General features: G+C 59.0%; 52 protein-coding genes (2 of these 52 running past the window's edge). 31 read left to right on the forward strand and 21 right to left on the reverse strand.

The window, feature by feature from the left end:
- A protein-coding gene (locus ELQ88_RS32200; RefSeq protein WP_128873586.1) for a helix-turn-helix domain-containing protein crosses the window boundary here: on the forward strand, positions 1–384 show its 3' portion. Its footprint begins 99 nt before the window's first position; the window shows 384 of its 483 coding nt (coding positions 100–483); the start codon falls outside the window, past its left edge; its stop codon occupies positions 382–384.
- A 244-nt stretch (positions 385–628) separates the two neighbouring features.
- Here the strand turns inward: ELQ88_RS32200 and ELQ88_RS34245 are convergent, their stop codons facing one another.
- On the reverse strand, positions 629–778 hold the full coding sequence (locus ELQ88_RS34245) for a hypothetical protein (protein ID WP_161599998.1): 150 nt from the start codon (positions 776–778) through the stop codon (positions 629–631).
- 79 nt (positions 779–857) lie between these two features.
- Between ELQ88_RS34245 and ELQ88_RS32205 the strand changes: the two genes are divergently transcribed.
- Complete coding sequence (locus ELQ88_RS32205; protein ID WP_138969316.1) at positions 858–1,193, forward strand: hypothetical protein; 336 nt, start codon at positions 858–860, stop codon at positions 1,191–1,193.
- Between the two features lie 602 nt (positions 1,194–1,795).
- Here ELQ88_RS32205 and ELQ88_RS32210 read toward each other — a convergent pair.
- Positions 1,796–2,728 (reverse strand): hypothetical protein, encoded by a 933-nt coding sequence (locus ELQ88_RS32210; protein ID WP_138969317.1) that lies wholly within the window; start codon positions 2,726–2,728, stop codon positions 1,796–1,798.
- 203 nt (positions 2,729–2,931) lie between these two features.
- Between ELQ88_RS32210 and ELQ88_RS32215 the strand changes: the two genes are divergently transcribed.
- Positions 2,932–4,539, forward strand: a complete 1,608-nt coding sequence (locus tag ELQ88_RS32215) for an AAA family ATPase (protein ID WP_138969318.1) — start codon at positions 2,932–2,934, stop codon at positions 4,537–4,539.
- The gene (locus ELQ88_RS32220; RefSeq protein ID WP_138969319.1) at positions 4,532–5,602 is read left to right on the forward strand and encodes a UvrD-helicase domain-containing protein; all 1,071 of its coding nucleotides are present in this window, start codon (positions 4,532–4,534) and stop codon (positions 5,600–5,602) included. The genes ELQ88_RS32215 and ELQ88_RS32220 overlap by 8 nt, the downstream gene beginning before the upstream one ends.
- A 134-nt stretch (positions 5,603–5,736) precedes the next feature.
- Here the strand turns inward: ELQ88_RS32220 and ELQ88_RS32225 are convergent, their stop codons facing one another.
- A complete protein-coding gene (locus ELQ88_RS32225) occupies positions 5,737–6,018 on the reverse strand; it encodes a hypothetical protein (RefSeq protein WP_138969320.1) in 282 nt (93 codons plus the stop codon).
- A gap of 980 nt (positions 6,019–6,998) precedes the next feature.
- Between ELQ88_RS32225 and ELQ88_RS32230 the strand changes: the two genes are divergently transcribed.
- From ELQ88_RS32230 to ELQ88_RS32245, 3 genes are all read left to right on the forward strand, one after another.
- Positions 6,999–7,253: a hypothetical protein gene (locus ELQ88_RS32230; RefSeq protein WP_138969321.1), complete on the forward strand. Its 255-nt coding sequence runs from the start codon at positions 6,999–7,001 to the stop codon at positions 7,251–7,253.
- A 303-nt stretch (positions 7,254–7,556) separates the two neighbouring features.
- Entirely contained in the window at positions 7,557–8,201 is a 645-nt protein-coding gene (locus ELQ88_RS32240; protein ID WP_138969323.1) for a hypothetical protein, read from the forward strand.
- Positions 8,185–9,312 carry a hypothetical protein gene (locus ELQ88_RS32245; protein ID WP_138969324.1) on the forward strand — a complete coding sequence of 376 codons (1,128 nt, stop codon included), beginning with the start codon at positions 8,185–8,187 and terminating at the stop codon, positions 9,310–9,312. Before ELQ88_RS32240 ends, ELQ88_RS32245 begins: the two co-directional genes overlap by 17 nt.
- Before the next feature lie 765 nt (positions 9,313–10,077).
- Here the strand turns inward: ELQ88_RS32245 and ELQ88_RS32250 are convergent.
- The 4 genes from ELQ88_RS32250 to ELQ88_RS32265 all read right to left on the reverse strand — a co-directional run bounded on the left by ELQ88_RS32250 (position 10,078) and on the right by ELQ88_RS32265 (position 12,744).
- The gene (locus ELQ88_RS32250) at positions 10,078–10,743 is read right to left on the reverse strand and encodes a serine/threonine protein phosphatase (protein ID WP_138969325.1); all 666 of its coding nucleotides are present in this window, start codon (positions 10,741–10,743) and stop codon (positions 10,078–10,080) included.
- The gene (locus ELQ88_RS32255; RefSeq protein ID WP_138969326.1) at positions 10,740–11,441 is read right to left on the reverse strand and encodes a hypothetical protein; all 702 of its coding nucleotides are present in this window, start codon (positions 11,439–11,441) and stop codon (positions 10,740–10,742) included. The genes ELQ88_RS32250 and ELQ88_RS32255 overlap by 4 nt, the downstream gene beginning before the upstream one ends.
- The gene (locus ELQ88_RS32260; RefSeq protein ID WP_138969327.1) at positions 11,438–12,199 is read right to left on the reverse strand and encodes a MarR family transcriptional regulator; all 762 of its coding nucleotides are present in this window, start codon (positions 12,197–12,199) and stop codon (positions 11,438–11,440) included. The genes ELQ88_RS32255 and ELQ88_RS32260 overlap by 4 nt, the downstream gene beginning before the upstream one ends.
- Positions 12,200–12,429: 230 nt before the next feature.
- Positions 12,430–12,744: an XRE family transcriptional regulator gene (locus tag ELQ88_RS32265; RefSeq protein ID WP_138969610.1), complete on the reverse strand. Its 315-nt coding sequence runs from the start codon at positions 12,742–12,744 to the stop codon at positions 12,430–12,432.
- Positions 12,745–13,359: 615 nt separating this feature from the next.
- Between ELQ88_RS32265 and ELQ88_RS32270 the strand changes: the two genes are divergently transcribed.
- The gene (locus ELQ88_RS32270) at positions 13,360–13,668 is read left to right on the forward strand and encodes a DUF3077 domain-containing protein (RefSeq protein WP_138969328.1); all 309 of its coding nucleotides are present in this window, start codon (positions 13,360–13,362) and stop codon (positions 13,666–13,668) included.
- A gap of 144 nt (positions 13,669–13,812) precedes the next feature.
- Positions 13,813–14,253, forward strand: a complete 441-nt coding sequence (locus tag ELQ88_RS32275) for a hypothetical protein (RefSeq protein ID WP_138969611.1) — start codon at positions 13,813–13,815, stop codon at positions 14,251–14,253.
- A 214-nt stretch (positions 14,254–14,467) separates the two neighbouring features.
- Here the strand turns inward: ELQ88_RS32275 and ELQ88_RS32280 are convergent, their stop codons facing one another.
- Together ELQ88_RS32280 and ELQ88_RS32285 are read right to left on the reverse strand one after the other, a co-directional pair.
- On the reverse strand, positions 14,468–15,109 hold the full coding sequence (locus ELQ88_RS32280) for a peptidase M41 (RefSeq protein ID WP_138969329.1): 642 nt from the start codon (positions 15,107–15,109) through the stop codon (positions 14,468–14,470).
- A gap of 148 nt (positions 15,110–15,257) precedes the next feature.
- Positions 15,258–17,615, reverse strand: coding sequence for a glucose/quinate/shikimate family membrane-bound PQQ-dependent dehydrogenase (locus ELQ88_RS32285; RefSeq protein WP_138969330.1), 2,358 nt, complete (start codon positions 17,613–17,615; stop codon positions 15,258–15,260).
- 175 nt (positions 17,616–17,790) lie between these two features.
- Here ELQ88_RS32285 and ELQ88_RS32290 point away from each other — a divergent pair, with 175 nt between their 5' ends.
- The 10 genes from ELQ88_RS32290 to ELQ88_RS32335 all read left to right on the forward strand — a co-directional run bounded on the left by ELQ88_RS32290 (position 17,791) and on the right by ELQ88_RS32335 (position 28,658).
- Positions 17,791–18,252: an Lrp/AsnC family transcriptional regulator gene (locus ELQ88_RS32290; RefSeq protein WP_138969331.1), complete on the forward strand. Its 462-nt coding sequence runs from the start codon at positions 17,791–17,793 to the stop codon at positions 18,250–18,252.
- A 180-nt stretch (positions 18,253–18,432) separates the two neighbouring features.
- Positions 18,433–20,130 (forward strand): NAD(P)/FAD-dependent oxidoreductase, encoded by a 1,698-nt coding sequence (locus ELQ88_RS32295; RefSeq protein WP_138969332.1) that lies wholly within the window; start codon positions 18,433–18,435, stop codon positions 20,128–20,130.
- A gap of 12 nt (positions 20,131–20,142) precedes the next feature.
- Positions 20,143–20,937, forward strand: coding sequence for a carbon-nitrogen hydrolase family protein (locus tag ELQ88_RS32300; protein WP_128874004.1), 795 nt, complete (start codon positions 20,143–20,145; stop codon positions 20,935–20,937).
- Between the two features lie 105 nt (positions 20,938–21,042).
- A complete protein-coding gene (gene pqqF, locus ELQ88_RS32305; RefSeq protein WP_138969333.1) occupies positions 21,043–23,472 on the forward strand; it encodes a pyrroloquinoline quinone biosynthesis protein PqqF in 2,430 nt (809 codons plus the stop codon).
- A gap of 156 nt (positions 23,473–23,628) precedes the next feature.
- Positions 23,629–23,703 carry a pyrroloquinoline quinone precursor peptide PqqA gene (pqqA, locus tag ELQ88_RS32310; protein ID WP_003177660.1) on the forward strand — a complete coding sequence of 25 codons (75 nt, stop codon included), beginning with the start codon at positions 23,629–23,631 and terminating at the stop codon, positions 23,701–23,703.
- Positions 23,704–23,789: 86 nt separating this feature from the next.
- On the forward strand, positions 23,790–24,701 hold the full coding sequence (pqqB, locus tag ELQ88_RS32315; RefSeq protein WP_138969334.1) for a pyrroloquinoline quinone biosynthesis protein PqqB: 912 nt from the start codon (positions 23,790–23,792) through the stop codon (positions 24,699–24,701).
- The gene (gene pqqC, locus ELQ88_RS32320; protein ID WP_168187423.1) at positions 24,698–25,450 is read left to right on the forward strand and encodes a pyrroloquinoline-quinone synthase PqqC; all 753 of its coding nucleotides are present in this window, start codon (positions 24,698–24,700) and stop codon (positions 25,448–25,450) included. The genes pqqB and pqqC overlap by 4 nt, the downstream gene beginning before the upstream one ends.
- Entirely contained in the window at positions 25,447–25,722 is a 276-nt protein-coding gene (gene pqqD / locus ELQ88_RS32325) for a pyrroloquinoline quinone biosynthesis peptide chaperone PqqD (protein WP_128874007.1), read from the forward strand. The genes pqqC and pqqD overlap by 4 nt, the downstream gene beginning before the upstream one ends.
- Entirely contained in the window at positions 25,715–26,869 is a 1,155-nt protein-coding gene (gene pqqE / locus ELQ88_RS32330) for a pyrroloquinoline quinone biosynthesis protein PqqE (protein WP_178084730.1), read from the forward strand. The genes pqqD and pqqE overlap by 8 nt, the downstream gene beginning before the upstream one ends.
- Positions 26,835–28,658 carry a S9 family peptidase gene (locus ELQ88_RS32335; protein ID WP_138969336.1) on the forward strand — a complete coding sequence of 608 codons (1,824 nt, stop codon included), beginning with the start codon at positions 26,835–26,837 and terminating at the stop codon, positions 28,656–28,658. Before pqqE ends, ELQ88_RS32335 begins: the two co-directional genes overlap by 35 nt.
- A gap of 152 nt (positions 28,659–28,810) precedes the next feature.
- Here the strand turns inward: ELQ88_RS32335 and ELQ88_RS32340 are convergent, their stop codons facing one another.
- Together ELQ88_RS32340 and ELQ88_RS32345 are read right to left on the reverse strand one after the other, a co-directional pair.
- On the reverse strand, positions 28,811–28,969 hold the full coding sequence (locus ELQ88_RS32340; RefSeq protein WP_007904205.1) for a YqaE/Pmp3 family membrane protein: 159 nt from the start codon (positions 28,967–28,969) through the stop codon (positions 28,811–28,813).
- Between the two features lie 209 nt (positions 28,970–29,178).
- Entirely contained in the window at positions 29,179–30,462 is a 1,284-nt protein-coding gene (locus tag ELQ88_RS32345; RefSeq protein WP_138969337.1) for an aminotransferase class III-fold pyridoxal phosphate-dependent enzyme, read from the reverse strand.
- Between the two features lie 169 nt (positions 30,463–30,631).
- Between ELQ88_RS32345 and ELQ88_RS32350 the strand changes: the two genes are divergently transcribed.
- Positions 30,632–31,549 (forward strand): LysR family transcriptional regulator, encoded by a 918-nt coding sequence (locus tag ELQ88_RS32350; RefSeq protein WP_128874011.1) that lies wholly within the window; start codon positions 30,632–30,634, stop codon positions 31,547–31,549.
- A 237-nt stretch (positions 31,550–31,786) separates the two neighbouring features.
- On the opposite strand, the gene ELQ88_RS32355 is transcribed toward ELQ88_RS32350, so the two are convergent.
- The 8 genes from ELQ88_RS32355 to bioB form a co-directional block, all read right to left on the reverse strand.
- Positions 31,787–33,565, reverse strand: a complete 1,779-nt coding sequence (locus ELQ88_RS32355; RefSeq protein WP_128874012.1) for an acyl-CoA dehydrogenase C-terminal domain-containing protein — start codon at positions 33,563–33,565, stop codon at positions 31,787–31,789.
- A 313-nt stretch (positions 33,566–33,878) separates the two neighbouring features.
- Positions 33,879–35,675: an acyl-CoA dehydrogenase C-terminal domain-containing protein gene (locus ELQ88_RS32360; protein WP_138969338.1), complete on the reverse strand. Its 1,797-nt coding sequence runs from the start codon at positions 35,673–35,675 to the stop codon at positions 33,879–33,881.
- Positions 35,676–35,941: 266 nt separating this feature from the next.
- Positions 35,942–37,747: a phenylacyl-CoA dehydrogenase gene (locus ELQ88_RS32365; protein WP_138969339.1), complete on the reverse strand. Its 1,806-nt coding sequence runs from the start codon at positions 37,745–37,747 to the stop codon at positions 35,942–35,944.
- A gap of 312 nt (positions 37,748–38,059) precedes the next feature.
- Positions 38,060–38,740 (reverse strand): dethiobiotin synthase, encoded by a 681-nt coding sequence (gene bioD, locus ELQ88_RS32370; protein WP_128874014.1) that lies wholly within the window; start codon positions 38,738–38,740, stop codon positions 38,060–38,062.
- Positions 38,737–39,549: a malonyl-ACP O-methyltransferase BioC gene (gene bioC, locus ELQ88_RS32375; protein WP_128874015.1), complete on the reverse strand. Its 813-nt coding sequence runs from the start codon at positions 39,547–39,549 to the stop codon at positions 38,737–38,739. Before bioC ends, bioD begins: the two co-directional genes overlap by 4 nt.
- A complete protein-coding gene (locus tag ELQ88_RS32380) occupies positions 39,542–40,273 on the reverse strand; it encodes an alpha/beta fold hydrolase (RefSeq protein WP_138969340.1) in 732 nt (243 codons plus the stop codon). Before ELQ88_RS32380 ends, bioC begins: the two co-directional genes overlap by 8 nt.
- Positions 40,266–41,444, reverse strand: a complete 1,179-nt coding sequence (gene bioF, locus ELQ88_RS32385; protein WP_138969341.1) for an 8-amino-7-oxononanoate synthase — start codon at positions 41,442–41,444, stop codon at positions 40,266–40,268. The genes ELQ88_RS32380 and bioF overlap by 8 nt, the downstream gene beginning before the upstream one ends.
- Positions 41,445–41,614: 170 nt before the next feature.
- Positions 41,615–42,670, reverse strand: coding sequence for a biotin synthase BioB (bioB, locus tag ELQ88_RS32395; protein WP_128874017.1), 1,056 nt, complete (start codon positions 42,668–42,670; stop codon positions 41,615–41,617).
- A gap of 92 nt (positions 42,671–42,762) precedes the next feature.
- Here bioB and ELQ88_RS32400 point away from each other — a divergent pair, with 92 nt between their 5' ends.
- From ELQ88_RS32400 to rarD, 5 genes are all read left to right on the forward strand, one after another.
- On the forward strand, positions 42,763–43,503 hold the full coding sequence (locus tag ELQ88_RS32400; RefSeq protein WP_138969342.1) for a ComF family protein: 741 nt from the start codon (positions 42,763–42,765) through the stop codon (positions 43,501–43,503).
- Between the two features lie 149 nt (positions 43,504–43,652).
- On the forward strand, positions 43,653–44,417 hold the full coding sequence (locus ELQ88_RS32405; RefSeq protein ID WP_128874019.1) for a TOBE domain-containing protein: 765 nt from the start codon (positions 43,653–43,655) through the stop codon (positions 44,415–44,417).
- A gap of 58 nt (positions 44,418–44,475) precedes the next feature.
- On the forward strand, positions 44,476–46,377 hold the full coding sequence (locus ELQ88_RS32410) for a PhoX family phosphatase (RefSeq protein WP_138969343.1): 1,902 nt from the start codon (positions 44,476–44,478) through the stop codon (positions 46,375–46,377).
- Positions 46,378–46,585: 208 nt separating this feature from the next.
- Positions 46,586–47,560, forward strand: coding sequence for a serine/threonine protein kinase (locus ELQ88_RS32415; protein ID WP_064680141.1), 975 nt, complete (start codon positions 46,586–46,588; stop codon positions 47,558–47,560).
- 186 nt (positions 47,561–47,746) lie between these two features.
- Positions 47,747–48,634 carry an EamA family transporter RarD gene (gene rarD, locus ELQ88_RS32420; RefSeq protein WP_128874021.1) on the forward strand — a complete coding sequence of 296 codons (888 nt, stop codon included), beginning with the start codon at positions 47,747–47,749 and terminating at the stop codon, positions 48,632–48,634.
- Positions 48,635–48,847: 213 nt separating this feature from the next.
- Here the strand turns inward: rarD and ELQ88_RS32425 are convergent, their stop codons facing one another.
- Positions 48,848–49,366, reverse strand: coding sequence for a glycine cleavage system protein R (locus ELQ88_RS32425; RefSeq protein ID WP_128874022.1), 519 nt, complete (start codon positions 49,364–49,366; stop codon positions 48,848–48,850).
- Between the two features lie 544 nt (positions 49,367–49,910).
- Between ELQ88_RS32425 and ELQ88_RS32430 the strand changes: the two genes are divergently transcribed.
- Positions 49,911–52,088, forward strand: a complete 2,178-nt coding sequence (locus ELQ88_RS32430; protein WP_128874023.1) for a malate synthase G — start codon at positions 49,911–49,913, stop codon at positions 52,086–52,088.
- A gap of 87 nt (positions 52,089–52,175) precedes the next feature.
- Here ELQ88_RS32430 and ELQ88_RS32435 read toward each other — a convergent pair whose 3' ends face one another.
- Positions 52,176–52,622, reverse strand: coding sequence for a response regulator (locus tag ELQ88_RS32435; protein ID WP_128874024.1), 447 nt, complete (start codon positions 52,620–52,622; stop codon positions 52,176–52,178).
- Positions 52,623–52,875: 253 nt separating this feature from the next.
- Here ELQ88_RS32435 and ELQ88_RS32440 point away from each other — a divergent pair, with 253 nt between their 5' ends.
- The 5 genes from ELQ88_RS32440 to ELQ88_RS32460 form a co-directional block, all read left to right on the forward strand.
- A complete protein-coding gene (locus ELQ88_RS32440) occupies positions 52,876–54,816 on the forward strand; it encodes a putative nucleotidyltransferase substrate binding domain-containing protein (protein WP_128874025.1) in 1,941 nt (646 codons plus the stop codon).
- Positions 54,813–55,520, forward strand: a complete 708-nt coding sequence (locus ELQ88_RS32445; protein WP_128874026.1) for a 3'-5' exonuclease — start codon at positions 54,813–54,815, stop codon at positions 55,518–55,520. Before ELQ88_RS32440 ends, ELQ88_RS32445 begins: the two co-directional genes overlap by 4 nt.
- A gap of 251 nt (positions 55,521–55,771) precedes the next feature.
- Positions 55,772–56,290 carry an RNA polymerase sigma factor gene (locus ELQ88_RS32450; protein WP_128874027.1) on the forward strand — a complete coding sequence of 173 codons (519 nt, stop codon included), beginning with the start codon at positions 55,772–55,774 and terminating at the stop codon, positions 56,288–56,290.
- Complete coding sequence (locus ELQ88_RS32455) at positions 56,287–57,258, forward strand: FecR family protein (protein WP_138969344.1); 972 nt, start codon at positions 56,287–56,289, stop codon at positions 57,256–57,258. Before ELQ88_RS32450 ends, ELQ88_RS32455 begins: the two co-directional genes overlap by 4 nt.
- A gap of 320 nt (positions 57,259–57,578) precedes the next feature.
- Positions 57,579–57,671: the 5' portion of a TonB-dependent siderophore receptor gene (locus ELQ88_RS32460; RefSeq protein WP_138969345.1), read on the forward strand. It continues 2,346 nt past the right edge of the window; the window shows 93 of its 2,439 coding nt (coding positions 1–93); its start codon is at positions 57,579–57,581; its stop codon lies beyond the right edge, outside the window.

Genomic DNA, 57,671 nt, shown 5'->3' on the forward strand with positions numbered 1-57,671 from the left:
AGCCGGATAGAGCGGGGAGAAGTAAGTATTGGACTCGACGTCCTGGTGAGGCTCGCCGGGATCCTAGACCTCGATCCGGCTACGCTCCTGCTGATGGCGACCTCCATGCAAAATCACGAGTCATTCAAGGACGGCCAGAAACGTCTTACAAAGCAACTGGCAAGAATTAGAAAGGCAGGGATCGATCTTGAGATTGAGTCGCAGGCTCGAGCTGGAAAGCCACCTCCTGGACGGCCAGCTCGTCCTGATGCGGCTAGAAATGCCATTGAGGCAAATCGATTGAAGCAGTGGGGAATTTCTGTTGTTGAGATCGCGGAAAGGTTGGGGCTTTCTGAAGCGACTGTTCGTAGGTATTTGAAAACAACCAAGCCCGAACAGCCGTGATTTTTGAATGACCAGCACCAGGCTGAAAATGTCCCAAGAAGGTTTGCTATGGAAGACTGCTCTGGAACACCTTGGCCCCACAGAGCTACATCAAGTTGTGATCGGCTTATGATTAAAAGCTGGGCCTCCCGCTCGACCAACTGTCGAGTACCTGAATACCGACCACGTTGGCAATGACGTGCTGAATATACTGAGAATTGCCCAAGTATCTGTAGGTGCGGTTGTGCCTTACAGGCCGGTTGAGTCAGGCAGGCTTGCGATCTACTCCGCTCACGCCGAGCATCTCGCCGACAAGCTGTTGCAGGTCATCCCAGTCGGAAAGCTGCCGCTTAGCTTGAAGGGTGCCAGGCTTGAGGTTGATCTGGGAATGTAGGTCGAGCACCGGGTGAGTCATACATGCATCCAGAGGACACGCTGAAGCTGCCATCCTAGTAGAATTTGTCGAGCTAATTACCGCCCCTTTGAGATGTTCTATGAGCCCTGATTTAACTGAAGAAGAAATGCGTCGTGCCCTGTTCGGTACGGCTCAGCCCGAACATCAGGTGGCTTCTCCTCAAGTACAGGAGCAGGTGCCAGAGGCTGTGTCTACAAAGCCGGCAGCAGTTCCCCTAGTAAAGAAGAAAGCGGCAAAAGCGTTTACGCCTAGGCTGCGGGTCACGCTCCGGGTTGGGAACGAGTTTGAGGGGAAAATGATCGAGTTGATTCACGAGGCTGATACGTTGAGCTCGTTGCTTGCTGAGCAGGAGGCTGTGAAGGCGGCCAGGAAGAAGTACAAGTACGTGGAAGTGGTATTGGTTAAATCGATGTAGACGACTCAGTGGGGCTGATTAGATGGAAAACCGTGCGCCTATCAACTCCTGCTCTAGGTACGGCCACTGCGACGAACTGAGACTGCCACCTTGCCCTGGGCGATCTACCGCGCTCAGTCAGTTGTTGATGGAGCGCGCAAGGCAGGGGGAGATCACCGATAGGCGAAGGGAAGGCTCAGGTGCCGGTAGCCTCATGCATGAGTTGATCACCTGGCGGGCTGAAACAGGCCACTCCCTTTTCGTGAGCAACCTGCGATTCATCACGTTGGAATATTTCTTCTTAGGCTTTCCAGCGTCATCACGCTTATCGCGGACTTGGCCATCTTGATTCCGAGAGCGAGGTTGAACGCCACCTCCCGGCTTCGGAACAGTTACGTTTGGATTCAAAGGTCGTCTGTCGGTCATGCTGTCATCCTTGTGCGCCAAGTACGTGATGTTAAAAATGGCCCAACCATGAACATTTCGCTGGCATTTCGAAAATCCATAGCGCCGCTGCTGAGCGTAGACTATGAGGACGATGAGAGACGGAGTTGTGTTCAAGATTGCTTACCGTCGAATGAGCGAAGCGAAAACTCATTGCTTCGCTACCAGCAATGAAGCCCTCAGACCTTGGTGATCTGTGCCATCAAGACAAGGCTTAAGGTGAGTCGATTCTTGGTGAAAGTCTTGTAGCGTCCTTCGTTTGGCGCCGTCGTAGGAGGCGTGGTCGAAGCCTTCCACATACCCAATACAACAACCTCATCGTCATGCTCTATCCCCTTGAGCCAGGCTGTCTGACGAGACCAAATACTGACCTCTAGACCTACACCGTTTTCGGGGTTTTCGGAGTCCGCACGATACTTGTTCATCCTGAGATTCAAGACATTCTTATTTTTATCGTCGCCCACACAGCGCCGAACACTTTTGACGTATCCATGGATAGCAACAGGATGCTGGGTGGTGTTTTGGGATACGGCATGGAACGCCTCCATGTGCCGTTCCGTTTCGAAATAGAACTGGTGCCAATTGACAACAGTATTGCCTTCAAACACGAGCTCTAGGTGCTGCTCAACGTCGCTATCGTTGGCGCACAATGCTCGTAGTTTGAGGGCTCGCTTGGCAGAGTTGATATATGCGGGCAGCTTGCCAGGAGTAGATACATAGGTTTTGCTGGATCTGGCCTTGCAACCGTCGCCATTTTGGTTTGTAGGTGCTGCGCCGCCCTCCAAGGCCTCTTTGATCATTACCAGGCGCATGCGGTACTGATTACCTTTGACACTCTCGACGAGGCCTTGCGACTCTTTCGCAATTTCCTCGATTTCATCCTGTACTCCGTATTTGCAGTTGGCTGCATGCTCGCCACCAGGCAGAAGCCTGAAGTACGCAGAAACGAACACCGACTTGTCGTGTAGCTCGCGTGTGTAAGACGGATTGTGAGTAACCCCGATACTGCAAAACCGACATTTTAGCGGCTCGGCTCCCATGCCTTTTTGATACGTATCGGCTTGCCATTCACTACCTGTGCGATCCAGAGCACTGCCCATCTTGATGCCCATACGGACTCCTTTCCTATAGATAAATCCAGTCTACGCAAACTCGGTTTCGCTGCAACCGCAGTCCTGAGGATTATGGTCTTCGGTTCTTTTTCTGCCCGTACTGTCGGACACTTGAGTCCGGTGCATCCATGGTGTCTACTCGGAGCCTACTCGATCTTTTCCTCTCGCTTCCGAGCGTCGTCGACACCACTGCCTAAAGGATGATGGCCTTGATCACCCAGATCAAAATTCGTGGTTACCGTATCTATCGAGACTTCACCCTAAGACCTAACGCTCAACTCAACATCCTCGTCGGTGGTAATGACGCAGGAAAATCAACCTTGATAGAGGCTATCGCCCTAGCACTCAACGGTCGAATCGGCGGACGAGGAGTGCTAGAGGAATTGAACCCTTACTGGTTCAACACCGAAATGGTTGAAGAGTTCGTGGCCCTGAGGAAGGCAGGCAAGAAAGTTGCCCTACCTGAGATTTTGATCGAACTCTACTTGGACAAGCGAGACGATCTCCAAGGGCTCTGCGGGGCAATCAACACCGACGTTCCGACTAACGCCTGTCCCGGAATTTCCCTGAGAATCTTCCCACACGAAGAGTATCAGGACATGCTCGATGAGTGGCTCAAGTCGCCGACTGCGCTGCTGCCCGTCGAGTATTACACCTATGAATGGCGGAGCTTCGCTGATCGGGAGGTTACTAAGCGTCCCCGAGCTCTCTCGGTCGCTGTCATTGATTCCCGTACGGTGAAATCCACTACCGGGATTGACTACCATCTGCGCCAAATCCTCAGCGATCATCTGGAACCAAGCGAAAAGGCATCAATTTCGCTGAGCTATCGTGAGGTCAAGGCATCAATGACCGAGAGCGCTCTTTCAGACGTCAACACGCGCCTCGCATTGCTCGAAGCCTCTCTTGAGAATGAGCCTATGGCATTAGCCATGGATCAAAGCTCCCGGTCGTCCTGGGAAGGCTCCGTTACCCCCCATGTAGATGACGTCCCATTTTCGATGGCAGGGCAGGGGCAGCAAGCAGCAATCAAAATATCGCTTGCGATGAAACGCCACTCAGCGAAAGCAAGCATCGTAATGATTGAGGAGCCGGAAAATCACCTCTCTCATACAAGCCTGGCTACACTTCTTTCCCGCATCGAAGCGTTGGCAACCGACCAGCAACAGCTTTTCATCTCAACTCACAGCACCTATGTGCTGAACAGGCTTGGGCTCAACTCGTTGCTTCTTTTGAGCCGCAACACCGTCTCCAAAATAACTGAACTGACGCCTGACACCGTTAGGTATTTTCAGCGATTACCAGGTTACGACACGCTAAGGATGGTACTAGCCAAGAAAGTTGTGTTGGTAGAGGGCCCGTCCGACGAGATCATCTTCGAACGAGTTTTTAAGGATAAATATCGACTTACACCAATGGAGTCTGGCATTGACGTCATCAGCATGCGAGGCCTCGCGCTGGCTCGATGTTTGGAGCTTTGTGCCGCTATCAACAAACAGGTCGCTGTGATGCGCGACAACGACGGAGTAGAGCCAGCTAAGCTGAGAGAGCCAGTGAAGAAATGGCTCGATGGCACTCGGCGAGAGTTATTTATCGGTGATGTTGGTGACGGTAAGACGCTTGAGCCTCAGCTGATTCATCATAATGGTGAAAAAGGGTTGCGAACGATCCTAGGTATTACTGTTGCAGCCGACCTTGAGACCTGGATGATTCGAGAGAAGACTGAGGGCGCTTTGAGAATCGCTGAGTCCACTGATGCACTGATTCCACCAGCGTATATGGCAGCCGCAGCGAAGTTCATCCATGGCTAACCATTTGACCTTAGCCGTCGCCGGAGGACGGAAAACCCAGGGGCTGGTGGAACACTGCAAATCTCTGCCAATTGACCGTCGAGTGTTAGTCGTCACCTTCACGCAAACCAACCAGCTGGAGCTCCGTCATCGACTCGCCTTCCAAGCCGGCGACTTGCAAAACTTAGAGGTGATGGGATGGTACACATTCCTACTTCGCCATTTCGCGAAGCCATTCCTACCATTCATTTTACCTGGCGAAAGGGTTGGCGGATTCGACTTTGAGGGAAGGCCCTACTTCAAAGCGGTCGGCAAGGCCAGGTATATGAATCGAAATAACGAGGTCTATGCCTCCGAGTTGGGAAGGCTTGCTTTCGAAGTAATGCAGTCCAGTGGTGGTGTGCTTATGCACCGACTCGAGTGTCTCTATGACGAGATTCTCTTTGACGAGGTGCAGGATCTAAGCGGCTACGACTGGGAAATAGTTCACCAGCTACTTTTGTCGAAAATCGACGTTCGAATGGTGGGTGACGTCCGGCAGTCTGTTTTGTCCACCAATCCTCGTGGCCAGAAGAATAAAAAATATGCCTACGCCGCTGCAATTGAATGGTTCCGGGATCGCGAAACCAAGGGATTGTTGTGCATCAACTACTCGTCGGTCACACACAGATGCCGAGCCGAAATCGCAACCTTTTCAGACACAATATTTGATGCCACGTGGGGATTTCCGGGAACCACCTCCGAGAACACTGTGTGCACGGGGCATGATGGTGTTTTCCTCGTCAGTAGGAAACATGTCGACGATTACGTTGCAAGCTTTCAGCCCCAATGTCTGAGGCACTCCATCAGTTCCGGTAAGGAGTATTCGCTGGATTTCCTAAACTTCAAGGTTTCGAAAGGGGCGACCTATGAACGCGTCCTCATCGTGCCTACGGTGAATATAGAAAGCTTCCTCAAAAAAGGAATTCATTTGGAAGCAACCTCGGCAGCATCTTTCTACGTCGCAGTAACGAGGGCCAAGCAAAGTGTGGCAATTATCGTTGATCAGCCCGGTGACTCGACGCTGCCTTATTGGCATCCATAATTTCGCAGTGGCGAGCTTTAGCTGGCTGTGTCAGAGGCCGCTTTGAATGGCCAGCGTGTAGGCTGGCCACCACTAGGTCAGTGCTAGACGTCCGACTGAATATCGTCGAAGAAATTCGCGTGCACCTCGTACTCTTAAGAGCCGAATCGCGCGATCAGGTCTGCTCTCAGTTCGCCTTCAGCTTCCGGTTCGAGATTGATCCAGTAGCTATATACGAGCCCGTCATCCGATTCGTTGGTCGTGATCTCTGCTCCGGACAAAAGCGCGGCGTCGTCGACAGATATCTCCAATTCATTCGCCAAGGCTTGGGCCATGGTTATGCGGTTGCCACGTTCAGCTTCTTCCACTTGGGCCCAGTGCTCCCATTCAGACCTACGGTCGCGATCAGTATCAGACTCACCGCTGGAGATGGACACGCCTTCTTCTCCGATCAACCACTTCCCTTGGCAGCCGTCAGGATCGTAGACAGCAGTAGAGCGGGGAGAATAAGGGTGATTAGGGGAGTGATTCCGGCATGGTGGAGAGCATTGTGTAATGCTCCCGAAGCGGCACATTAATCCCATTTTTTAAGCTGAATGCGCCGATTCGGGCACCTTACGCCGAGCGATGTTAAGGGCGAACGGTACTCCACTCCCGGCACCGGACTGCAGATTCCTCTCAAAGGGTCTGAAGACTTACCGACTCGGCAGATCCAAGCCATGGCCAAGGAAGACCGACTAGCTTCGCCTAGAGTTGCTCAGGATTGAGCGCCATCTGGTCGCCGTGTCGTTTACTCGGCCACGGAAGTTTCCCTTTTGTGCAGACTACGACCACCAGCCAATTCAGTTGGCATCGAGTTAACTCAGGCTTTGCTGTACCCAGCTCGCAGAAAAAGTGGTCTGAAACCGGCAACGCCAAACCTGCTCATGGACAGAAAATGGCGCCATTGAATCGTCAGTTTCAAATGCTGAGAGCAGCTGTTTCAGAGGGGTATACGGTTATGCGAAGGGAGAGTGTTGCAAGTTGTTTCCGGTCTGCAAGGTCGTAGCCCGCGATTTATAAGGCCTGGCCATCCATACAGGGGAAAAATGGATCAAACTCACAGGATGTACACAGTTATCCACAGCCTTGTCATCTTGCAATGTCAAGGTGGCCACTCTATCTTGTGGTTCAGCCAGCCAAACACACCATATGTTGTGTTTTTGCGGGTAAGCTGCGGATTCAGTAAAGACAGCGGGCATGCGTGCGAAGTTTGGTCGCCGAGCACACATGTCCGCCTACCCTGAGCCAATGCGTACATTGGTGGGAAGCGCATTAGAGAAAAATCCGACTTTGGATGTCAACCATCCAGCTCGGTTTTCCGCTCAAGGGTTGCTCCTGCCTACTCAATCTAATACAGATACTGGAGCACCTAACCGTGCCGAAAAATACTAAACAAACTTCGACTTCCGTGGCCAGCCTGGCCTCCAAAATCCTCCGCGACGATAGCTCCTCGGCCATCCAGAAAGAATTGGCAGGTTCGGCTATGGCTCAGGCCTCGACCGGTAAGCAAACCGGTGCCGATATGGAGACCAAGGCCAGCCAAGTCCTGGACAGCAACAAGTACAACGCCACCACCAAGACCCTCGCGGCCTCGGTACTCGCCCAATCGAACAAAGAGCGGGGTGAGTAACATGGCTCAGTATTTCGTGAACCGCAATGCACAGACCAATGGTGACCACGAGGTGCATACCAGTACGTGCATCTATTTGCCGGCACCCCATAACCGCCTTGATCTTGGCTATCACACCACCTGTGTGACCGCTGTTCGCCAGGCTCGCAACACCTACCGGCAATCGAACGGATGCCGGACGTGCTCCTCGGTATGTCATACCCAGTAGTTTTTAAAGTCTCATCGGGCGCGGGCAGCTTTGCTGCTGCCCCTCTTTAAAGTTGATTGGATTCCCGGCATTAAGTCTATTGAAGGTCGCTTTTGATGATTCAGGATCATGAATACAGCCTATTGGGCGGGGTCAATCGAGCTTTGATTGGCCGGTATCTGACACTACTAGCAAGCGCGATTTCCGGCATTGCGGTTTTTTTGCTGCTATCAGCTGAAGATTTGGCTAAAAAGTATAATCTGCCTGTAAATCTTCCACCGACAGCCCTGTCGCTAATTGGCGCAGGTATAGTCTTTGCCTTGCTATACGCTTTATTCAATAAGACGGTTTGGAAATGGCGTTGGGCAGTCAAATATCTAAAAGTCCCTGACCTGTCGGGAGAGTGGCACTGCACTGGAACGACACTGGACATCGGAGGAAATCCGATTCGCAGCTGGGAAGCAGATGTATATATCTGTCAAACCTGGGACAAGATCAGAGTGCGTTTGAAGACTCACCAATCGGGCTCAAACAGTATCACTGCGGCTTTGGTTCACGATGAGGCTGACGGATACCGCCTTCTTTATAACTATCAGAATGATCCTAATCCCGGCGAGCCTGAGCTTCGAGGACACGTTGGCAGTGCAAATCTATTATTTACCAAGTTATTAGATAGCGCACAGGGTGACTATTTTAACGGTTACGGTCGGCCCACCTATGGGCGAATAGAGCTGAGGAGAAAGAATGAGCACGTCAATTAATGATCGAATTAACCGTCTACGCTCTAGACGCTCAGGGCTAGATAGATCCTCTGTAATCGCAATGGATGCGAAGGATTTCATCGTAAACCGAAGCCTCACAAAAGAGGCGTGGGAACATAGGGTTAAAGACAAGCCGAATACAACTTTTGCTTTAGGAGCGATGCAGGAGGTAGATCCTACCTACACCCGCATCAGCATCGAAACCGCAGAACGGGTTAGCAACCAGTTGTCGAAGAGGACAAGCGGCAATCTCGAATTCGAGCTACAGGGATCAGTACCACTGAATGTCCATATTCGAGGGGTCAGTGATGTTGATCTTTTAGCAATAGAAGCTGACTTTCATACCTATGATGCGCGTGGGTACATGAGTACATCGGGTCAGTACCGCTCACCGACCTCACGCACTTCAGTTGGGGTGTTAACCGCTCGCAGGGGCGAAATTAGTAAAGCTCTTCGTGATGCGTTTCCCGCTGCGACGATTGACACTTCTGGCTCTAAGGCCATCAAATTGCAAGGAGGGTCATTAGCACGTCCAGTAGACGTCGTGCCCTCCCACTGGCATGACACCATCACTTACCAAGCCTCTGGTCAGAAACATGACCGCGCTGTCACTGTCCTAGATTCGCATAAAAGTACCACGATTGAAAACTGGCCTTTCCTGCACATCAAAAAGGTACGAGAACGATGTGAAACCACGGGTGGTGGACTCCGCAAATCAATAAGGTTATGTAAAAACATAAAGGCAGAGCTCGAGGCAGAGGGAAAACCTGTAACGATCTCAAGCTTTGATATTGCCTCAATAATGTACCATGCCAACATGCATAGCCTCTCCGCTGGTGCCTACTACGAATTAGCGATATTGGCCGAGACCCAAAGATATCTGGATTATTTGTGGAACAACAAGGAAGAAGCGAGGAGATTAGTAGTACCTGATGGCTCCCGTTTTATCTTTAATACCGAGGACAAGTTCAATGGCTTGCTGCATCTATCCGTAGCAATGGACAGTCTCCTCCGAGAGGTAGCCAAAGAGCAAAACTACCTTCTAAGCTTATCCGATAAGCCTTTGCTGGATGCCAGCAGGGTAGCTGTGACCAACGCGATCATTTTTTAAAGGTTGCGTGCAGCGCTTAGAGCCCCGTACAGAGATCAATTGAGCAGGGGGCAGACTGCCATGTCCATGACTTATCCGCTGGCAACCAGTCATTGATTAAGGTAGGGATTATTGTATGACCACTTGGGTTCCAGTGCATGGTTGGCGACATCGGCGATGAAGCGCTGGGTTCCATTCGACCGCGTCTGATGAATTTCAGGCGGTGCTTCCCGTGACAATACTAGAATATTCCCAGTCCGCTCCGAAGGGCGCCTGCTGGACAAGATCGAATACGTCGCGTTGTAGGTGCAACAGATATCTGAAATCCGGGATGAGGTGACAGCCTTTCAAATACCACACCCAGGTGGTATTTGAAATACGGATCCACAGAGTTTTTCATCTTACTAAAAAGGCCAATTTTCCTAGGGATTACAGACCAAAAAACCGGACGGACAGTATCCAAGCCGGAAATCTACGTACCACATAACGGTTCAAGTCCGTGTGGGCCCACCAAAAAAATCAAAGGCTTACGTCATTCAGACGTAGGCCTTTTTTGTTTCTAGGGGCTTTCGCACCTGTATAAAGTCAGTAAGGCGAGCCTGCCACCTGCCGGGGCGCAGATTCCGCCATGCTGGGTTGTCGCCAGGTGGATGCTGGCGCCACACCTATGCCGCAGACAGACCGGTATGGGAAGGCGCTTACGCTGCACAGCCGAAGGAGTTGCACCAGCATCCAGCCGACGCTAAATCCGACCTTGGCATTTTCAGTGGCAAGAGCCTGTAGGACTTACAAGCGAACGTCGATCCAAGTGACGTCATCTTCCAAGTCGGTGATTGTGATCTCAGGCGACATTAAGGCTCCAGCCTGGCGAACCTCGCTCATTTCACCCCAGAAGCCGTCTGTAGCGAATACAAACCGCTCGCCTACCACCGCACTTCGAACCACGATCTCGGGTTCAGGCGCCCTGCCGGCCTTATAGCTTCGAGTAATCCGGTGGCGCGCTGGATCGCATGCCAGCTCGCGGTGTGATCGGTCGCGCTTCCAGTTGGCAAGGCAATGAGGTGACGTGATCCAGTCAATCCGCCCCTCGGCATTGACCACACCGCAGTCGCCTTCGTATGCGATCGTCAGCAGGCCATTGACAACCACAGCTACCAAGTAACTTGTTGACCCAGACCACTCGGCAAACATAGGGGCATGCATATCAGCGAGCACTGACCGAATCAACTGTGTAGCCAAGTCATGGGTATCGTCGCCGACTCCCTGCCCGACTCTCAATTGATAAGTGTCTATCAATCCTTGAACAAACCCTTGGGCAAGTTGGCCGCTGCCTGGTTTCGATGTGCCATCGACGATGACGAACAGGCCTCTGACCCCATCAAACACCGCGCCAGCGCAATCGCGGTTGTCTTCCCTAGCCTGCCCTTTTACGGATCTGGTCGCGTAGATCATCCTTGCTGGCTCAAATCTTTCATGCGTTGATAGATGAGCTTGCCACGCGCCGGGTTGGCTCTCACAGAGCTTGAGCTTTGAATTGCATAGTCAATTCCGTTGAGTTTGATCAGCCCCGCAACCCCACTGGTAATGAACTGCCTTAGCTCAGCATCAGCGCGTAAAACCTCATCCAATAGCTCCTGCCTGCCGTCGATCAAAATGACAATATCCTCCACATCCTTGTGATACGGATCACCTTCGCCGCGACCACTAAAAGCCTCAAGCTTGGTGGCAAGGAAATAGAGAGGCTCGAAAATCTGAATTTCTCTTCCGCTTGGCAATGCGAACTTCACAGCGTGAGCCAGACCTTCTAAAAACCAGCGGTTTGCATACCCAAGCACCGCCTCATCTGACGGCATGACGTCCACAATGATGTCATTAAACCGGAAACGGCAATTGACCTCATCTTCCCCTGTGATTTTAAAGTTCTTCGCGGCTAGACGGTGCGTCAACCTTTCCCAGGCAGCGACCCCTGCAAGTTCGATCACCAAGTCAACATCCAGGGTAAGCCGAATATCATCGAGCACTGCATCATCCGTAACCAGCATCGCGGTTGTACACCCACCGACAAAAGCTACCTCTGATAAAAACTCATCACCCAGCCCTTCCGCGACGAACTCAATCATCTCGTAGTTGTGATCAGCATTCGAACTCATAAACCCATACCTGCTTTCAACAAATTGACGGCGACTTTGCTCTCTCTCGGTCCGCCCACTCTTATCGCGTCAGCGAGAGCCAGGTAGTGGTACAGAGTCCGATCTTTCTTTACTGCTTCAGGTACGGATTTGTAGAGAGGCTCAATGGCTTGCCCCCTCTCCTTGCCTAGTGGATCAGGCCAGACAGGAATCAGATCACCTGCGCTTTTGAGGTGCTTGGACAAAGCTGGCGCTGCGAAGCCTGTTGGGATACCTCGAACGATCGCGCCCAGCTTCACTGGGAAGAAGTATTTGAGCGCGTACTCTGCAATCCCCAGTAGTGCTCGACGGTTTACCTTCGGTAACGAGGTATCGAAATCATTGGTTATAAGCCCTGATTCGCGGCAACGAGCGATAGAGTTCGAGACCTCACTTTTGCTTAGACCTAAGGAGGATGAAAGGGCTCTGAGCGTATAGCACTCGACCCAGCTGGTAATCGGAGGCTCGGCCACTGGGTCATCCCACCCCACCCAGCCTTCGAGCCCCCCCTCCCCCCATTGTGAGAGGGTAGAGCTGAACATCCCCCAGTTCGAATAGGGCTCCAGCGCTATGGCCTCAGGGACTGAAGCAATGCTGGGATGTGGACCGGTCAAATGATCAGTAGCTAGAGCGTCATCTGTCATGATTGGCACGGCACCTTCGCCCGCCATCGGCAGCCTTTCTTCCTGCGCTTGCAAGCTGGCCATTTTGAACAGCAGCAAAATATCTTGACTTTTCATGAAGCCATTTAGCCTCTCTGTCCACATTCCATAAAACGTGGACAGTTGTCACACGCACCAGCTCAAATAGTCAACATTTTTATGAGCGCCCTGCGATAAGCGGTGGCAAGCACTTTCATCTACCAGATTAAGATCTTGCGCCTTTTCCTTCAGGACGAGGCCGTGAAAGTTAGAAAGCCGCGGACTGCGCAGCTTTTTCGCGCCTGACGATTGGATGTGCAGATACTTTTTTATTGCTCAGTTTTTGCAAAGTTCTCAATCTTTACCTGTCCCTTGGTAAAGGTTGCAATGATTTCCAGCTCACCGCCCATACCGCGGATGGAGTTGCGCAGCGTGCTGATGTACATATCGGTACGTCGTTCCAATCTGGAGATCGCGGCCTGGTCGACGTGCAGCGTTTTGGCCAAGGTCTCCTGGGTCAACTCCTGAGCCCTACGCAATTCGTGCAGGGGCATTTCTTTCAGGTGCTGCCGGTACAGCTGCTCTACGTTAGCGCGAGATTCCGGCGTCATGCGAGCTTGAAGTTCAGCAAATTTCTTAGCCATCATTGCGGCCCCTTTGGACAGTGTTTCCAAATGTGCGTCATACGATTTTTTACGCCATTAGAACTTGCTAGTCATACCAATGGTACGACCGTCCGACCACCTCTAGTCCGTGCTGAAATTGTTAACAACAGTTTCGGTCGTTCCTGAACCTGGCGGGTGATTCGCAATCTGGCTGATGGGCCATCGCAGGTCGATGACGTGTGTGAGACGTTGTCAAGAAGCTTCAAATACAATCCTTTTGCATACCTTGCGTTTAAATGTTGTTTACTTGAGGGGTCGCAATATCGGATGACGCCGTCAGACGTTGTAGGCAAACTCCGAATCGTGCGTTTGGGCACTTTTATGCCTTGTTGGGCTTTTCTTCGACGGGATACTCTCCGGACGTCGCTGACCATTCAGCGATCGGGCTTGGAAACCCGTCGGATCAACGCAACAGTACCCCTACCACGATTCCAGACGTTTTTTACGACTGCGAAATATGTGTTATGGCAGCTGTGCGTGGGACGCTTTCGGGCGTGCCGGTTTCCTTGATCCCCGGTTTTCCAACCTGCGTACAGCTGCCACCCATTCGCTTGGAAACGAACGTGGCGGCTCCTTGGATTAAGGAGTTACATTATGACCAAAGCAATCTCGTCCGATCCTTCAGAACTAAAAACCGTCGGCTTCACCCCCTTCCTCTATCTCTCGGACCAACCGCTGTTCCACGTCTGCCGCAACGTCCCTATCGCCGACGCCCTGGCCCAAGCATCCGACCTGCTGTTTCTCGCCAAATCCCTGACCGTCGATGCTGCCTACGCCCAAGACTCCGACCGCCACGCATGGGCCGCGCACTATCTGACAACGATGAGCAAAGCAGTGATTGATGATGTGGTGAAGGTGCTGACGCGGGAATCGGCTCGGACGGCGGCCAAACCTGCAGAATAGCGGCAAATCAAGCAGCGCTATGAGCCCCGAACTGCCGGGGCTTTCAAACCATCATCGGGATTGCAACTACTGCACCCCACCTTGCGCCCGGCGACGATCTACATGCAATGGAATGACCTGACAATTGGCGGACGCCAGTACAGCATGGAACATCTACAACCATTCGAATTGAAATTCGAGGTCGCGGGTGAGCTGATAAACGTCAAATTCGAATTCGGATTTCATTGCTTCACCGACGCCAAAGGCAATGGGCAATTACTAGTGCACAGAGGGGAGCGTCGCTATTTCTGTGCCGAACGACATCATTGCAGCAGCCAGATTGCAGAGTACATTCACAAGAGGTTTTTCAAAGGACTTGCCGTTCCGTTTTACGTGGAAAACAGTCAACGCTATTTCTGCCTGGACCTGCATGACTACGCGATGTTCTTCTCGATCAGCAAACCGCAAGGGACGATGAACCTTCTCAAACTCAGAGTGATTTCCGCGTATGAGGTAGCTGAATGGGGGCGGGCGAAGCTGCCCAAAGGCAAGCCGCACAACGTGCGTTACATTCTTGAAATGCGTAATGCTGGCAAACCTGTCTGATAGACAGCAAAAAGCCTCGATGCTTTCGCATCAAGGCTTCTTGTGAATCTGAATATCGGCCTCTCCTTTCACGGTTTCCCGCTTATCCCGCTCACTGGCTAGGAGTGGCTTGCGCCACCGAAATCAACACCCCTTGCTTCCAAGGTTCCGGTCTGTGCTGACAACGCAATAATAGCGTTTGTATCAAACTGGAGCAACCAACGTTTTTTTACCCCTAAACCTTTAACGCTGGAATAGCCTGCACTGGCCGCAGCCGTTCAAGCATTTCCCCCGTCAACACAACCTCATACGTATCCCCCGCCCTTCCCCACTGCTCCACCATGACCATGCCGTCCACCAACGCCACTGCCAATTCGGTAATCGTATCGGCCAACGCTTCCACGATTTCTTGAGTCCGCAGCCATACGCGATCGGTAATCTCCTTGAGCTCCGCCGTTATGCGGTCAGATGAAGCGGGATCCGTATCGGGGTAGGCGATGTTGCGTAGCAGTTGCTGCAACTCCCTTACTTTTGCGTAATCCTGCTCCGCCCCAAGGCCTCCTTTGAGGATGATTGTGGCTTTCGGCTTATCGACGAGTTTCCTGGGCGAAGGTGTTGAAGATAAGGTCTGCCCCATGGCGCCAGCCAGGAGGACCATCATCCGGGCTTGCAAATACTCCTTCATCGCGTCTACCGACGAAATCGACCGCGCCAAGGTGATTGAAGCGCCCCCTTGATGCCGTAAGTCCATGGCCACTGTCAGCGTCACGCCGCCCGTTGCAAACCCCAAGGCACGGGCCATGACGTAGTGCGCCATTTCGTGATGTGCAATCTGCAATGCATGGTCCCGCACAGCGGGAGGCATCTTCTTCGTCATTTGTGTCACCTCGCATCCCTGGATTTCGCATTCGACTACGAGTGAAAGTCGCTGTCCATCCTGGCGTCCCGTTGATCGCGTCAGGTCAGTTCGCACAGCCAAAAAAGCCGCGCAATTGCGCGGCTTTTTCGTACCGTCGATTCAGCCTTTACTTCGGCAACGCATACGCAATCACGTAGTCCCCACGATCCGGCGACTGCCGCGCACCGCCAACAGTCAGCAAGATGTACTGCTTGCCGGTTTTCGGCGAAACGTAAGTCATCGGTCCAGACTGACTTCCCACAGGCAAACGCGACTTCCAGATTTCATTACCATTGCCGGTATCGAAAGCGCGCAGGTAGAAATCCTGAGTACCCGCGAAGAACAACAGACCGGACTGGGTCGCCAATGAAGCGCCGAGGGTCGGCATACCGATCGGGATCGGCAGGTGCATGCGGATACCCAGAGGACCGGTGTCTTGCACGGTACCAACGGGGACTTGCCACATCAGCTTGTGGGTCTTGAGGTCGATGGCGGACATGGTGCCAAACGGTGGTTTCTGGCATGGAATGCCGGCTGCCGAGAGGAAGCGTTCGCGCATGGCGCCGAACGGTGTGCCTTCCTGCGGCACCACGCCCATTTCGATACCACTGGCCCCGGCGGCGATCTTGTCGCGGGGGATCATGTAGTTGGCCAGGCCCAGGCGCATGTCGTTGACGAACATGTAGTTCGTGTTCGGATCCACCGAGACGCTGCCCCAATTCATGCCACCCAGGGAACCCGGGAACTGCAAGGCACGGTCCATGCCCGGCGGGGTGTAGACGCCTTCGTGGCGCATGCCTTTGAACTGGATGCGGCACATCAGCTGGTCAAACGGCGTGGCGCCCCACATGTCGGATTCGGTGAGTGTCTGGTTGCCGATGGACGGCATGTCCACCGAGAACGGCTGGGTCGGCGAATAGCGTTCGCCAGGCACGCTGCCTTGCGGGACCGGGCGCTCTTCGACGCGGGCGATCGGCACGCCGGTTTCGCGGTTGAGCAGGAAGATCTCGCCCTGTTTGGTGACTTGCGCCAGGGCTGGCTGGGTGCCGCCCTTGTCGTCAGGCACGTCGTACAGCAGCGGTTGGGCCGGCAGGTCGAAGTCCCACAGGTCGTGGTGAGTGGTCTGGAAGTGCCAGCGCACCTGGCCGGTCTTCACGTCGATGGCGACGATGGACGAGCTCCACTTGTCGTCAAATTCCGTGCGTTGGCCGGCGAAGAAGTCCGGCGTGGCGTTGCCGGTTGGCAGGTAGACCAGACCGAGACGGGCATCGTAGGACATGGCCGACCAAACGTTCGGGGTGCCACGGGTATAGGTTTCGCCGGCTGGCGGACGTTTGGTGGTGTTCGGGTTGCCCGGATCCCAGGCCCACACCAGCTCACCGCTGCGCACGTCGTAGGCACGGACCACCCCTGGCGGTTCGCCGGTGGAATAGTTATCGGCCACGCGGCCGCCGATGATCACCACGTCCCCGGCTACCAGCGGGGTTGAAGTCTGCTGGTAATAACCAGGCTTCACTTCGCCCATGTCGGTGGTCAGGTCGACCGTGCCCTTGTTGCCAAACTCTTCACACGGCTGGCCGGTTTCGGCGTTTAGCGCGATCAGGCGGGCATCGCCGGTCGGCAGGAACAGACGTTTCGTACAGGCAGATGGCTGCTCGGCTGTAGGCGTGGCACTCGCGTCGGAGTAACCCAGCCCCCGGCAGCGCTGCCAGTTGGGCGCGGTACCTTGTGGATCGAACTTCCAGCGCTGGGCGCCGGTATCGGCATCCAGGGCGAAGACTTTGCCGTAGGCGGTGCAGGTGTAGACCGTGTCGCCGATTTGCAGCGGCGTGTTCTGGTCTTCGGCGCCGGCGCCGGTGCTTTGCGGAATGTCGCCGGTGCGGAAGGTCCAGGCCACCTGCAGCTGGTCGATGTTGCCTTTGTTGATCTGGTCCAGCGCGGCGAAGCGGTTGCCGGCGGTGGTGTTGCCCCAATGCGCCCAGTCTTTCTGTTCAGTGCCCGCAGCGACCGGCGTCACAGCGGGTTCACTGCTGGCCTTGACCACATGGGTCGGCACGAACATGTAGGCCAGCGTTGCAACGACGCCCACGCCCAGAATGCCCGCCAGACCGTAGGCGCCACGGCCCGCAGCCGCGCCGGAGGCACGCACCAGGGTCGGGTAGATCAACGCGACAACCAGGCCGATCACGGCGAAAGTCAGCACCCGCGAAACCAGCGGCCAGTATTCGAACCCGGCATCCCATACCGCCCAGATCGCCGTCAGGATCAACGCCAGGCCATACAGCCATGCGCCCTGCGGTTTACGCCGGGCGATCATCAGCCCGGACACCAGCATCGCCAGGCCCATCAGCAGGAAGTACGCGCTGCCGCCGAGCGAAATCAGATAGCCACCGCCACCGGCCAGGCCAAGTCCGATCAAGGCGATCAGGACACCCAACCCCAGTAGCAACCATTTGCTGCCGCCGGCAGCCCCAGAATTATTCATGTCGAAAATTTTCCCCATTTGTGACAAGCGCGAAATAATGTACGAACTGGTTACTTATGGCAAATTGTCGCAGGTAAAAATGGCATGAACGGTACTGAGCCTAGATCAAACATCCGGGTGAGGAGATGTGCCTGTAACATGCTTGCCCTTTGCTGCGTGCCGCTGGAGCCCGACCTTGCCTGACATCCGTCCACCCGCCCTCGACGAAATCGACCGCCAATTGATCGCGGCCCTGCAAATCAATGCCCGCGAAAGCGTGGCCATGCTTGCCCGGCAACTGGGGATTGCCCGCACGACCGTGACCTCGCGGCTGGCGCGACTGGAAAAAGCCAAAGTAATCACCGGTTATGGTGTGCGTTTGGGGCAGCGGCTGGTGGATGGTGGATTGCAGGCGTATGTCGGGATCACGGTGCAGCCGCGATCCGGCAAGGAAGTGTTGCGTCGACTCAGTGCCATGGCTCAGGTACAGCAGCTGTGTGCGGTGAGTGGCGAATTTGATTATGTTGCGTGGTTGCGCACTGACTCGCCGGAGCAGCTGGATCAGTTGCTGGATCAGATTGGCAGTGTGGAGGGGGTGGAGAAGACGACGACTTCGATCATCTTGAGCAGCAAGATTGATCGGGGACAGCCGGTTTAAGCATCGTCCAATGTGGGAGCATTGATCAGTGTGTAGCGATAGATCGTCATATTGATTAATTAATTAGCAAAACGACGACACTTTGCGTCTTATTAACGTGTTCTACGCTCTCTAGAATGGCTGTCATCTTTTCCTATACTCAGATGCGCATTCCGCGTCGGGTCGCCAGCAAGGTCAGCCATGAACAACAACAATCGCCATCCTGCAGACGGTAAAAAACCAGTCACCGTTTTTGGTCCGGACTTTCCCTTCGCCTTCGACGACTGGATCGAACACCCGGCTGGCCTGGGCAGCATTCCTGCGCACAATCACGGTGCCGAAGTGGCGATTGTCGGCGCCGGGATCGCCGGGCTGGTGGCGGCTTACGAACTGATGAAGCTGGGCCTCAAGCCCGTCGTCTATGAAGCCTCGAAAATGGGCGGTCGCCTGCGTTCCCAGGCGTTCAACGGCGCCGAAGGCATCATCGCCGAACTCGGCGGCATGCGTTTCCCGGTGTCGTCCACCGCGTTTTATCACTACGTCGATAAACTCGGCCTGCAGACCAAACCTTTCCCGAACCCGCTGACCCCGGCTTCGGGCAGCACCGTGATCGATCTGGAAGGCGAAACCCATTACGCCCAGAAGCTGGCGGATCTTCCTGCACTGTTCCAGGAAGTGGCCGACGCCTGGGCGGATGCCCTGGAAGCCGGTTCGCAGTTCTCCGATATCCAGCAAGCGATCCGCGACCGCGACGTGCCACGTCTCAAAGAACTGTGGAACACCCTGGTGCCGTTGTGGGACGACCGCACCTTTTACGATTTCGTCGCCACCTCCGAAGCGTTCGCCAAACTGTCGTTCCATCACCGCGAAGTGTTCGGCCAAGTCGGTTTCGGCACCGGCGGCTGGGATTCGGACTTCCCCAACTCGATGCTGGAAATCTTCCGCGTGGTGATGACCAACTGCGACGATCACCAGCACCTGGTGGTCGGTGGCGTGGAACAAGTGCCGCTGGGTATCTGGCGTCATGTGCCGGAACGCTGCGTGCACTGGCCCGAGGGCACCAGCCTCAGTTCACTGCACCGTGGCGCGCCGCGCTCCGGCGTGAAGAAAATTGCCCATGCCCCCGACGGGCGCTTTACGGTCACCGACAACTACGGCGACACCCGCGAATACGCGGCGGTGCTCACCACCTGCCAGAGCTGGCTGTTGACCACCCAGATCGAGTGCGACGAAAGCCTGTTCTCGCAAAAGATGTGGATGGCCCTGGACCGCACCCGCTACATGCAGTCGTCGAAAACCTTCGTGATGGTCGACCGCCCGTTCTGGAAGGACAAGGACCCGGAAACCGGCCGCGACCTGATGAGCATGACCCTCACCGACCGCCTGACCCGCGGCACGTACTTGTTTGAAAACGGCAAGTTCGCCAACGGCGACGATAAGCCGGGGGTGATTTGCCTGTCGTACTCATGGATGAGCGACGCGCTGAAAATGCTCCCGCACCCGGTGGAAAAACGCGTGAAGCTGGCGCTGGATGCCTTGAAGAAGATCTACCCGAAAGTCGACATTGCCGCACGGATCATCGGCGACCCGATCACCGTGTCCTGGGAAGCCGACCCGCATTTCCTCGGTGCTTTCAAAGGCGCCCTGCCCGGCCACTACCGCTACAATCAGCGGATGTACGCGCATTTCATGCAGGCCGACATGCCGGCCGAGCAGCGCGGTATTTTCATCGCCGGCGACGACGTTTCATGGACGCCGGCCTGGGTCGAAGGCGCGGTGCAGACCTCGCTCAATGCCGTGTGGGGCATCATGAAACACTTTGGCGGTGAAACTCACGCCGAGAACCCGGGCCCAGGCGATGTGTTCAACGAGATCGGTCCGATCGCCCTGCCCGAGTAAGAGGAATCCGAAATGCGCGTAGCCCTTTACCAATGCCCACCCTTGCCCCTGGAGGTTGCCGGCAATTTGCAACGCCTGCATCAACTGGCGCTGGAGGCCAAGGGCGCCGACTTGCTGGTGCTGCCGGAGATGTTCCTGACCGGCTACAACATCGGCCTCGATGCGGTCAGCGTGCTGGCGGAGGTGTACAACGGGGAGTCGGCGCAGCAGATCGCGCGCATCGCCAAGACCGCGGGGATTGCCATTTTGTATGGCTATCCCGAGCGCACTGAAGACGGACAGATCTACAACGCCGTGCAATTGATCGACGCCCAGGGCGAACGCCTGTGCAACTACCGCAAGACGCATCTGTTCGGCGATCTCGATCGCTCGATGTTCAGCGCGGGCAAGGATGACTTGCCCTTGGTCGAGCTCAATGGCTGGAAGCTCGGCTTCTTGATCTGTTACGACCTGGAGTTTCCGGAAAATGCCCGGCGCCTGGCCCTGGCCGGTGCCGAACTGATTCTGGTACCCACGGCCAACATGATTCCCTACGACTTCATCGCCGATGTCACCGTGCGCGCCCGGGCCTTCGAAAACCAGTGTTATGTGGCCTATGCCAACTACTGCGGACACGAAGGCGACATCCACTACTGCGGCCAGAGCAGTATCGCCGCGCCGGATGGCAGCCGCATTGCCCAGGCCGGCCTCGATGAAGCACTGATCGTCGGCGAGCTGGATCGCCAGTTGATGGTCGATTCCCGCGCTGCCAATCGCTACCTCCTCGATCGCCGCCCCGAGCTATACAGCGACCTGCACAAGCGCTGATCCACTTGAGGAATGTGCTCGATGAGTTTGCCCTGCCGCGTGGAAATTCATTGAGAACGCCCCCTGATCCGCTAGCATTAGCGCTTCTCTGTTCTGGAAGTGCTCATGCCTGCGCTGAATCACCCCCGCCTTCACACTGAAACCCTGGCCAACGGCCTGCGGGTGACGTTGCGTCATGCGCCCGAATTGAAGCGTTGCGCTGCGGCGTTGCGCGTGGCCGCGGGCAGCCATGATGTGCCGCTGGCCTGGCCTGGCCTGGCGCACTTTCTTGAACACCTGTTGTTCCTCGGTACCGAGCGATTTCCGGCAGGCCAAGGCCTGATGGCTTACGTACAAGGTCACGGCGGGCAGGTGAATGCGCAAACCTGTGAACGCACCACCGACTTCTTTTTTGAAGTGCCCCTGCAGGCGTTCAGCGGTGGGCTGGAGCGACTGTCAGACATGCTCGCGCATCCGCGCATGAACCCGGACGATCAGCGGCGGGAACGGGAAGTGCTGCACGCAGAATTTGTCGCCTGGTCTCGGGATGCGACAGCCCAGCGACAATTTTCGCTGTTTGATGGCGTTTGCGCCGCTCACCCGTTGCGTGCGTTTCATGCGGGTAATCGCTATAGCCTGCCGCTGCCGCAGAGCGGGTTCCAGCAGGCACTGAAGGATTTCCATCAACGGTTTTATCAGACCGGGCAGATGACGCTGAGCCTGGCGGGGCCGCAGAGTATCGATGAGTTGAAGTCGATGGCGCAAAGCGTTGGCGCTGTCCTTGCGCCAGGAAAACAAGTCCCGCAACAACCCCCAGTGCCGCTGATGGCGTCTTCCAGTAATAGTTATAAACAGGCCGGCGAGGGTCGGCTGGACCTGTTGTTTGCCTTCGAAGCGCTGCCGGATTCATCGGCCGAAGCCTTGGCATTCCTGTGCCATTGGGTGAACGCGGCAAAACCCGGGGGGCTGCTCGCGGTATTGCGCGCCAGCGGGATGGCCGACAGCCTGAAAGCCGCGCCGCTGTACAGGTTCAATGGGCAAGCGTTGCTGCACATCGAATTCACCTTGCCCAACCAGGCAGCCCACGCCGGGATCCGCGAGCAGTTACTGGACTGGCTGGGCTTTTTTGCCTCTGTTCAGGACTGGAGCGCATTGCGCGAAGAATACGCTGCCCTGTTGCAACGACAGCAGCAAGTCAGCACGGCCCTGCAACTGGCCCGGCTGGACAGCGAGCAGCTTGAGCGCGGTTTATCCGACCAGGGTGCCGTCGCCCTGAAGCAGATCCTCCAGCAAATGGGCGCTGTGGATAACTTCAGCCACCCATGGCAACTGCCGACAGCCAACCCGTTTTTATCCACCGAACCTCAAGCGCCGAGTGCCGGACTGATCCGCGGCCAGACCAGTAAACACCGTGGTCTGCGAACCTTTGCCCAGGATCGCACGCGCAGTCGCCGCGAACACTCGCCGATGCACTTCAGCCAGGCCTTGCCGGATAACACCGCGCAAGGCGCCGTATACCTGCGTTGGCGCCTGGACTCGGCGCCTTGCAGCAAGCTTCAATCCGCACTGGAACACCATCTGCAACCCTTGCGTGACGATGCTCGGCAGGCGGGTGTCGAGTTTTCTCTCAGCGCTTCGGGCAATGAATGGCTGTTGAAGATGACCGGACTGCAGGAGCCGATGCCGGTAGTCCTCGAGCATGCGTTGAAAGAACTGACAAAGGCGGCTATCGATGTCTCACCAGCGACATCGACAAGCACCCCGCTGATGCCGATTCGGCAGCTGCTCAAGGCACTGCCTGAGCGCTGCCTTGCGCACACCGCCGAAACGGGCGACTGGCAGCAGCTTTGGACGAATGCGCGCTGGGCGGGTCTGGCGACCGGCTTGTCCGCCCGGACTCAAGCGGCGATGGGCCTGGCCTTGAGCCGTGTACCGGGCAACCCGGACACTCAACTGACGCCCCTGTCATCGATCGGCGCACAGCTATGGCACTGCATCGACACCGACTCCAGCGAGCACGCGCTATTGCTCTTCTGCCCGAGCGCAACCCGGGACATCGCCGACGAAGCCGCCTGGCGCTTGCTCGCTCACCTGTGCCAGACCCCCTTCTACCAACGCCTGCGGGTAGAGCTGCAACTGGGCTATGCCGTCTTCAGCGGCCTGCGCCAGGTTCATGGGCAGACCGGGCTGCTATTCGGCGTGCAATCACCCAGCGTTGCGCCGGTGGACCTGCTGGGGCACATCGAACAGTTCCTGAACGCCTTGTCAGGGCTGATCGATGGCATCGATGACTTGGCCTTCGTCGCCCAACGCCAAGCCTTGGCCGATCAGTTCGTCAGCACCGCGCTGCCCGTCGCTCAGGCTGCCGAACTATTGTGGCAGGGCAAACTGGCCGGCCACTCGTCGGATTATCTGACCCAATTGCCCGAGGCGATTCTGCAGATCGACCGCGCCACCCTGCTCAATGCCATCCGGCGACTGAACAAGGCAAACGGAGGCAGGCGCTGCCTGGCCAACAGCGCAGTGCCGGGTGCGCCCTGGCAAGCGGCAAACTGATCATTACCGGTACTGCAATGAGCTTTCTCAAAGATTCGCGGCCAATCTTTCTGAAATTTTGAGTAACATAGCCGCCTAACTATCTGAACATCTCCGACTGGAGGTGGACTATATGTATAGGTATCAGCTGTCCCATCTACCTGAAAGGAGCATTCCATGTCCTGGTCCAAACCTGCTTACATCGACCTGCGTATCGGCTTCGAAGTCACCATGTACTTCGCAAGCCGCTAAGTTCTGCCGTTTAGGTGGAGAATGATGTGTAACGCCTCGGTTCGCCGAGGCGTTTTTATTTTCAGTGTAGAAATGATGGAGCAGCCATGTTCGTCCAGATTCTAGGTTCCGCCGCTGGCGGAGGCTTCCCCCAGTGGAACTGCAATTGCGCGAATTGCGCAGGTTTTCGTGACGGCAGCCTGCGGGCCAAGGCACGGACCCAGTCGTCCATCGCGATTTCCGATGACGGCGTGAACTGGGTGCTGTGCAATGCCTCGCCAGACATCCGTGCCCAGCTCCAGAGCTTCGCGCCCATGCAACCGGGCCGCGCCCTGCGCGATACCGGGATCAGTGCGATCATCCTGATGGACAGCCAGATCGACCACACCACCGGCCTGCTCAGCCTGCGCGAAGGGTGCCCGCATCAGGTCTGGTGCACCGACATGGTCCACGAAGACCTGACTACCGGCTTTCCGTTGTTCACCATGCTGACCCACTGGAATGGCGGGCTGGGCTGGAACCGCATCGAACTCGACCGCAGCTTCACCATCCCGGCCTGCCCGAGCCTGCGCTTTACCCCGCTGCCCCTGCGCAGCGCCGCGCCACCGTACTCGCCACACCGCTTCGACCCGCACCCGGGCGACAACATCGGCCTGATCGTCGAAGACCTGAGCACCGGCGGCAAGCTGTTCTACGCCCCGGGCCTGGGCAAGGTCGATGCGCCGCTGCTGGAAATCATGGCCGGCAGCGATTGCCTGCTGGTGGACGGCACGATGTGGGACGACGACGAAATGCAGCGTCGGGGCGTCGGCACTCGCACCGGCCGGGAAATGGGCCACCTGGCACAGAACGGCCCCGGCGGCATGCTGGAAGTGCTGGAGCAACTGCCCAAGCCGCGCAAAGTGCTGATTCACATCAACAACACCAACCCGATTCTCGATGAGGACTCGCCGGAGCGGGCGGAGCTGGGTCGGCGCAAGGTTGAAGTGGCGTATGACGGCATGAGTATTGTGCTGTGACTGACATCGCAATGTCCCCCGCCGAATTCGAAGCAGCCCTGCGGGCAAAGGGCGCCTACTACCACATCTACCACCCCTATCACGTGGCAATGTACGAAGGCCGGGCGACCCGCGAGCAGATCCAGGGCTGGGTCGCCAACCGCTTTTACTATCAGGTGAACATCCCACTGAAGGACGCCGCCATCCTCGCCAACTGCCCGGACCGCGAGATCCGCCGCGAGTGGATACAGCGCCTGCTGGACCATGACGGTGCCCCCGGCGAAGACGGCGGCATCGAGGCCTGGCTGCGTCTGGGCCAGGCCGTCGGCCTCGACCCGGATCAATTGCGCTCCCAGGAGCTGGTGCTGCCCGGCGTGCGTTTCGCCGTGGACGCCTACGTCAACTTCGCCCGCCGCGCCAGTTGGCAGGAAGCCGCAAGCAGCTCGCTGACCGAACTGTTCGCGCCGCAGATCCACCAATCGCGCCTCGACAGCTGGCCGCAGCATTACCCGTGGATCGACCCGGCTGGCTACGAGTATTTCCGCACCCGCCTGGGTCAGGCGCGCCGGGATGTCGAACATGGTCTGGCGATCACGCTCGAGCACTACAAGACCCGGGAAGGCCAGGAGCGCATGCTGGAAATTCTCCAGTTCAAACTGGACATTCTTTGGAGCATGCTCGATGCCATGAGCATGGCCTACGAACTGAACCGCCCGCCGTATCACAGCGTGACCGGGCAACGGGTCTGGCATAAAGGAATCACCCTATGAGTTTCGACCGCAGCAAGACCCCGACCTGGCGTCCCGGCTATCGCTTCCAGTACGAACCGGCACAGAAAGGCCATGTGTTGCTCTATCCGGAAGGCATGATCAAACTCAATGAAAGCGCAGCCTTGATCGGCGGCCTGATCGACGGCGAGCGGGATGTCGCGGCGATCATCACCGAACTGGACGCGCAATTCCCCGGCGTGCCCGAGCTCGGTGAAGACATCGAGCAATTCATGGAGGTCGCCCGTGCTCAGCACTGGATCGAACTTGCCTGATTCCGTTTCAGCCAAGTTACCGCCCAAACCCGAGATCGGCCTGCCGCTGTGGCTGCTGGCCGAGCTGACGTATCGCTGCCCGCTGCAATGCCCGTACTGCTCCAACCCGCTGGATTTCGCCGAGCAAGGCAAGGAGCTGAGCACCGAACAGTGGATCAAGGTGTTCCGCGAAGCGCGGGAAATGGGCGCGGCGCAGTTGGGTTTTTCCGGGGGTGAACCGCTGGTGCGCCAGGACCTCGCCGAGCTGATCCTTGAAGCGCGCAAGCTGGGCTTCTACACCAACCTGATCACCTCGGGCATCGGTCTCACCGAGCAGAAAATCAGCGACTTCAAGAAGGCCGGCCTGGACCACATCCAGATCAGCTTCCAGGCCAGCGACGAGCAGGTGAACAACCTGCTGGCCGGTTCGAAAAAAGCCTTCGCGCAGAAACTGGAAATGGCCCGCGCGGTGAAAGCCCACGGCTATCCGATGGTGTTGAACTTCGTCACCCACCGGCACAACATCGACAAGATCGACCGCATCATCGAGCTGTGCATCGCCCTTGAAGCCGACTTCGTCGAACTCGCCACCTGCCAGTTTTACGGTTGGGCGCAGCTCAATCGGGTCGGCCTGTTGCCGACCAAGGAACAACTGGTCCGCGCCGAACGTGTCACCAATGAATATCGCGCCAAGCTGGAAGCCGAAGGGCATCCGTGCAAACTGATTTTCGTCACCCCGGACTATTATGAAGAACGCCCGAAAGCCTGCATGAACGGCTGGGGCAGCATTTTTCTGACCGTCACGCCGGACGGAACCGCCCTGCCTTGTCACGGCGCCCGACAGCTGCCGGTGCAATTTCCCAACGTGCGCGACCACAGCATGCAGCATATCTGGTACGACTCGTTCGGCTTCAACCGTTTTCGCGGTTACGACTGGATGCCCGAGCCGTGCCGCTCTTGCGACGAGAAAGAAAAAGACTTCGGCGGCTGCCGTTGCCAGGCGTTCATGCTCACGGGTGACGCGAGCAACGCCGACCCGGTGTGCAGCAAGTCGCACCATCACGGCGTGATCCTCAAGGCCCGCGAAGAAGCCGAGCACGCAACCCAGACCATCGAACAACTGGCCTTTCGCAATGAACGAAATTCACGCCTCATCGCCAAAAGCTGAACCCTTCAGCGCCGCCAGAGCCGTCGCCGCCGGTGTCGACTTTGCCGAATTGCAGCTCGGCCGGCATGGACTGTTCTGGAACGAGTACCGCCCCGAAGATGCCGCCTGCCGCCTCTGGCAGTGGCGCGACGGCCAGGCCCATTGCCTGACGCCGCCGGGTTTCAGTGTGCGCAGTCGAGTGTACGAATACGGCGGTGGGGCGTTTTGCCTGACCGATGACGGAGTCGTTTTCGTCAACGAGGCCGACCAGCAGCTGTATCGACAGTCGCTCACCGGCGAGCCTGAGGCGCTGACGTCAAACGAGTGTCGCTACGGCGATCTGCAGTTCGCCGACGGGCGGGTGCTGGCGGTTGAAGAGTACCGTGACCGGCATCGTCTGGTGGCCATAAACCTGCTGGACGGGGCGCGACACTTACTGGCCGAAGGTGCGGATTTTTACGCCGCACCGACCCTGAGTCCGGATGCTCGCCGCCTGGCCTGGATCGAATGGCGCCGCCCGGACCAGCCATGGACCGCGACCCGCCTGATGGTTGCCGAACGCCAGGGCGATGGCGGTTATGCCCAGCCGCGCTGCGTGGCCGGCGATGGCGTTCAGGAGTCGTTGCAACAGCCTCGGTTCGATGCCGGCGGCCGGCTGTTTTGCCTGACCGATCGCGGCGGCTATTGGCAGCCTTGGATGGAATCGGGCGATGACCTGAGCCCTTTGCCCAGCGCCGCAGCCGACCATGGGCCGGCACCGTGGCAACTGGGCGGATGCACCTGGCTGCCACTGGGCGAAGGCCGCTATCTGGCAAGCTGGACCGAAGGCGGTTTTGGCCGGCTGGGACTTGGCGGTGACAAGGGAGAGGATTTCACCGGCGACTACAGCCGCTTCCGCCACCTCGCCCTGGACGAGCAGTTCATTTACTGCATCGCCGCGTCGCCGATCAGCCCGGCGGCGGTGATTGCCATCGATCGCAGCACCCGCCAGGTCAAGGTGCTGGCCGGCGGTGTCGCGCCATTGCCTGCCGAACAGATCAGCCTGCCGCAAACCCTGCGCTATCCGAGCGGCTCGGGCCAAGCCCATGGCTTCTTCTACCCGGCGATGAGCGGGAAGGCGAAACCGCCCCTCGTGGTGTTCATCCACGGCGGCCCGACCTCGGCCTGCTACCCGATGCTCGACCCGCGTATCCAGTACTGGGCGCAACGCGGCTTCGCCGTGGCCGACCTCAATTACCGCGGCAGCAGCGGCTACGGCCGGGCTTATCGCCAGGCGCTGCATTTGAGCTGGGGCGATGTCGATGTCGAAGATGCGTGCGCGGTCGTCACCTATCTCGCCGAGCGTGGGCTGATCGACGGTGACCAGGCGTTTATTCGTGGCGGCAGCGCCGGCGGCTACACCACCCTTTGCGCATTGGCCTTCCACCAGGTCTTTCGCGCTGGCGCCAGCCTGTATGGCGTCAGCGATCCTGTCGCCCTTGGCCGTGCGACCCACAAGTTCGAAGGCGACTATCTGGATTGGTTGATCGGTGATCCGGTCGTGGATGCCGAACGTTACGCCGCGCGAACGCCGCTGCTGCACGCGGGCAACATCAGTGTCCCGGTGATTTTCTTTCAAGGTGAACTGGATGCCGTGGTGGTGCCGCAACAGACACGCGACATGGTCGAGGCGCTGCAGAAAAACGGCATCCCGGTTGAAGCGCATTATTACGCGGACGAACGCCATGGTTTCCGCAAGGCCGGCAATCAGGCCCATGCGCTGGAGCAGGAGTGGTTGTTTTATCGGCGGGTGATGGCGCTCGCGGTCTGAAGTCTGCGCTTGGCGCAGGAATTGTGGCGCCTCATTCGCGAGCAAGCCCGCTCCCACACTTGATCTCGGTCGCACACAAATACTGTGCTCACTGAAGATCTAATGTGGGACCGGGCTTGCTCGCGAAAGCGATCTATCTGACGCAGATGAACTCAGCGTTTGGCAATGATGTACACCGCATGCACGATCCCCGGAATATAACCGCACAACGTCAGCAGAATATTCAGCCAGAACGCGCCAGCAAAACCGACCTGCAGGAACACACCCAGTGGCGGCAACAGAATGGCGATGATGATTCGAATAAAGTCCATGGGGCAGCTCCTGGTTGAGGTTGGCTCGTGTGAGCCTACACCTTATCGACCCATACCGTTCGTCAGGGTTCAGTATCGTCGCAGTCCGGGCATCGAACCTTGACGGCAAAGGCTGCCGACAAAAAAACGCCCCGCGCCAAAAGAAACAAGCGCGAGGCGATGCGTTATACCGCGAGACGGTTCGGTATTTCGTGCAGGACCGAGTCTGATCAGACCGCAATCCCTTTGCGGCACTGCAGTTGCGCGGTGCGCACACGGGAGAAGGCACGCGCCAGGCGCAGAAGCATGTCGTCGATGTTGGCCTTGCTGACGGTCAGGGCCGGGGTAAAGCGCAGGCAATCGGGTTGCGGGGCGTTGAGCAGCAGCCCTTCGTACAGCGCAGCTTTGACGACGTTGTCCGCCGAATCGTCAGACAACGTCAGCCCCCAAAGCAGCCCCTGCCCACGTAATTCGCCGTGGCCGTAGCGATGGGCCAATCGAGCCAGGCCGTCGCGCAGGTGCTGGCCGGTATCGCCGACATTCTCGAGAAAAGCCTTGTCCTGCACACTGTCGAGTACGGCAAGACCGGCCGCCGTCATCAGCGCATTGCCATGGTGAGTGCCCATCAGCTCGCCGATATCGAAACAGCAGGCCTTGCCCCGCGCCAGCAACGCCGCCAATGGCACGCCCCCGCCCAGGCCTTTGCCGAGCACGACGATATCGGCCCGCACTCCGTAGGACTGTTCGGCGAGCAACGTGCCGCAGCGACCGACCCCGGTTTGCACTTCGTCAAGGATCAGCAGGATCCCCAGTTCACGACACAGCCGCTCGACCCCCTTGAGGTAATGCGCGGTGGCCGGAATCACCCCGGCTTCGCTCTGGATCGGCTCCAGCATGATTGCCACGGTCCGGGCATCCACGGCCGCGTGCAGCGCCGCAAGGTCATTGAACGGAACGTGACTGAAGCCTGGCAGTTGCGGCTCGAATCGATTGATCAAGCTGGAACTGTCCGACGCCGATATCGTCGCGAGACTACGCCCGTGGCAACCGTTATTGGCCACGATGATTCGCGAGGCACCACCGCGATGCTGCTGTCCCCACTTGCGTGCCAGCTTGATCGCCGCTTCGCAGGCTTCACTGCCACTGTTGAGCAGGTACGCCTGGTCACTGCCGGTACTGGCGCACAAGCGCTGGGCGAGGTTGAGCATCCCGCGGTTATGCAGACCGAAACCGGGGTTGATCAGCGACCGGGCTTGCGCCGCGAGGGCATTGACCAGTGCCGAAGGACTATGCCCGAGGCTATTGGCGCCTACACCCTGTGAGAAATCCAGGTACGCGCGGTCTTCGCTGTCCCACAACCAGGAGCCCTGGCCGCGCACAAACACCTGTTTCGGCCGCTCGACACTGGGCATCAGGCACTCACTGGTGAGGTTGTCGCCCTTGGACGGCGGGTGGTCGTCAACGGCCAAGTCATCAAGACTCGGTGGATTGCGCCGCAAGTTGAACAAATTCATCTGCCCAAACCTCGTGTGAGATTTTTTGCCTTACCTATGTAAACACCATCGGTATAAACGGTATTCATCGCGCTCTTTGGCCCTGCAAGCCTTGTGAATGCGGTTAGACTAGGCTCAGACAAGACGTTGGACCATTTCGATTTCACAGCATTTTCGATAAGCATTACTTATGGATTTCAAGCAACTGCGTTATTTCGTCGCGGTCTATGAAGAGGGCCATGTGGGCCGGGCCGCCGAGCGACTGTCAATCTCCCAGCCCGCGCTTTCCCAGCAGATTCGCCATCTCGAACAGAACCTGGATGTGAGCCTGTTCGAACGCAGCAGCAAACGTCTGCTGCCAACCCTGGCCGCCCACACGCTGTACAACCACGCGCTGCCGTTGCTTGATGGCCTGCAACGGGCGCGCGAAGCCTTGGGTAATTTCAAGGGGCAGGCGCTACGCACCCTGGCCATCGGTGTGTTGCAGACCGTCCATACCAGCCTGGTACCACAGATGCTCGAACGCGTGCGCAAGGCGCAGCCGCATCTGGTGGTGCAGATCTATGAACTGACGGGGCTGGAAATCGAGCGACGGCTGCTCAACGGTTCGCTGGATATCGGCATCAGCTACTTGCCGCCCCGTCAGCCCGGCCTGCACGGTGTGCTGCTCTACGAAGACGAACTGACCCTGGTCATCCCGGCGGACCACCCATTGCGCGAATTCAAGAAAGTGTCCATGAGTCAGGCCGCGGAGTTGCCGATGTTGCTGCTGGGTGAAGAGTTCCAGGTACGACAGATCTGGCAAACGCAACTGGCCAGCCTGGGACGACGTCCGCAGGTGCAGGCCGAACTGAACAACATGGCGGGGATTCTCGACAGCCTGCCCCACACCCGGCTGGCGACTGTCCTTCCCGGACGCTCGCAGAGGGCGCTCGGGAACAACCAACTGCTATGGAAACCACTGACCGAGCCGCGGGTGCCATTGAAAGTCGGGTTGGTGTGTCGGGACGTGCAGCGTCAACAAGCCTCGCTGGCGTTGTTGCGGACCTTGCTGGAAGAGGTGATGAACGGACCGGATGACCGCCTGGACAACTCGCCCTCCCTGTAGGGGTCAGCTGAACACTTTTCAATCGCGCAAAGAAAACCCCGCCGAAGCGGGGCTTTGCAGACTTTTCCCTGACATCCTTTTCACTCCGCCGTCCTGGCAGAATCCTACGTGTCCGTGTTGTTGCTTTGCGCTTCCTGCGCGACGTCCATAAGCAGTAGATTAACTATGGATCCAATTTTCGACTATGGGAAAACAGCATCACGCTTTGTAAGAGATTGCTTACATGGCGTTACCGGGTCAGAACTGGGCAGCATCGAGCAAAAACAGCGATTCGCTACCGGCCTGCACCGATGCGCTCAACGAATGAATACGCGGCAACAAGCGCGCGAAATAGAACCGCGCCGTGCCCAGTTTGCTGGCGTAGAAATCGTCCTGCGCTTCTTTGCCCAAGGCCGCCTTGGCCATCAGTGCCCACATGTAGGCATAGGCCACGTAACCGAAGGTTTGCAGGTACTCGACCGAGGCGGCGCCGATTTCGTTCGGGTTGTGTTTCGCCCGGTCGAGCAACCACGCGGTCAATTCGTCGAGGGTGGTCACCGCGTCGTTCAGCGGCTGGGTGAATTCGGCGAGGTCTGGGCTGGCGGTCGCGGTGAAATGGCGGATTTCGTCGGCGAACAGGCTGTAGAACGCCCCGCCCGTGCCGACGATCTTGCGGCCGACCAGGTCCAGCGCCTGAATGCCATTGGTGCCTTCGTAGATCTGGGTGATGCGCACGTCGCGCACCAGTTGCTCCTGGCCCCACTCGCGGATGTAACCGTGGCCGCCGAATACCTGCTGGCCGTGGATCGTGGTTTCCAGGCCGAGATCGGTGAGGAACGCCTTGGCCACCGGGGTCAGCAAGGCGACCAGGTCTTCGGCGCGTTTACGGGTGGTGGCGTCTTCGCTGAATTTGGCGGTGTCCAGTTGCATCGCCACATAGGTGGAGAAGGCCCGCCCGCCTTCGTTCGAGGCTTTCATGGTCAGCAGCATGCGACGCACGTCCGGGTGGACGATGATCGGGTCGGCGACCTTGCCCTGGTTTTGCGCGCCGGTCGGCGCACGGCTTTGCAGGCGATCGCGGGCGTATTCCACGGCGTTCTGGTAGGAGCGCTCGCCGCTGGCCAGGCCCTGGATGCCGACGCCCAGGCGCTCGTAATTCATCATGGTGAACATCGCCGCCAACCCTTTGTTCGGCTCACCGACCAGGTAACCCACGGCTTCGTCGAAGTTCATCACGCAGGTCGCGGAGGCCTGGATGCCCATCTTGTGTTCGATCGAGCCGCAGTTGACCGGGTTGCGTGCGCCCAGGCTGCCATCGGCGTTGACCATGAACTTCGGCACCAGGAACAGCGAAATGCCTTTCGGCCCCGCCGGTGCGTCCGGCAGCTTGGCCAGCACCAGGTGGATGACGTTCTCGGTCAGGTCGTGTTCACCGCCGGTGATGAAGATTTTGGTGCCGCTGACCTTGTAGGAACCGTCGGCCTGAGGCTCGGCCTTGGTACGGATGATCCCCAGGTCGGTCCCGGCGTGCGGCTCGGTCAGGCACATCGAACCGGCCCAGACCCCGGCGTACATGTTCGGCAGGTAGGCAGCTTTCAGCTCGTCACTGGCGTGGGCGTTGATCGACAGACAAGCGCCGGCGGTCAGCATCGGGTACAGGCCGAACGACAGGCTGGCGGAGTTGACCATTTCCTCGACCTGGGCCGAGACCGCCTTGGGCATGCCCATGCCACCGTAGGCGGGATCGCCACCGACACCGACCCAACCACCCTGCGCGTAAGTCTGGTACGCCTGCAGGAAACCGGCCGGGGTGGTGACGACTCCGTCCGCCCAATGGCAGCCTTCTTCGTCAGCCGCACGGCTCAACGGCGCGATGCTTTTGCTGGTGACCTTGCCGGCTTCTTCGAGAATGGCTTCGACGGTTTCGGCATCCACGGTCTCGGCCAGCGCCGGCAGTTCGGCCCAGAGTCTGGCGACCTCGAAGACTTCATTGAGGACGAAGCGCATATCGCGCAGGGGCGCTTTGTAGTCAGCCATGGCAAACCTCGCAAGATCTAAACAGGTGAGTCGTAGGGATGTCTCTTTCGTTGAGGCCGAGTGTACCCCAACAACTTTTACGACACATAGGGTCAGTCAGTGACCGTTTTGTTATTTTTGGTCACTGAATATCCAGGGATGACACAGCCCGCTGTAGGAGCAAGCTTGCTCGCGATGGTCGTCAACGATAACGCGTGCTGACTGGATAACCGCGGCGCCCTTGAGTCCTTCGCGAGCAAGCTCGCTCCTACATAAACGCGGTGCACTCGGGTCCATCGCCGGAACGCTGCCCGGAGCGAGTTCGTGCCTACATTTAAAGCGCGAACAACTCCGCCGGCAGCTGCATCAGGCAATCGCTACCCGCCTCGATAGCAGCCCGATGCGCGGCGGTGCGTGGCAACAATCGCTTGAAGTAAAACTCGCTGGTCGCCAATTTGCCCTTGCAGTAATCGGCATCGCCACTGCCGTCGTCGAGCTGCGCCTGAGCCACCAGCGCCATACGCAGCCACAGATAACCCAGGATGATGTAACCGCTGTACATCAGATAATCCACCGATGCAGCACCGACCTCATCCGGATTTTTCATCGCGGCCATGCCGACTTTGGTGGTCAACTCGCCCCATTGCTGATTCAGTTCGTTGAGCTGCGCCACATAGCTGGCGAGCTGCGGATGCCCGGCGTTGGCGGCGCAGAATGTGTGGACGATCCTGGTGAATCCGCGCAACAGCTTGCCCTGGCTACCAAGCACCTTTCGTCCGAGCAAGTCCAGCGCCTGAATCCCGTTGGTGCCCTCGTAGATCGGCGCGATCCGGCAGTCGCGGACCAACTGCTCCATCCCCCATTCACGAATGAAACCGTGACCACCGAACACCTGCATGCCGTGGTTGGTCACCTCCAGGCCCGTGTCGGTCATGAAGGCTTTGCAGATCGGCGTCAGGAACGCCAATACGTCTTCGGCCTCTTGCCGTGCGCCAGCGTCCGGGTTCAGATGCGCGGTATCCAGCCATTGCGCGGTGAAGTAGGTCAGCGCCCGATTGCCTTCGTTGAAGGCTTTCATGGTCAGCAACATCCGGCGCACATCCGGATGAACGATGATCGGGTCGGCGACTTTCTCCGGTGCTTTCGGGCCGGTCAGCGAGCGCATCTGCAGACGGTCATTGGCGTATTGGATGGCCCCCTGGAAACTCGCCTCGCCCAGGCACAGCCCCTGCATTCCGGTGCCAAGGCGCGCATGGTTCATCATGGTGAACATGCAGTTGAGGCCCTTGTTCGGCTCACCGATCAAAAAGCCCTGGGCCCCGTCGAAGTTGAGCACGCAGGTGGCCGAGGCCTTGATCCCCATTTTGTGTTCGATCGAACCGCAGGACACCCCGTTGCGCTCGCCCGCCTCGCCTTGGGCATCGGGCAGGAACTTGGGCACGATGAACAGCGAAATGCCCTTGGTCCCGGCCGGCGCATCCGGCAGCTTCGCCAGCACCAGGTGAATGATGTTATCGCTCATGTCGTGTTCGCCGGCGGAGATGAAAATCTTGCTGCCGGAGATCGCGTAACTGCCATCGGTCGCCGGTACGGCGCGGGTCTTGATGATGCCCAGGTCAGTGCCGCAATGGGCTTCGGTCAGGCACATGGTGCCGGTCCATTGGCCGGCGGTGAGTTTGCTCAGATAGGTCTGCTTTTGCGCGTGCGTACCGTGCGCGTGGATCGCCGACATCGCACCGTGGGTCAAGCCGGGGTACATGCCCCAGGACGTATTGCTGGAACCGACCATCTCACTGATGACCAGGCCCAGGGAGCTGGGCAAACCCTGGCCGCCGTAGGTCGGATCCGCTGCCAGACCATGCCACCCGCCTTCAACGTATTGGGCGAAGGCCTGCTTGAACCCTGCAGGCGTCGTCACCACGCCGTTGTCGAAATGGCAGCCTTCTTCGTCACCGCTGCGGTTGAGCGGTGCGAGCACGTTCTCACAGAATTTCGCGCCTTCTTCAAGGATCGCATTGACCATGTCCGGGCTGGCATCGGTGGCGCCCAGCGCGGCGTAGTGGCGGTGAAAGTCGAACACGTGGTCGATCAGAAAGCGCATGTCGCGCAGGGGAGCTTTGTACTCAGGCATGGTTATTTCTCCGGCAGCAGATGGCTCAAACCTACTGCCGCCCGCCAGGCCCCACAATCACTGTCCAGACGCTGAATGCGCGATCATCACTCAACCCGCAGCGGCGTTTTTTGTGCTCTGGAATGTGAGCCAGATTTTTGCGACTCAAGCGGCGCATCTGATTCACCGCGTCGTCTGGTTCGCCAGCAAGCCGGCTCCTACACGGGGCACGAAAAAAGGCCGCTGCTCCCGAAGAAGCAGCGGCCTTGTGAAGAACCGCGTAAGGCTTAGTAGCCCAGTGCGAAGTCTTCTTCTTTCATGTCCATCAGGTTGCTGGCGCCCGACAGCATGGTTACCACGTGGGTGCGGGTACGCGGCAGGATGCGCTGGAAGTAGAAGCGCGCGGTCTGCAGCTTGGCGGTGTAGAACGCCTCTTCCGAGGTGCCGGCAGCCAGTTTTTCGGCAGCCAGGCGCGCCATGTCAGCCCAGAAGTAGGCCAGGCAGGCGTAACCGGAGTACATCAGGTAATCCACCGACGCCGCGCCGACTTCTTCGCGGTCTTTCATGGCCGCCATACCGACCTTCATGGTCAGCTCGCCCCATTCCTTGTTCAGCGCCGCCAATGGCTCGACGAACTCTTTGACCGCTTCGTTGCCTTCGTTGGTCTGGCAGAACTTGTGGACGATCCTGGTGAAGCCTTTCAGGGCTTCGCCTTGAGTCATCAGCACTTTACGGCCCAGCAGGTCGAGTGCCTGGATCCCGGTGGTGCCTTCGTACAGCATCGAAATGCGGCTGTCGCGAACGTTCTGCTCCATGCCCCACTCGGCAATGAAGCCGTGGCCGCCGTAGATCTGCACGCCGTGGTTGGCGGACTCGAAACCGACTTCAGTCATGAAGGCTTTAGCGATCGGCGTCATGAACGCCAACAGGGCGTCGGCTTTTTTCTTCTCTTCTTCATCCACGCCATATTTGACGATGTCGACTTGCTTGGCGGTGAAGTAAACCATCGCACGGTTGCCTTCAGCGAAGGCTTTCATGGTCAACAGCATGCGACGTACGTCGGGGTGCACGATGATCGGGTCAGCGGCTTTTTCCGGCGCTTTCGGGCCAGTCAGCGAACGCATTTGCAGGCGGTCCCGAGCGTATTTCAGGCCGCCCTGGAAGCCGATTTCGGCGTGGGCCAGACCTTGCAGTGCAGTGCCCAGGCGAGCGGTGTTCATAAAGGTGAACATGCAGTTCAGGCCTTTGTTCGCCGGGCCGATCAGGAAACCGGTGGCCGCGTCGAAGTTCATCACGCAGGTGGCGTTGCCGTGGATGCCCATCTTGTGTTCCAGGGAACCACAGGTCACGGCGTTACGCGCGCCGATCGAACCGTCGGCGTTCGGCATGAACTTCGGCACGATGAACAGGGAAATGCCTTTGGTGCCGGCCGGTGCATCCGGCAGGCGTGCCAGCACGATGTGGACGATGTTGTCGGCCATGTCGTGTTCGCCGGCCGAGATGAAGATCTTGGTGCCGGAGACTTTGTAGGAACCGTCGGCCTGAGGGTCGGCCTTGGTGCGCAGCATGCCCAGGTCGGTGCCGCAGTGCGGTTCGGTCAGGCACATGGTGCCGGTCCATTCGCCGGACACCAGTTTGGTCAGGTAAGCCTCTTGCTGCTCAGGCGTGCCGTGCTCGGAGATGGTGTTCATCGCGCCATGGGACAGGCCTGGGTACATGCCCCACGACCAGTTGGCCTCGCCGACCATTTCGCTGACTGCCAGGCCCAGAGACTCCGGCAGGCCTTGCCCGCCGTGCTCGACGTCGTGGGCCAGGCTTGGCCAGCCGCCTTCGACGAATTGCTTGTAGGCTTCCTTGAAACCCGTCGGGGTTTTAACGCCGGACTCGCTCCAGGTGCAGCCTTCGGTGTCACCCACGCGGTTCAGCGGAGCCAGTACCTGCTCACAAAACTTGGCGCCTTCTTCGAGAATGGCGTCAACCATGTCCGGAGTTGCGTCTGCACAAGCCGGAAGGCTCTGATAGTGCGCTTCGTAGCCGAGCAGTTCGTCACGAACGAAGCGAATATCACGCAAGGGGGCCTTGTAGTCAGGCATAGCGATAAACCTCTGCTGATGTAACCGGGAAATGAACGACCGCATTGATTTGTTGTGACGGTCAAACAGTTGTTTGAAACATACGTTTACCACCAAATCTTGTCAAGCGCCGATCTTTTGCCGTTCGTCATCACGCCGCGTGAATGGCGGGCGTGCAGCCACGCCACGGCAGCGATGGGACCCATGGGCCATGCATGAAAGATTAGTTGAGGGATAAGGACTTACGCAGAAAAACGCCGCGCAGGGTCGCGGCGTTGGCAGGTGAATTCAGCCAGGTGGGTTCAGCCAGGCGGGTTCAGCGAGGCGCAGCCCTCAATCCAGCAGATCCAACTGTAGATGCTCGGCCACCGCTTCGGCCGTCACCGATTTGAGTTTCGGCACGCGGCCAAGGCATGGCGCCGGGATTCGCTCGGCGAGTGTTGCCAGGTTCTCTTCCAGGCGCGCGGTTTTCGAATCGATGATATTGGCCACCCAACCCGCCAATTGCAGACCGTCCCGCGCAATGGCCTCTGCGGTCAGCAGCGCATGATTGATGCAACCCAAACGCACACCAACCACCAGGATCACCGGCAGGTCCAGCGCCATCGCCAGATCCGACAGGTTGTTCTGATCCGCCAGGGGCACGCGCCAGCCGCCGGCGCCTTCGATCAGGGTGAAGTCAGCCTGCAGGTCGAGAAGCTCGCGCATCGGCGTCAACAGTGATTGCACGGTCAATACCACGCCAGCCTCCCGCGCCGCCAGATGCGGAGCGATCGCCGGTTCGAATGCCACCGGGTTGACCTGGGCATAGGTCAAAGGCACCGAGCATTGCGCCATCAACGCCAGCGCGTCGGCATTGCGCAAGCCCTTGGGCGTGACGTCGCAGCCGGAAGCCACCGGCTTGCCCGCCGCCGTGCTCAAGCCTGCCAATCGCGCGGCATGCAGCAGGCCTGCGGCAATGGTGGTCTTGCCGATATCGGTGTCGGTGCCAGTGATGAAATAGGCTGCACTCATAATGGTTTCTCCAAAACGGCGTACACCACTTGATAAGTCGCCGGCAGACCTTCGGCCTGGCGAAACTGCTCATAGGCCTCGACCAGGCCGAGGATTCGCGCCCTGCCGGTCAAACCGCCCGGCCGACCGGGGTTCAGGTTGTGCGCACCCAGCGCCTTGAGTTCATGAGTCAGGCTGCGCACATCCGGGTAATGCAACACATGGGGACGGGTTTCCAGCTGCGCGACGGTCAACCCGCTGCCCGCGCAAAGCTGTTGATAAACCCCGAACTCACGGAAGCGATTGACGTGCACCATGCCGTCCACCTGACGCCAACTGTCTCGCAGTTCGTACAACGTACCCACGCACAGACTAGCAAATGCGAACATTCCGCCAGGTTTCAGCACTCGATGCGCTTCACTGAGCACCGCGGCGAAGTCTGCGCACCACTGCACCGCCAGGCTGGAGAAGATCAAATCGCAGGTCGAAGCCTGCAATGGCAGGCGCTCGGCATCCCCGGCGATGAAATGCGTGGCCCCACCCAGTGGCCGTGCGTGATTGAGCATACCTTCGGCGATGTCCAGCGCCACGCCGTGGCAGGCCGGGAAACGCTCGTTCAACGCCCGACTGAAGTGTCCGGTGCCGCACCCCAGGTCCAGCCAGCGACCGGGTACGAAGTCTTCCGGCAAGCGGTTCAACAACTGGCTGCCGACATCGCGCTGCAATTCGGCAACGCTGTCATAACTCGCCGCTGCGCGGGAAAAGGAGGCCGCCACCTGGCGCTTGTCAGGCAAGCCGCCGGGCAGGTTGGGAAAGGATAGATCAGTCATCGCCGAACTCATGCAAAAAGGCCTGGATCGCCCCCGCCACACCGTGGGGGTCTTCCAGAAGAAACGCGTGGCCGGCCCGTTCAATCAGGCCGATTTCGACATCCGGCAGCAACCCCAGCAGGGCTTGTGCGGCCTCGGCGGGAACCAGCCCGTCGAGCCCGGCGAACAGGTGCAATTGCGGGCCGCGGAATGCCTGCAGCGCTTGACGGGTATCCAGTTGCGCGAGCAGTTCCAGACCGTTTATCGCCACCGATGCACTGGTATGCGGCGCGCCGCCGAGCAACAGTCTCGATAACCCGCGCGGGTCTGCAGACCCCTGGGCGCAGAGCAGCGAAAAGCGTTTCAAGGTCGTGCGCGGTTCTGCCTTGCAGCCGGCCAGAAACGCGTCGAAGGTCTCGCCGGGCATCGCACTCGGCCATTGCTCATGGGCGACGAAGCAAGGATTGCTCGCCAGGGTCAGCAAGCCGCAGCAACGATCGCCGCGGCGGGCCGCCAACTCGGTGGCGAGCATACCGCCGAGGGACCAGCCACCCAGCCAGGCGTCCTGAGGCACGGTCGAATCCAGCTCATCCAGCCATTCTTCAAGATCGCTCGATTCCAGTTCCGGCAACGGCTCGATCTCGACCCGCAAGTGTTCATCCAGCCCCTGCAATGCCGCGGCCAATGGTTCCAGCGGTGAAATCCCCAGGCCCCAGCCGGGCAGCAGAATCAGACGATCACGCATGGTTTGGCTCCGGTCGCAGTTGTTGAAAACAATCGGCCAATCCATTCAACAATAGCTGCACCTGCGCCTCGCTGTGGGCAGCGCTCAAGGTCACGCGCAGTCGGGCGCTGCCGGCGGGCACGGTTGGCGGACGAATCGCTGTCACCATCAATCCGCGCTCGCGCAGCATCTGCGACAGTCGAACCGCACGCCCGGCATCGCCGATCATGATCGGCTGGATCGGCGTGAAGCTGTCCATCAGTTCCAGGCCAATCTGCTCGGCACCCTGGCGGAACTGGCGGATCAGCGTGTTCAGGTGCTCACGTCGCCAGTGTTCGCTGCGCAGCAGTTCCAGGCTTTTCAACGTCGCGCAGGCGAGGGCCGGTGGCTGGCTGGTGGTGTAGATGTAGGGGCGGGCGAACTGGATCAGCGTCTCGATCAGCTCTTCGCTGCCAGCGACAAAAGCACCGGCCGTACCGAACGCCTTGCCGAGGGTGCCGACCAGTACCGGCACGTCGTCCTGGCTCAGGCCGAAATGCTCGACGATCCCGCCGCCATTGGCGCCTAGCGGACCAAAGCCGTGGGCGTCATCGACCATCAGCCACGCGCCTTTGGCCTTGGCCTCCCGGGCCAGCGCCGGCAGGTCGGCGATGTCGCCGTCCATGCTGAACACGCCGTCGGTGACCACCAGCGTGTTACCGGTGGCCTTCTCCAGACGTTTGGCCAGACTCGCCGCGTCGTTATGCAGATAGCGATTGAAGCGCGCACCGGACAGCAGGCCCGCGTCCAGCAACGATGCGTGATTGAGGCGGTCTTCGAGCACCGTATCGCCCTGCCCCACCAGTGCGGTGACCGCGCCAAGGTTGGCCATGTAACCGGTGGTAAACAACAGCGCACGCGGGCGACCGGTCAGGTCGGCCAGCGCTTCTTCCAGCGCGTGATGCGGGCTGCTGTGGCCAATGACCAGGTGCGAAGCCCCGCCGCCGACGCCCCAACGGCTCGCACCGGCGCGCCAGGCTTCGATCACTTGCGGGTGATTGGCCAGGCCCAGGTAATCGTTGTTACAGAACGCCAGCAACGGCTGCCCATCGACCACCACTTCCGGGCCTTGAGGGCTTTCGAGCAGCGGGCGCTGGCGATAAAGGTTTTCGGCACGACGGGCAGCAAGGCGTGCGGCGAGATCGAAAGACATGCAGGCCTCTGAGGTCAAATCACATAACTCAGGTGAACACAATCCATGTGGGAGCGGGCTTGCTCGCGAAAGCGGCGGCACCGTCGACATCAATGTTGAATGTCATACCGCTTTCGCGAGCAAGCCCGCTCCCACATAGTTTTATATTCCAATCAAATCAACGGTGGCGATCAAACAGCCGCGTTATAAAACTGCTCGCTGCTCTTCTGCTCAACCAAAGCCTGCTCGATCGCCGCCTGATGCACTTCGTCGGCGTGTTCTTCGCGCGCTTCCGGCAGGATGCCCAGGCGCGAGAACAGCTGCATGTCCTTGTCGGCCTGCGGGTTCGCGGTGGTCAGCAGTTTGTCACCGTAGAAAATCGAGTTGGCGCCGGCGAAGAACGCCAGGGCCTGCATCTGTTCGTTCATGGCTTCGCGGCCAGCGGACAGGCGCACGTGAGACAGCGGCATCAGGATGCGGGCGACGGCGAGCATGCGGATGAAATCGAACGGGTCGATGTCGTCGGCGTTTTCCAGCGGCGTGCCAGCCACCTTCACCAGCATGTTGATCGGGACCGACTCCGGATGCTCCGGCAGGTTGGCCAACTGGATCAGCAGATTGGCGCGGTCATCCAGCGACTCACCCATGCCGAGGATGCCGCCGGAGCAGATCTTCATCCCCGACTCACGCACATAGGCCAGGGTTTGCAGGCGCTCGCTGTACGTACGGGTGGTGATGATGCTGCCGTAGAATTCCGGCGAGGTGTCGAGGTTGTGGTTGTAATAGTCGAGGCCAGCCTGGGCCAGCGCTTCGGTCTGGTCCTGATCCAGGCGACCGAGGGTCATGCAGGTTTCCAGGCCCATGGCTTTCACGCCTTTGACCATCTCCAGCACGTACGGCATGTCTTTGGCCGACGGATGTTTCCAGGCAGCGCCCATGCAGAAACGAGTCGAGCCGATGGCCTTGGCGCGAGCGGCCTCTTCGAGGACCTTCTGCACTTCCATCAGTTTTTCTTTTTCCAGGCCGGTGTTGTAGTGACCGGACTGCGGACAATATTTGCAATCTTCCGGGCAGGCGCCGGTTTTGATCGACAGCAGCGTCGACACCTGGACCCGGTTGGCGTCGAAATGCGCGCGGTGCACCGTCTGCGCCTGGAACAACAGGTCATTGAATGGCTGAACGAAGAGTGCTTTGACTTCAGCCAAAGACCAGTCATGACGCAGGGTTGCAGTGGTGCTGGCGCTCATGGGCGTTTCCTTTGTTTTATGCTTGGCAAGCGCCTGGGGATCGGAATATCCACAGGGCGACACGGATGTTTCAGCATATTTAAGGAAGAGCGATGCGCTGTCAACCACGATACGACGGATCGGTTTACATCTGGTTAAAAAACGTACAGCACTGCTTGCTGTGCGGCGAAACGTCCGATGACGCGACACCCATTTGCACCGCCTGTGAAACTGAGCTCCCCTGGCTCGGCGACCAATGTCAGACCTGCGCCCTGCCCTTGCCCGCCGCCGGCATGACGTGCGGCCAGTGCTTGAAGCAACCGCCGGCGTTCGAACGGGTCGCCGTTCCCTGGACCTACAGCTTTCCGGTCGACAGCCTGATCACCCGTTTCAAGCACAGCGCGAAATGGCCGTTCGGTCGCCTGCTCGCCGAACTGCTCGCCCGATTTCTACTGCATCGGTTCGATGAAGACCTGGATCGACCCGACACGCTGGTTCCGGTACCACTGGCGGCCAAACGCCTGCGCCAACGGGGTTTCAACCAGGCGGCGATGCTTGCCCGCTGGCTCGGCACCACCCTCGACATTCCTTGCGATGAAAGGCTGTTGCTGAGGGTCCAGGACACCAGCGCGCAACAGGCGCTGAAGGCCGCTGCCCGCAAAAACAACCTGCGCCATGCCTTCGCACTTGCCCCGGATGCACCGATCAAGGGTCGGCACCTGGCGCTGGTGGATGACGTGCTGACCACCGGCGCCACGGCCCAGGCACTGGCCCGTCTATTGATGGACGCCGGCGCTGCACGGGTCGATGTCTATTGCCTGGCCCGAACCCCCAAACCCGGCGACACGGTCTGACCGAAGGACACAAACCCTGTGGGAGCCTCTGTGGCGAGGGAGCTTGCTCCCTCGCCACAGAGGCTCCCACAAGGATCGGGTCTGACTTGACTCCCGCAGCCCAAGCCGCCAACGTCACTCCCCATCACCACCGCCCAAAGCGTCTAGCCATGTCCTTGCCTACGTTGTTGTCCCAGCACATTGTCCGTCGTCCGCAGCGCATTGCCTTGCTGCAACACATTGCCGAACAGGGTTCGATCACCCGTGCCGCAAAAAGCGCAGGCCTGAGTTACAAGGCGGCGTGGGATGCCATCGACGAGCTGAACAACCTCGCGCAGAAACCGCTGGTAGAGCGCAGTGTCGGCGGCAAGGGCGGCGGTGGCGCCAGACTGTCCAGCGAAGGCGAGCGCGTCTTGCGCCTTTATCAAAAGCTGCAAGCGCTGCAGGCTCAGGTGCTGGAAGCTGCCGAAGATGCCAGCGACCTCGACCTGCTCGGTCGATTGATGCTCCGGACCAGCGCGCGCAATCAATTGCACGGCAAGGTCGTGGCGATCGCGAGCCAGGGTCGCAACGACTTGATTCGACTGGAACTGGCCGAAGGCTTGGTCATCGATGCGCAGATCACCCACGACAGCACCCTGCGCCTGGAGCTGGAAAGCGGGATCGAAGTGGTGGCGCTGATCAAGGCCGGCTGGCTTGACCTGCTCGGCCCCGAGGACGATCCAACGCCGGGAAACAATTGCCTGACAGGCGTCATCGAAGAAATCCTCGATGCCGAAGACGGTCCCAGCGAAGTGCGCATCGGCTTGCCCAATGGCCAGACCCTGTGTGCGCTGGCCGAACCGCTGCACTTGCGGAGCCGGGGCCTGGCCAAGGGTAAGGCGGTACGGGTGCAGTTCGCGCCCTCCAACGTTTTGCTCGGTACACCGCTCTGAAACATTACCGTCACGATCGCTCTTTAAGGTGGCTGCAAAAACCCGCAGGGAGCCTGTTGTGAGCCTATTAGAAGAAAACCAGTCCACCGACCTCGAAACCATGGTCGGCCTCAGCCGTCGTGGCTTTATCAGCGCCGGCGCCCTGTGCGGTGCCGCGATGTTCCTCGGCGGCAACCTGCTGAGCCGTAGCGTGCTCGCTGCCAGTGTCAATGCAGGCACCGGCAAACTGTTGGGTTTTGACAGCATCCCCGCCGCTACCAGCGACACCATCAGCTTGCCGCCTGGCTACAAATCCTCGGTATTGATCAGCTGGGGCCAGCCGTTGCAAAAGGACGGCCCGGCGTTCGACCCGAGCGGCAACGGCACCGCCGAGCAACAGGAAGTCCAGTTCGGCGACAACAACGACGGCATGAGCCTGTTCGAGTTTCCTGCAGAGAAAGACCGGGCGTTGATGGCGATCAACAACGAGTACACCAACTACCGCTACCTCTACCCCCACGGCGGCATGCCGCAATCGGCCGACGATGTGCGCAAGGCACTGGCCTGCGAAGGCGTGTCGGTGATCGAGGTTCAGCGCAAGGACGGCCAGTGGCACTTCGTCCAGGGTTCGCGCTACAACCGGCGCATCCACGGTAACGCGCCGATCAGCCTGAGCGGCCCGGCCGCCGGCCATGAACTGCTGAAAACCAGCGCCGCCCCCCAGGGCAAGAACGTCCTCGGCACCTTCCAGAACTGCGCCAATGGCAAGACGCCCTGGGGCACTTACCTGACTTGCGAAGAGAATTTCACCGATTGCTTCGGCAGCAGCCATGCCGAGCAAAAATTCGATGCCGCGCAGAAACGCTACGGTGTGGTGGCGGCCAGTAAAGAGATCAACTGGCATCAGCACGACGAGCGTTTCGACCTGGCGAAGAACCCGAACGAGCTCAACCGTCATGGCTGGGTGGTGGAAATCGACCCGTTCGATCCGCAGTCGACCCCGGTCAAGCGCACGGCCCTGGGCCGCTTCAAGCATGAAAATGCCGCCCTGGCCGAAACCAAAGACGGTCACGCCGTGGTGTACATGGGCGACGACGAGCGCGGCGAATTCATTTACAAATTCGTCAGCCGCGACAAGATCAACCACCAGGACCCCAAGGCCAACCGCAACCTGCTGGACCATGGCACCCTGTACGTGGCGTGCTTCGACGCAGGCGACGGCAATGCCGATCACCCCAAGGGCCAGGGCGAATGGATCGAGCTGACCCACGGTAAAAACGGCATCGATGCCGGCAGCGGCTTTGCCGATCAGGCCGAAGTGCTGATTCACGCGCGCCTCGCCGCCAGCATGGTGAAAGCCACGCGCATGGACCGCCCGGAATGGATCGTCGTCAGCCCCAGGGATGGCCAGGTCTACTGCACCCTCACCAACAACGCCAAGCGCGGCGAGGACGGCCAACCGGTGGGCGGGCCGAACCCGCGTGAGAAGAACGTCTACGGGCAGATTTTGCGCTGGCGCACCGACCGTGACGATCACGGTGCCAAGACCTTTTCCTGGGACTTGTTCGTGGTGGCCGGCAACCCGGCCCTGCATGCCGGCACGCCGAAGGGCGGCTCGTCCAACATCACGCCACAGAACATGTTCAACAGCCCGGATGGCCTGGGCTTCGACAACGCCGGGCGGCTGTGGATTCTGACGGATGGCGATTCAAGCAATGCGGGTGATTTTGCCGGCATGGGCAACAACCAGATGCTGTGTGCCGACCCGACGACCGGGGAAATTCGGCGCTTCATGGTTGGGCCGGTGGGCTGCGAGGTGACGGGGATCAGCTTTTCGCCGGATCAGAAGACCTTGTTTGTGGGGATCCAGCATCCGGGGGAGAACGGTGGTTCAACATTCCCGGAGCATCTGCCCAATGGCAAGCCGCGGTCTTCGGTGATGGCGATCTCCCGGGAAGATGGCGGGATCGTCGGCGCCTGATGGGCCTCTTCGCGAGCAAGCCCGCTCCCACACTGGATATCCTGTGTGTCACAAATAGTGTGAACACCAATGATCCAGTGTGGGAGCGGGCTTGCTCGCGAAGGCGTCAGCCCGGACAACACTCATCTCAAGCCCAACCCCTAAAGACACCCCGTCTGCGCTACCATGCTTGGCCGGACGCGGCAGCCTGCTGCGCGCAGGAGTCAGCATGGCCCACCCGTTTGCAACCCTCACCCCAGACCTCGTGCTCGATGCCGTCGAAAGCATCGGCTTTCTCAGCGACGCGCGCATCCTGGCGCTCAACAGCTACGAAAACCGTGTCTATCAGGTCGGTATCGAAGACTCCGAGCCGCTGATCGCCAAGTTCTACCGTCCGCAACGCTGGACCAACGAGGCGATTCTCGAAGAGCACCAGTTCACCTTCGAACTCGCCGAATGCGACGTGCCCGTGGTCGCGCCGATGATTCACAACGGTGCCAGCCTGCACGAACACAACGGTTTTCGCTTCACCCTGTTCCCCCGCCGTGGCGGCCGCGCGCCGGAGCCAGGCAATCTCGACCAGCTGTATCGCCTCGGCCAACTGCTCGGTCGTTTGCATGCCGTGGGCGCGACCAAGCCGTTCGAACACCGTGAAGCCCTCGGCGTGAAAAACTTCGGTCACGACTCGCTGACGACCTTGCTCGAAGGCAATTTCGTCCCCAAAAGCCTGCTGCCGGCCTACGAGTCCGTGGCCCGCGACCTGCTCAAGCGGGTGGAAGAGGTCTACAAGGCGACACCGCACCAGAACATCCGCATGCACGGCGATTGCCACCCCGGCAACATGATGTGCCGCGACGAGATGTTCCATATCGTCGACCTCGATGACTGTCGAATGGGCCCGGCGGTGCAAGACATCTGGATGATGCTCGCCGGCGATCGCCAGGAATGCCTGGGCCAGTTATCGGAATTGATGGACGGCTACAACGAGTTCCACGACTTCGACCCGCGGGAACTGGCGCTGATCGAACCGCTGCGCGCCCTGCGCCTGATGCACTACAGCGCCTGGCTCGCCCGCCGCTGGGACGACCCGGCGTTCCCCCACAGCTTTCCGTGGTTTGGCAGCGAGCGGTATTGGGGGGATCAGGTGTTGGCGTTGCGCGAGCAGCTTGCTGCGCTCAATGAAGAACCACTAAAGCTTTTCTGATTCACATGGATCTGTAGGAGCCGGCTTGCTGGCGAAGAACGACAACGCGGTCTTATCTGTCGCACCGCGTGATCGTTCTTCGCTGGCAAGCCAGCTCCTACAGGGATCAGCACACCCATGGATCAGCACATCAAGACAAATCTCCTTACAATCCCTCTTTGTTAGCTACCTAAGCAAGGACTCTGCATGCAAGCCGCCAACCCGCGTCGCGGGTACATTCTGGGCCTGAGTGCCTACATCATCTGGGGATTGTTCCCGCTTTACTTCAAAGCCATCGCCAACGTGCCCGCCGTGGAGATCATCATCCACCGCGTGCTCTGGTCCGCCCTGTTCGGCGCCTTGCTGCTGATGGTCTGGAAACATCCGGGCTGGTGGCGCGAGTTGCGTGACAACCCGAAACGCCTGGCGATCCTGGCCCTGAGCGGCACGCTGATCGCGGCCAACTGGCTGACCTACGTCTGGGCGGTGAACAACGACCGCATGCTCGAAGCCAGCCTCGGTTACTACATCAACCCATTGGTGAATGTCCTGTTGGGCATGCTGATCCTCGGCGAACGGCTGCGACGCATGCAGTGGCTGGCCGTGGGTCTGGCGGCAGCCGGCGTTGCACAGCAGGTGTGGCAAGTCGGCAGCCTGCCGTGGGTGTCGCTGGTGCTGGCGGTGACCTTTGGCTTCTACGGATTGATTCGCAAACAGGCCCCCGTCAAGGCGCTGCCGGGCCTGGTGGCGGAAACCTGGATGCTGGTGCCGATTGCCGTCGCCTGGTTACTGTTCAATCCAGCGGCGAGTAGCGCCCAGGCCGAGTTCTGGACGACCTCCGAAGCCTGGTGGCTGGTGGCTGCCGGGCCGGTGACGTTGATACCCCTGGTATGTTTCAACGCCGCTGCACGGCATTTGCCCTACACGACGCTCGGATTTCTTCAGTACCTGGCGCCGACGCTGGTGCTGTTGCAGGCCGTCCTGTTGTTTGGTGAACAGCTGTCGTCGAGCACACTGCTGGCGTTCATCTTTATCTGGGCCGGCCTGGCGGTTTACAGCATCGATGCGTGGATAAGTCTGCGTCGCCGCAGCTGATCGAAAAACGTACAATCCTCCACAGGCCACGTCTTTCGTGGCCTGTATCGATCCTTCCCAAGGTTATCCACAGCGTGATCCCCGCCGTTTGTGCGCAACTTATTGAAACTGAACGTTTTTTGATCAGATGCTGAAGAAGCCCGGTCGACGTGGCCTGGCGGGCTGTCTCTACAGGTTATCCACAGGCAGGTGCACGTTTAAACTGGATAACCTTCAAGGCTCACTGCGCAATACCAGCTCCACCATCAGGTCGTCGGCCAGGGTTTCCAGGCGCGACTGCAATACATCCAGCGACAATGTCAGCGGCACCGCAAGTATCGCTTCGGCGTGAAACAACGGCTCGCTGCTCATTGGCGCCGGGCGTACCTCAGTCACCAGCTGCTCGAGGTTCACCCCCTGTTCGCTCAGCAAACGGGTAATGTCTCGGACGATCCCCGGCCGATCATTGCCCACCAGCTCCATCGCAATCGGCTTCCAGGTACAGGATTGCTCGATGCCACTTTCGGCAATCAGCACCCGAATGCCATGGGCGGATAATGCCTGCAGGGCGTCCACCAGTTCGTCGTAGGCTTCGGCTGGCACGCCCACCCGAAGAATCCCGGCGAACTGCCCGGCCATGCGCGACATTCGACTTTCCAGCCAGTTTCCGCCGTGCTCGGCGATGCACTGGGCGATGCGCTCGACCTGCCCAGGCTTGTCCGGAGCGATTACGGTGAGTACGAGGTGGTCCATGGCGCAGCCCTCTTTATCATGACTTTTGTTATAGAAGAGCAAGTATAGGCAAGGGGCGATTCTGTGTTGAATCGTCTGACGCCTTCGCTGGCAAGCCAGCTCCTACAGTTATCGCGCAAGGCCCTGTAGGAGCTGGCTTGCCAGCGAATGAAGGCACCACCGATCTGATGCGAACAACAAATCGTGTACAAGTTTTGATATTTAACTGGAACAATCTATTAGTTTTTTGAGAACATCCCGTTCCCCGACCTGACCGCAATGCGTCATAGGGTCGCAGAACGACGTAATTAGTCTAATTTTCACAAGCGCAATTCATCATGTAGTATGCCGCAGCGCGCACTACATAACGTGGATCGATGTCTGCCACAGGCGCAATCGCAACCCTGAAAGCCCCGTCATCAAGGCCTCAAGCCGTTGATTGGTCAAAACCCAGCCGCCCGCATGGCATGTACTGGTAGACGGGTTTGTGGTTTAAATGGCCAGAGGCTTCATTGTTAAATTGAAGAGCTGAAAAGCGAAATAGCTGAGCAGAGTGAGGCAAGCAATGACTGAACACGTTCAAGTCGGTGGCCTGCAGGTCGCCAAAGTCCTGTTCGACTTCGTGAACAACGAAGCCATTCCCGGTACCGGCCTCACCGCCGATAAGTTCTGGGCCGGTGCCGACAAGGTCATTCATGACCTGGCGCCGAAGAACAAAGCCCTACTCGCCAAACGCGATGATTTCCAGGCTCGTATCGATGGCTGGCACCAATCCCGTGCCGGTCAACCGCATGACGCCGTGGCCTATAAAGCCTTCCTGCAAGACCTGGGTTATCTGCTGCCAGAAGTGGCCGATTTCCAGGTAACGACGCAAAACGTCGATGACGAAATCGCCCGCATGGCCGGTCCACAGCTCGTGGTGCCGGTCATGAACGCCCGTTTCGCGCTCAATGCCTCGAACGCCCGCTGGGGTTCGCTGTACGACGCGCTCTACGGCACCGACGCCATCAGCGAAGCTGACGGCGCGGAAAAAGGCAAAGGCTACAACAAGGTTCGTGGCGACAAGGTGATTGCCTTCGCCCGCGCCTTCCTCGACGAAGCGGCGCCATTGGCGGCCGGCACTCACGTCGATTCCACCGCCTACAAAATCGTTGACGGCAAACTGGTGGTCGCCCTTAAAGGCGGCAGCAACACCGGCCTGCGCAACGATGCCCAGCTGATCGGCTTCCACGGCGATGCAGCGGCACCGACCGCGATCCTGCTGAAAAACAACGGCCTGCACTTCGAAATCCAGGTCGACGCCAGCACCCCGGTCGGCCAGACCGACGCCGCCGGCGTCAAAGACATCCTGATGGAAGCCGCGCTGACCACCATCATGGACTGCGAAGACTCGGTCGCCGCCGTCGATGCCGACGACAAAGTGGTGATCTACCGCAACTGGCTCGGCCTGATGAAGGGCGATCTGTCGGAAGAAGTGTCCAAGGGCGGTCAGACCTTTACCCGCACCATGAACGCCGACCGCACCTACACCGGTATCGATGGCAAGGAACTGAGCCTGCACGGTCGTTCGCTGTTGTTCGTGCGTAACGTCGGTCACCTGATGACCATCGACGCGATCCTCGACAAAGACGGCAACGAAGTGCCGGAAGGCATCCTCGACGGTCTGGTGACCAGCCTCGCGGCCATCCACAGCCTCAACGGCAACAATTCGCGCAAGAACAGCCGCACCGGCTCGGTCTATATCGTCAAGCCGAAGATGCACGGCCCGGAAGAAGCCGCGTTCACCAACGAGCTGTTCGGTCGCATCGAAGAGGTGTTGGGCCTGCCGCGCAATACCCTGAAAGTCGGGATCATGGACGAGGAGCGCCGTACCACGGTCAACCTCAAGGCCTGCATCAAGGCCGCCAGCGAGCGCGTGGTGTTCATCAACACCGGCTTCCTCGATCGCACCGGCGATGAAATCCACACCTCCATGGAAGCCGGCCCGATGGTGCGCAAGGCGGACATGAAGGCCGAGAAGTGGATCGGCGCCTACGAAAACTGGAACGTCGATATCGGTTTGAGCACCGGCCTGCAAGGTCGCGCCCAGATCGGTAAAGGCATGTGGGCCATGCCGGACCTGATGGCGGCGATGCTGGAACAGAAAATCGCTCACCCGCTGGCCGGCGCCAACACCGCCTGGGTGCCTTCGCCGACCGCCGCGGCATTGCACGCGCTGCACTATCACAAGGTCGATGTGTTCGCCCGTCAGGCCGAACTGGCCCAACGTGCGCGCGCGTCGGTCGACGACATCCTGACCATCCCGCTGGCGGTGAACCCGCAGTGGACCGCGGAACAGATCAAGAACGAACTGGACAACAACGCCCAGGGCATTCTCGGTTACGTGGTGCGCTGGATCGACCAGGGCGTAGGTTGCTCGAAGGTGCCGGATATCAACGACGTCGGCCTGATGGAAGACCGTGCGACCTTGCGGATTTCCAGCCAGCACATCGCCAACTGGCTGCGCCACGGTATCGTCACTGAAGATCAGGTCATGGAAAGCCTCAAGCGCATGGCGCCGGTGGTTGACCGCCAGAACGCCAATGACCCGCTGTACCGCCCGCTGGCACCGGACTTCGACAGCAACGTCGCCTTCCAGGCGGCGGTCGAACTGGTGGTCGAAGGCAGCAAACAACCGAACGGCTACACCGAGCCGGTTCTGCACCGTCGTCGTCGCGAGTTCAAGGCTGCCAATGGCCTGTAACTGAGCACTGATGCTGGATATAAAAAAGCCCTGATCGAAAGATCAGGGCTTTTTTGTCTGAGCAAGATCAAAAGATCTTTTAGCCGCTCACAAATCCATTCCCAACTCATGCTTGACCAGCTCTAACAGCTTGCCGGTATCGACAGGCTTGAGCAAAAAGTCCACCACACTCAGATGCATGGCGGCGATCGCGTCTTTCACGTCGGCGTCACCGGAAACGATGATGAACGGCATGGCCGCCCGTACTGATTCACGTACCTGGCGGATCAAGTCCAGGCCATCGACATGTCCCATTCGCAGATCGGTGATCACCAGGCCAATCGACGGCTTCTCGCTCAACATCTTGAGTGCGGTTTCGCCGCTGGCTGCGGTCATGCACCGAATGCCATCCAGGCCGAGAATCTCTGCCAGCAGCTCTCGCGCGTCTTTATCGTCGTCGACGATCAGCACCCGCTGCGGCGGCAAGTCAGGCTCGAGCATGACCGCACTCAGCGCTTCGCGCTCGGCGTCACTCAAAATATCGTGGTCGGACATGGCTAACTCTACAGTTCAAATTCAATCACCTGACTCATTCGTCAGACATCGCCAGCAAGACCTTCAATGTGCCCTTCGTCGGAAAGATCTCCTATAGCCAATGTAGGAGGCTTTTCTGAAAGTTGCGTCAGATATTTCCTAACTTCCACCCGCTGCACTTGCCGACCTAGACTTACGTCCAATGGGCACCCAGAGCGCAGGGGCCGACCATGGCTCAGTCATCCGACAACAACAATTCAAAAAGACTGCGGTAATGGTTATGAGTAAAGCGGACGCCTTCACACAGGCAGGGAAAACCGCGGTGTTGCAAAACATCCAGGGCACTTTGCAATTTCTTTCGCGCTTCCCGCCCTTCAGCCAAATGGAACACGCCCACCTGGCGTACCTGGTCGAGCAATGTCAGCTGCGTTTTTATGCGCCCGGCGAGAGCATCATCAAGCCCGCCGATGGCCCGGTTGAGCATTTCTACATCGTCAAACAAGGCCAGGTCGTGGGTGAACGTCCCCACACGGCCAAAGGCGGAACTGAAACCACCTTCGCCATCACCACCGGCGAGTGTTTCCCCCTAGCCGCGCTGTTGGGTGAGCGCGCGACCCGCACCGAACACCTGGCCGCCGAAGACACCTTTTGCCTGCAGCTGAACAAGCTGGCGTTCATCAAACTGTTCGCGCTGTCCAGCGCGTTTCGCGACTTTGCCCTGCGCGGCGTCAGCAGCCTGCTGGATCAGGTCAACCAGCAAGTCCAGCAAAAAGCCGTGGAAACCCTGGGCACCCAGTACTCACTGAACACCCGGCTGGGTGATCTGGCCATGCGTCACCCAGTGACCTGCAGCCCCGCCACGCCATTGCGGGCCGCCGTGACACTGATGCACGACCAGCAAGTCGGCAGCATCGTCATCGTCGACGAGCAGAAAGCCCCGCTGGGCATTTTTACCCTGCGCGACCTGCGCCATGTGGTGGCCGACGGCACGGACGACTTCAATGAAGCCATCGAGCGCCACATGACCCAGGCGCCGTTTTTCCTGTCGCCGGACCACAGCGCCTTCGACGCGGCGATCGCCATGACCGAACGGCACATCGCCCACGTCTGCCTGGTCAAGGACCATCGCCTGTGCGGCGTCGTGTCCGAGCGGGATCTGTTTTCCCTGCAGCGGGTCGACCTGGTGCACCTGGCACGGACCATCCGCAGCGCCCAGCGCGTGGAAAACCTGGTGGCATTGCGCGGCGAGATTGGCCAACTGGTGGAGCGCATGCTGGCCCACGGCGCGTCGTCGACCCAGATCACCCACATCATCACCCTGCTCAACGACCATACCGTGTGCCGGGTCATCGAGTTGACCCTCGCCGATAAAGGCGACCCCGGCATCCCATTCAGCTGGCTGTGCTTCGGCAGCGAAGGCCGCCGCGAGCAGACGCTGCACACCGATCAGGACAACGGCATTCTGTTCGAGGCCCGGGACGCGGCCCATGCCGCCGAGATCCGCGGCAAGCTGTTGCCGATCGCCCAGCAGATCAACCAGAGCCTGGCGCTCTGCGGCTTCACCTTGTGCAAGGGCAACATCATGGCCGGCAATCCCGAGCTGTGTCTGTCCCGGGCCGAGTGGGCGCGGCGTTTTGCGGCGTTTATCCGCGAAGCAACGCCGGAGAACCTGCTGGGCTCGAGCATCTACTTCGACTTGCGCGTGGTCTGGGGTGACGAGCAGGGCTGCGAGCAGCTGCGCCGGGGGATTCTCGAACAGGTCGAAGACAACCGGTTGTTCCAGCGCATGCTGGCCGAGAACGCCCTGCGCAATCGTCCCCCCGTAGGACGTTTCCGTGACTTCGTGCTGGCTCGCAAGCATGGCGAGAAAGCCACGCTGGACCTGAAAATCCAGGGCCTGACCCCCTTCGTCGACGGCGCTCGCTTACTGGCACTGGCCCACGGGATCGAAACGAACAATACCCTGGAGCGCTTTCGCCAGCTGGTGGACAAAGAGGTCATCGATCGGCTGGACGGCGCGGCGTACGAAGAGGCTTATCACTTCATTCAGCAAACCCGCATGCAGCAACATCAGCTCCAGACCCGGGAGAATTTGCCCCACTCCAACCGGGTCGACCCCGACAGCCTCAATCATCTGGATCGACGGATCCTGCGCGAATCCTTGCGCCAGGCCCAACGCCTGCAAAGCAGCCTGGCCCTGCGGTATCAGCTATGAGCCTGTTTTCATGGCTGCGCCCGTCAGGCCCGATGCTCTCCGGCGACCTTCAACTGCGTCTGCAACGCTTGCCGACGGCGGCCGCGCCGGGTGACTGCAGCCTGCGCGAACAGCGTTGGGTGGTACTCGACCTGGAAACCACCGGGCTGAACCTGAACAAGGATCGAGTACTGTCCATCGGCGCGGTGGTGATCGAGGATGGGGCGATCGACTTCAGCCAGCAATTCGAACGCACCTTGCAATGCAGCGAGCTCAAACTCGGCCCCAGCGTGTTGATTCACGGCCTGAGCCCCAGCGCAATCGCCGCCGGCAGCGACCCGGCCCACGCCTTGCTCGACTTCATGGAGTTTGTCGGTGACAGCCCCGTGCTGGCTTTTCATGCGCCGTTCGACCAACACATGCTCGGGCGCGCGTTGAAAGATCATCTGGGCCACAAGCTGCAACATCTGTTTTTTGATGTTGCGGATATCGCGCCGCTCCTGTGTCCACAAGCGAATATTCGCGAGGCCGGGCTGGATGAGTGGATCGACTGGTTCAAGCTGGAGGTGTTCGAGCGGCACAACGCCAGCGCCGACGCACTGGCCACGGCAGAACTGGCGCTGATCCTGTTCAGCCGGGCGCGGCAGCAGCAGATTGATAGTCCGTTGGATCTGCAGCAGCGGTTGAGACAGTGGAAACGCAGGCAGCGCGCGCCGTCCTTCTAGATGCGCGGTGTCTGTTCCGGCCTCTTCGCCGGCAAGCCTGGCTCCTACAGGGTTATGGGTCGCCCACGAAATCGGCGAACGACTCAACATCCCTGTAGGAGCCAGGCTTGCCGGCGAACAACGATAACTCGGTCCCTCTGAACACAACCGGTCCAAACCACCCGACCAGTGGCCAATTGCTTACCTCCCCCGCCTCTGCCACAATCGCGAATAATTCTCGTTAGTTAACACTTCCCAATCGGTGATACGGCGTGCCGTCAGTCCAAAGCCCCCAGAGTGAGCTCGTTGGCGCGTTGTATCGCGACCATCGCAGCTGGCTATTGGCCTGGCTGCGACGCAACGTGGCCTGTCCACAACGGGCCGAGGACCTGAGCCAGGACACCTTCGTCCGCCTGCTGGGCCGTGATGAACTCAAGGAACCTCGCGAACCGCGGGCGTTTCTGGTGGCGATCGCCAAGGGCCTGCTGTTCGACTATTTCCGCCGCGCCGCGCTGGAACAGGCCTACCTGACCGAACTGATGCTGATCCCCGAAGCCGAACAACCTTCGGTGGAAGAGCAACAGCTGATCCTCGAAGACTTGAAAAACATCGACCGCCTGCTCGGCCAACTCTCGAGCAAGGCCCGGGCCGCGTTTCTCTATAACCGCCTCGACGGCCTCGGCCACGCGGAGATCGCCGAGCGCCTGGGCGTGTCGGTGTCGCGGGTGCGTCAATACCTGGCCCAGGGCATTCGTCAGTGCTACATCGCACTGTACGGTGAGCCGGTATGAGCCCGGCCAGCTCCAAACCGGTGTCGGCGCAGGTGCTGGATGCCGCCATCGCCTGGCAACTGACCCTGGATGGCGGCAACCCGGTCGATCGCGAAGAATTCGCCAAGTGGCACGCCGCCCACGAAGAACATGCCCGGGCCTGGCGCCAACTGGGCATGCTCGATGCGCGCTTCAGCGTTGCCAACGGGCCGGCCCGCGCAGCCTTGCTGCAATCGCGCGAAAGCATTCGCCGACAGGTGCGCAAACTGGGCAGCGGCCTGGCGAGCGTCGTGGCCGTGATCGGCCTGGCGCTGTTCGCCGGTGATCGTTATCTGCCGCTCGACTATTGGCTGGCCGACCAGCGCACCGCCACTGGCGAGCAACGCACCCTGCGCCTGAGCGACGGCACGCTGGTCAGCCTCAACACCCACAGTGCCATGGACGTGCGCTTCGATGACAAGCAGCGGCTAATCATTCTGCAGGAAGGGGAAATCCTCGTCGAAACCGGGCATGGCGATGCCCGGCCGTTCATCGTCGAAACCCGCGAAGGCAGCATGCGCGCACTGGGCACGCGGTTCCTGGTCAAGCGCGAGGAACAAGGCACGCGCCTGAGCGTACTGCAATCGGCGGTGGCCGCCCATCCGCAATCACGCCCTGAAGAACAGATTCTGCGCGAAGGCCAGCAAGTGCTGATACGCAACAACGGCCTCGACCCGATCATCGCCCTCAACCTCGGTGCCGATGTCTGGACCCGCGGCATGCTGGTCGTGGACAACATGAGGCTGGAAGACTTGATCAAGGAACTTGGCCGTTATCGCCGCGGGCATCTGGGCGTTGCGCCCGAGATTGCCGACCTGCGAATCACCGGCAGTTTCCCGCTGCACGACACCGACCTGGCCTTGACCGCCTTGCTGCCGACCCTGCCGGTGCAGATCGAACAGCACACGCCCTGGTGGGTGACAGTGGCGAAGGCTCAAGCCAAGCCCTGAGCAATGTTGTGCCTGCCAAGCCGCTTGTGTCTTGCGGTCAACACCAAACCTGTAGGAGCCGGCTTGCCGGCGAAGGCGTCCTCATTGGCTATGCAAGGCTCGAGGCCGCCTTCGCTGGCAAGCCAGCTCCTACAGGGTTTTGCGTTGAACAGTAACGCTGTGAACATCACAGAACCTGTGGGAGCGTGGCTTGCCCGCGAAGAGGCCGGCAGCTTCACCGCAATTGATGAATCGAAATTATTTTCATCCACCCCTGTCACTTTTGCATTCTCGTTCGGCACCTAGGCAATTGAGAAATATTTACATTCAGGAGCCGCCGTATGTCCCGCTCGCTAGACACCTTGTTGCGCCCCGGTTTGCTGGCCGTCGCCATTGCCCTCTGTGCCCCTCTGGCCAGCGGTCAACTGATCGCC

The sequence above is a fragment of the Pseudomonas sp. MPC6 genome, from assembly GCF_006094435.1.
In the GTDB taxonomy this organism is placed as follows: domain Bacteria; phylum Pseudomonadota; class Gammaproteobacteria; order Pseudomonadales; family Pseudomonadaceae; genus Aquipseudomonas.

Excerpts from the sequence above, each read along its gene's own strand:
- ELQ88_RS34245 (WP_161599998.1), bottom strand. The coding sequence starts at position 778 with ATGACTCACCCGGTGCTCGACCTACATTCCCAGATCAACCTCAAGCCT.
- ELQ88_RS32205 (WP_138969316.1), top strand. The coding sequence starts at position 858 with ATGAGCCCTGATTTAACTGAAGAAGAAATGCGTCGTGCCCTGTTCGGT.
- ELQ88_RS32210 (WP_138969317.1), bottom strand. The coding sequence starts at position 2,728 with ATGGGCATCAAGATGGGCAGTGCTCTGGATCGCACAGGTAGTGAATGG.
- ELQ88_RS32215 (WP_138969318.1), top strand. The coding sequence starts at position 2,932 with ATGGCCTTGATCACCCAGATCAAAATTCGTGGTTACCGTATCTATCGA.
- ELQ88_RS32220 (WP_138969319.1), top strand. The coding sequence starts at position 4,532 with ATGGCTAACCATTTGACCTTAGCCGTCGCCGGAGGACGGAAAACCCAG.
- ELQ88_RS32240 (WP_138969323.1), top strand. The coding sequence starts at position 7,557 with ATGATTCAGGATCATGAATACAGCCTATTGGGCGGGGTCAATCGAGCT.
- ELQ88_RS32245 (WP_138969324.1), top strand. The coding sequence starts at position 8,185 with ATGAGCACGTCAATTAATGATCGAATTAACCGTCTACGCTCTAGACGC.
- ELQ88_RS32250 (WP_138969325.1), bottom strand. The coding sequence starts at position 10,743 with ATGATCTACGCGACCAGATCCGTAAAAGGGCAGGCTAGGGAAGACAAC.
- ELQ88_RS32255 (WP_138969326.1), bottom strand. The coding sequence starts at position 11,441 with ATGAGTTCGAATGCTGATCACAACTACGAGATGATTGAGTTCGTCGCG.
- ELQ88_RS32260 (WP_138969327.1), bottom strand. The coding sequence starts at position 12,199 with ATGAAAAGTCAAGATATTTTGCTGCTGTTCAAAATGGCCAGCTTGCAA.
- ELQ88_RS32265 (WP_138969610.1), bottom strand. The coding sequence starts at position 12,744 with ATGGCTAAGAAATTTGCTGAACTTCAAGCTCGCATGACGCCGGAATCT.
- ELQ88_RS32270 (WP_138969328.1), top strand. The coding sequence starts at position 13,360 with ATGACCAAAGCAATCTCGTCCGATCCTTCAGAACTAAAAACCGTCGGC.
- ELQ88_RS32275 (WP_138969611.1), top strand. The coding sequence starts at position 13,813 with ATGGAACATCTACAACCATTCGAATTGAAATTCGAGGTCGCGGGTGAG.
- ELQ88_RS32280 (WP_138969329.1), bottom strand. The coding sequence starts at position 15,109 with ATGACGAAGAAGATGCCTCCCGCTGTGCGGGACCATGCATTGCAGATT.
- ELQ88_RS32285 (WP_138969330.1), bottom strand. The coding sequence starts at position 17,615 with ATGAATAATTCTGGGGCTGCCGGCGGCAGCAAATGGTTGCTACTGGGG.
- ELQ88_RS32295 (WP_138969332.1), top strand. The coding sequence starts at position 18,433 with ATGAACAACAACAATCGCCATCCTGCAGACGGTAAAAAACCAGTCACC.
- ELQ88_RS32300 (WP_128874004.1), top strand. The coding sequence starts at position 20,143 with ATGCGCGTAGCCCTTTACCAATGCCCACCCTTGCCCCTGGAGGTTGCC.
- pqqF (WP_138969333.1), top strand. The coding sequence starts at position 21,043 with ATGCCTGCGCTGAATCACCCCCGCCTTCACACTGAAACCCTGGCCAAC.
- pqqB (WP_138969334.1), top strand. The coding sequence starts at position 23,790 with ATGTTCGTCCAGATTCTAGGTTCCGCCGCTGGCGGAGGCTTCCCCCAG.
- pqqD (WP_128874007.1), top strand. The coding sequence starts at position 25,447 with ATGAGTTTCGACCGCAGCAAGACCCCGACCTGGCGTCCCGGCTATCGC.
- ELQ88_RS32335 (WP_138969336.1), top strand. The coding sequence starts at position 26,835 with ATGAACGAAATTCACGCCTCATCGCCAAAAGCTGAACCCTTCAGCGCC.
- ELQ88_RS32340 (WP_007904205.1), bottom strand. The coding sequence starts at position 28,969 with ATGGACTTTATTCGAATCATCATCGCCATTCTGTTGCCGCCACTGGGT.
- ELQ88_RS32345 (WP_138969337.1), bottom strand. The coding sequence starts at position 30,462 with ATGAATTTGTTCAACTTGCGGCGCAATCCACCGAGTCTTGATGACTTG.
- ELQ88_RS32350 (WP_128874011.1), top strand. The coding sequence starts at position 30,632 with ATGGATTTCAAGCAACTGCGTTATTTCGTCGCGGTCTATGAAGAGGGC.
- ELQ88_RS32355 (WP_128874012.1), bottom strand. The coding sequence starts at position 33,565 with ATGGCTGACTACAAAGCGCCCCTGCGCGATATGCGCTTCGTCCTCAAT.
- ELQ88_RS32360 (WP_138969338.1), bottom strand. The coding sequence starts at position 35,675 with ATGCCTGAGTACAAAGCTCCCCTGCGCGACATGCGCTTTCTGATCGAC.
- ELQ88_RS32365 (WP_138969339.1), bottom strand. The coding sequence starts at position 37,747 with ATGCCTGACTACAAGGCCCCCTTGCGTGATATTCGCTTCGTTCGTGAC.
- bioD (WP_128874014.1), bottom strand. The coding sequence starts at position 38,740 with ATGAGTGCAGCCTATTTCATCACTGGCACCGACACCGATATCGGCAAG.
- bioC (WP_128874015.1), bottom strand. The coding sequence starts at position 39,549 with ATGACTGATCTATCCTTTCCCAACCTGCCCGGCGGCTTGCCTGACAAG.
- ELQ88_RS32380 (WP_138969340.1), bottom strand. The coding sequence starts at position 40,273 with ATGCGTGATCGTCTGATTCTGCTGCCCGGCTGGGGCCTGGGGATTTCA.
- bioF (WP_138969341.1), bottom strand. The coding sequence starts at position 41,444 with ATGTCTTTCGATCTCGCCGCACGCCTTGCTGCCCGTCGTGCCGAAAAC.
- bioB (WP_128874017.1), bottom strand. The coding sequence starts at position 42,670 with ATGAGCGCCAGCACCACTGCAACCCTGCGTCATGACTGGTCTTTGGCT.
- ELQ88_RS32400 (WP_138969342.1), top strand. The coding sequence starts at position 42,763 with ATGCGCTGTCAACCACGATACGACGGATCGGTTTACATCTGGTTAAAA.
- ELQ88_RS32405 (WP_128874019.1), top strand. The coding sequence starts at position 43,653 with ATGTCCTTGCCTACGTTGTTGTCCCAGCACATTGTCCGTCGTCCGCAG.
- ELQ88_RS32415 (WP_064680141.1), top strand. The coding sequence starts at position 46,586 with ATGGCCCACCCGTTTGCAACCCTCACCCCAGACCTCGTGCTCGATGCC.
- rarD (WP_128874021.1), top strand. The coding sequence starts at position 47,747 with ATGCAAGCCGCCAACCCGCGTCGCGGGTACATTCTGGGCCTGAGTGCC.
- ELQ88_RS32425 (WP_128874022.1), bottom strand. The coding sequence starts at position 49,366 with ATGGACCACCTCGTACTCACCGTAATCGCTCCGGACAAGCCTGGGCAG.
- ELQ88_RS32430 (WP_128874023.1), top strand. The coding sequence starts at position 49,911 with ATGACTGAACACGTTCAAGTCGGTGGCCTGCAGGTCGCCAAAGTCCTG.
- ELQ88_RS32435 (WP_128874024.1), bottom strand. The coding sequence starts at position 52,622 with ATGTCCGACCACGATATTTTGAGTGACGCCGAGCGCGAAGCGCTGAGT.
- ELQ88_RS32440 (WP_128874025.1), top strand. The coding sequence starts at position 52,876 with ATGGTTATGAGTAAAGCGGACGCCTTCACACAGGCAGGGAAAACCGCG.
- ELQ88_RS32445 (WP_128874026.1), top strand. The coding sequence starts at position 54,813 with ATGAGCCTGTTTTCATGGCTGCGCCCGTCAGGCCCGATGCTCTCCGGC.
- ELQ88_RS32455 (WP_138969344.1), top strand. The coding sequence starts at position 56,287 with ATGAGCCCGGCCAGCTCCAAACCGGTGTCGGCGCAGGTGCTGGATGCC.